This is a genomic window from Cellulomonas rhizosphaerae (genome assembly GCF_003470205.1).
In the GTDB taxonomy this organism is placed as follows: domain Bacteria; phylum Actinomycetota; class Actinomycetes; order Actinomycetales; family Cellulomonadaceae; genus Cellulomonas; species Cellulomonas rhizosphaerae.
Genome location: NZ_QWKP01000209.1, coordinates 1 through 51,179 on the forward strand (window position 1 = coordinate 1; position 51,179 = coordinate 51,179).

A 51,179-nucleotide genomic window follows, 5' to 3' on the forward strand; every position below is an offset into this window, starting at 1 on the left:
CCCCGTGCCGCCCTTGACGACGACGCGGTACTTGGCGCCGTCGAGCTTGGTCGACGCGACGACCTTGTACGTCGCCTTCGTCGCGCCGCTGATCTTCGCGAAGGAGCTCTTGCCCGGCTTGCGGACGTACCACCGGTAGCTGAGCTTCGAGCCCTTGGCCTTGACCGTGAACGTGGCCTTCTTGCCGGCGACGGCCGCGGCGGAGCGCGGCTGCGTCGCGATCTTCGTCGAGCTCACCTTGACGGTCTTGACCGTCGACACGCTCGTGGCCACGGGTGCGGCGGTGGCGGGAGCCACGAGCCCCAGAGCGAGTGCGCCACCCAGGGTGGCGGCGAGACCGGCACGAAGCACGGCGGGTCGGGCAGACATCGGTGAGTTCCCCTTGCGTCAGGATCTGCGGAGGCGGGGTCCGTTCGGCCCGCTCGGCGCGCACCCACGAACCTGCTCACGAAGAGCGCAGAGGTGCGGCAGTCGATGCTCTCGCGCCCGGACGCAGCCGCTCTGGTCCCCAAGTCCTAGGTCGTCGACCGCGTCGACTGCTACGGGAGTGCCCTCACCCGGCCAGCGGACATGACGCTCGTCACTCACGGCGGCCCGCGCTCTCGGGCCTGACGAACGACGACGGCGCGCGCGGTCGCCTGCTGGAGACCGAGCGCGCCGTCGAGGCGTGAGGCGTCAGTTGACGGCCAGGTACTCCGAGAAGTTGTTGCTCGTGTCGGTGACCTTCCAGACGGCACCCTTGAGCGCGCTCGTCGGGACAAGGGCGACCGAGCCGAGCTCCTTGGACTCGCCCGACTCGATGAGGACCGGGTCGGAGTCGACGAGTGCGGGGTCGCCCTCGGCGTAGGTCTTGCCGTCGCCACCCACGAGGACGACCTTGAGGCCAGTCTGAGCGTTGCCCGTGCCCTCGCCGACGTAGTAGACGCGCGTGCTCAGCGCGTAGTAGCCCCATCCCGCGGGCGGGGTGTGCGCACCAGCGCTCACGGCGCCGGCCGTGACCTCGTCGGTGCCGAACGATGCGAGGGCCCACTCGGTCAGCTCCGCGTACTGCCCGATCCCGAACGGGTCGGCGACCGAGGAGCGGACCCACAGCGTCGCCGCCTTGCTCGCGACCTTGCCGGCCTTGTTGCTCACGACGACCCGGTAGTCGGTCCCGTCGAGGGCGGTCCTCGTGCTCACGGCGATGCTCGTGCTCGTCTTGCCCGAGACGTTCGTCCAGGCGCCACCCTCGACCGACTTCTGCCACTGGTAGTGCAGAGCGTGGCCCGCAGCCTTCACGGTGAACGTGGCCTTGGAGCCCGTCTTCACGAGGACCGTGTGCGGCTGCGTCGTCACCTTGGGCTTCGAGACGACGACGAGCTTCGCGGTCTTCGACGTGACCTTGCCCTTCGCCCCCTTGACCACCACGCGGAAGCGCGCGCCGTCGAGCTTGGACGAGGTCTTCACGGAGTACGAGGACTTCTTCGCGCCCGAGATCTTGGCGAACGACGTCTTGCCGGGCTTGCTCACGTACCACTGGTAGGTGAGCTTGGTGCCCTTGGCGCCGACCTTGAAGGTCGCCTTCTTGCCGGCGACGACGGTGAGCGACTTCGGCGCGGTGGTGACCTTCGTCGCGACCGCCTTGGCGGCGGCGTGGTGGGTGACGACCGCGGAGGTCACGGGGGCCGCGTTCGCGGGGGCGACGAGGCCGAGAGCAAGGGCTCCACCGAGCACGGCGGCGATGCCGGCTCGCAGGGCCAGGGGACGAGCAGACATGTGCTTCCTCTTTCCGGGTGTGCTGGCGCGATCGGCGCCGTCGGAGAATCGGTTGCTGCGGGCGCCGACTTGAGCCGGACGGCGCACCGTCCTGTGCGCCGTCCGTCACAGGTCAGGCGACCGTGGCCGCCCAGTACGACGTGGAGGCGGGGGCGTACCGCGTGGCCGGGCCGCTCGCCGCCCAGACGGCGCCGGCGATCACCGAGTCGGGTGCGAGCGCGCCCACCGTGGAGAGCGAGCAGCCGAACTCGGCGGCGTCGCTGTACTTCTTCGTCATCGCCGCGGGGACCGCCGGCAGCGCCACTCCGGTGGTCGTGTAGAGCGCACCGTCCTTGCCTCGCAGGCGGACGGTGGCGGGGGCGGGCGTCCCCTCGTCCGAGAAGTTGCACGCGAGGACCGTCGTCGTGACGTACGTCGAGCCGGCCGGCGCCGCGGGGTTCGCCGGCGACGCCGCGGCGACCTCGGCGTCGGCGTCGAGGTCCGAGTGCTCGACGACCAGCGCCCACTCCCCCGCGACACCCATCGACCCGGGGGTGTACGGGTCGGACGCCGTCGAGGTCACGTCGAGGAACGCCGGCAGGCTCTCGGTCCTGCCGGCCTTGTTCCTCACGACGACCTCGACGAGGCTGCCGTTGAGCGCCGATCGCGCCGTGAGCGTGACGGACCGGCCCGTGCCAGGAAGGGTCTGCCAGTCCAGGCTCTCCATGCTGGCGATCCGCCAGGTGTACGTCAGGCCGTGCCCGGCAGCCTTGACCGAGAACGTGACCTTGTCCCCGCTCCTCGCCTGGCGGTCGGCCGGGTCGGTGATGATCTTCGGCTTCGAGACCACGACCAGGGCGGCCGACTTCGACGTCACCGTGCCCTTGGCCCCCGTGACGACCACGCGGTAGCGCGCGCCGTCGATCCTGCTCATCGCCGTCACGCCGTAGGTCCGCGTCTTGGCGCCGGCGACCTTCGCGTACGAGGACTTGCCGGGCTTGCGGACGTACCACTGGTAGCTGAGCTTGGTGCCCTTCGCGCTGACGGAGAACTTCGCCCGCTTCCCGGCGACCACGCTGAGCGACTTCGGGGAGGCGGTGACCTTGGTCCTGACCACCTTCGCGGCCGCCTCGTGCGAGACGACGGTCGACGTCTGCGGGGCCGCGTTCGCGGGGGCGACGAAGCCGAGGGCAAGGACTCCACCGAGGACGGCGGCGATGCCGGCTCGCAGGGCCGTCGGACGCACAGGCATGGGTTCCTCTTCCTGACAGACTCGCGCGCCGGTCGGCACAGCCGGGAATCGGTTGCCGGAAGGACCGACTTGAGCGGCGATGAGCCGACAGTGGCTCACATCGGCAAGGATGGGCCCATGCGAGGCATCATCCTGGCCGGTGGATCCGGCACCCGACTGCACCCCATCACCCTCGGAGTGAGCAAGCAGCTCGTCCCGGTCTACGACAAGCCGATGATCTACTACCCGCTGTCCACACTGATCCTCGCGGGCATCCGCGATGTGCTGATCATCACGACGCCGCACGACGCCGAGCAGTTCCGCCGCCTGCTGGGTGACGGCTCGCAGTTCGGGATCTCCATCCAGTACACCGTGCAGGCGGAGCCGAACGGCCTCGCGCAGGCATTCGTGCTGGGCGAGAGCTTCCTCGGCTCGGAGCCCGCTGCGCTGGTTCTCGGCGACAACATCTTCTACGGCCCGGGCCTGGGATCCCAGCTGCAGCGCTTCGCAGCTGTGGACGGCGGTGCGGTGTTCGCGTACCGGGTGGCCGACCCGACGGCGTACGGCGTCGTCGAGTTCGACGAGCAAGGCCGCGCGCTCTCGATCGAGGAGAAGCCTACGGCCCCCAAGAGCAACTACGCCGTGCCGGGTCTGTACTTCTACGACAACGACGTGGTCGCCATCGCGCGGGACCTGCGGCCCTCGCCGCGCGGCGAGTACGAGATCACGGACGTCAACCGCACCTACCTCGAGCAGGGGCGCCTGCAGGTCGGTGTCCTGCCCCGCGGCACCGCGTGGCTCGACACCGGTACGTTCGACTCACTCATCGAGGCATCCGACTACGTCCGCACGGTCGAGCACCGGCAGGGGACGAAGATCGGCTCGCCGGAGGAGGTGGCCTGGCGCCGCGGGTTCCTCACGGACGACGAGTTGCGGGTGCGCGCCGAGGCGCTCGTGAAGTCCGGCTACGGGACCTACCTGCTGGGGCTGATCGCCGAGGGGCGCTGACCGAGCACCGCGTCCGCCGCGAGCGCCCAACGCTCGTCCCATGGACCGATCGGCTGGACTCCTGCGGCGACGAGAGCATCGTGGCCCAGAACCGAGTAGGCCGGGCGCGGCGCCGGGCGGACGAAGGCGTCGCTTGTCGTCGGGACGACGATCGCGGGGTCGAGGCCGGCCGCGATCACGACGGCTCGGGCGAACCCGTGCCAGGACACCTCGCCTGAGGAAGTCCCGTGGTAGGTCCCGGCCGGGGCGTTGGCGACGACAAGTCGCACGATGAGCTCCGCAAGGTCACTCGTCCACGTCGGTTGCCCCACTTGATCGTCCACCACGTCCAGGCCACCGCGCTCACGAGCGACGCGCGCGATCGTCTTGGGGAAGCACGGACCACCCGCACCGTAGAGCCACGCGGTTCGCACGATGATCGCGTCAGGGCTCTCAGCGCGCACCGCCCACTCGCCGGAGGCCTTGGTCCTGCCGTAGGCAGATTTCGGCGCGAGCGCCTCGCGTTCACCGTAGGGAGACGACGCGGTCCCGTCGAAAACGTAGTCGGTGCTGACGTGGACGAGGCGTGCCCCGGCCGCGGCGGCGGCCGCGGCAACGACTGCCGCCCCAGCAGCGTTGACGGAGAAGGCTGTGGCCTCGTCTGACTCCGCGGCGTCGACCGCTGTGTACGCGGCACAGTTCACGACGACGTCGGCACCTACGAGCGCCGCGCGTACCGCGGCCGGTGCCGTGACATCGAGCTCGGCGCGTCCAAACGCATCCACCTCGTCGCTTGATCGCGCACCAAGGACCTCCAGCAGGTCGCGGGCAAGCATCCCCCTCGCCCCTGTCACCACCCAGCGCACGCGCACTCCTCGACGTTGCCGACGCGCTCCGGACGAGCGCTAGCCGATACTGTGACACGTCCCGCAGTCGATCACCGCCAGGAGAACGCCCCTTGACCCCCCTACCGTTCCGCCGCAGCGGCAGTGCGGCCGGTGGCCAGCGGCCGCGTGGGACCGCGGGCTCCCTGCAGTTCGCCGAAGCCGTGGCGGCGCTCGATGCGCCTGGAGCCGTGCTCGTCGTGTCGGACGACCTGGCGTCGGTCCGAGAGATCGCTGCACGACTTCACCGTGCGACGGTTCACGCACTTGTGGCGACGCATCCTGCCGGCGACCCCATCCCGCAGAATGTGACCCTTCACCTAGCCGCAACGCCGTCCGAGCGCGTTCGCGTCGTGGCAGAGCTACCCAGGTTCGATGCCGCCCTCGACATGCTCGTCGATCAGGCGGACAAGGTCGCCGCCCTGCGATCCCTGGCGTACTTCGTCAAGGTCGACGGCACCTACCTCGTGCGCGAGCCAGGCGAGCGGCACGCGGGCTCGAACGTCACCGCCCTGCTCGACGGCCTCACGGCGCTTGCCGCTTCGGTCGAGATGCGACGGTCGGCCCCCGTGCCGGACGCCGAGCTCGCCCAGGCTGTCGTCGTCGCGTCGTCGTCGAGCGCAGTCGCTAGCCTTACCCGCCGGCGGCACTTCTACTTCAAGCTGCGTGACGCCGAGGCCGACCGGGTACTCACCCAGCGCTACGGCGCGGAGTGGGGCGACGTGCTTCACACCGTCCTCCCGCGCGAGTTCGCCGCACAGGGATCCGTGACGGCGCACGGCACGGGGCCAGCGCTCGGGAGCAACCAGACGATTGATGTTCCAGCTCTTCACCTGCGGTCCTACCGGTGGCCACGTGCGTCTGTGCGTCAGCTGCTGACCTATGGGGGCGACTACGTGCTGCCCGACGCGTTCCGGCATCCGCTGCAGCCGACGCTGAGCCATCCTCAGCTGGCTGGCGTCAGCAGAGACTTCGGGCGGCTGCTGCGCCGTGCCCAGCCGACGTCCCGGCGGAAACTTCGCGGCGCGTACTACTACATCGACTGCACCTACCCGACACACTTCGGTCACATCACGACGGAGGTCCTCGCGCGTCTATGGGGCTGGGAGCTCGCGCGTCGCGAGCACCCCGGCATCCGGCCGCTCCTCACCGTGCGAACCGAGGGTGCCGGGATGCCGTCGTACCAGGGTCAGATCTTGGCCGCCTTGGGGATGGATCCGGCAACCGCCGAGGTCGTCGGGCCACACGAGGCCGTCGACGTCGAGACGCTCCTCAGCGTCACCCCCGCCTTCGAGAATCCGTTCTACGTCGCGCCCGAGATGGCAGAGCTCTGGACCCGGCTCAGCGCCGGTCTGCCGGACGCCGCCCCGCCGACGGACAACGAGCGCATCTTCATCTCGCGCCGGACGTCAGGCAAGCGCGACTGCATCGAGACTCCAGAGGTCGAGCGCTACTTCGCCGCAGCCGGCTTCTCCGTGATCTATCCCGAGGAGCACGGTTACGCGGAGCAGCGCGCCATGTTCAGCCGGGCGCGAATCGTCGCGGGCTTCGGCGGAAGTGGCATGTTCAACATGATGTTCGCGCCGTCAGCACGCATCATCATCATCTCGGGCGACGCCTACACTGCCGCGAACGAGTTCCTGTTCGCCGCCGCGAACGGCAATGAGCTTCACTACTTCTGGGGCACATCGACAATCCGACCTCCGAAGCCTGGCGCCTACCTCCACGAAGCCTTCCAGTCGGACTTCCACTTCGACGTTCACGCCTTCGCGCCCGAGCTCGCTCCCCTGCTGGCCTGACCGATCACTCGACCGAGGAGAGTCATGAACTACCGAGAGCTGGCCGTGCCTGGCGCATGGGAGATCACACCGCAGCAGTTCGGCGACCCACGAGGCGTCTTCCTGGAGTGGTTCAAGGACGCCCCGTTCGCCGAGCACGCTGGGCACGCTCTGAACCTCGCGCAGGCCAACCTCTCGGTCTCTGCGGCGGGCGTCGTGCGCGGAGTGCACTTCGCGGACGTCCCTCCCGGGCAGGCCAAGTACGTCACCTGCGCACGTGGAGCGGTGCTCGACGTCGTCGTCGACATCCGGGTCGGATCCCCGACCTTCGGGAAGTGGGACGCCGTGCTCCTTGACGACGTCGATCGCCGGGCCATCTACCTCGCCGAAGGACTGGGCCACGCGTTCATGTCCCTCGAGGACGACTCCACGGTGCTCTACTTGTGCTCGACGGGCTACACGCCCGGCCGCGAGCACGGGATCCACCCGCTGGACGAGACCGTAGGCATTGCGTGGCCCACGACTGCCAGGGACGGCTCGGCGATCACGCCGCAGCTGTCGCAGAAGGACGCCGATGCGCCCTCGCTCGTCGAGGCACTCGAGACCGACCTGCTGCCCACCTTTGCGCAGGTCGCTGCACTGCGGAGCTGATCTCCTCACTCCAGGGCCGCAGCAGACAGTCACTGCCGCTCGAGGTCGTGCGTCAGCCGTCCTGCTTCTTGACGAAGGCCTTGTAGGCGGCGCACACCTCGGTCGACGGTCCATCCATGACGAGCTTGCCCTGATGTATCCACAGCGTCCGCGCGCAGATGCTCTCGACCGTCGCGAGCGAGTGACTGACGAGGAAGACGGTACCCGCCTCGTCGCGAATCGCGTCGATGCGGTCCTTGCTCTTCCGCCGGAATGCGGCGTCGCCGGTGGCGAGCGCCTCGTCGATCATCAGCACGTCGGGGACAGCCGCAGCGCTGATGGCAAACCTCAGGCGCGCGCTCATCCCCGAGGAGTACGCATTCATCGGCAGGTAGATCGAGTCGCCGATCCCGGAGAACTCGACGATGTCGTCGAACTTGGCCCGCACCTCCTCGGGCGACAGCCCGAGCGCGAGGCCACCGATCATCACGTTGCGCTCACCGGTGAGTGATCCCATCAGCACCGCGTTGACCCCGAGCAACGACGGCTCCCCAGAGACGTAGACGGAACCCTCCGTGGGGGGGATGAGGCCGGCGATCGCGCGCAGCAGCGTGCTCTTGCCCGAGCCGTTGACCCCGACGATGCCGATCGACTCTCCGTGGCGGGCGATGAACGAGATGCCGCGTACAGCCTCGACCGACGTGAGGCCCCCCATGTGCACGGTGCTGCGGTTGAGCACGCGCTTGAGCACGCCCGGCCTGCCCTGACCGGCAGCCACGCGCTTGCCCCCGAAGATGCGGTACGTGACGTACAGGTCGTCGACGACGAGCGACGGCGCGCCCAGCTCCCGCCCGTTGGGCTTGAACTCGCTCAGGTCCTCGGCGTCGACCTCGAAGTCGATCTCCTCAGGGATGCTCATCTCACTCCCGTCCGTAGCGCTCTTCGCCACGCCAGAAGGCGAGGAAGCCGATGCCCAGCGCCAGGACGGCCCACACAGCGCCGGCCACCCACATCGTCCAGTCGAGCGGGATCGACGGCTCGTCGAGCACCGTCGAGCGCGTCAGGTTGAGGAACACCGCGACCGGCTGGTACGCGAGGACGTGCGAGATGACGGGGTACTTGACGATGTGCTCGATGCTGAAGAGGACACCGGAGCCGTAGAAGACGAACCGGAGGACGAACGGAATCACGTTGTTCAGGTCCGGCGTGATCGCGACCCATCGGGCCACCAAGAATGCGCAGCCCATGTTGAAGACGAACATGAGCCCGATCGCGACGGGCAGGAGCAGCAGCCGCCACGTGATCGGCACCTCCTCCATCTCGGGGAGCAACCCCGAGAGCCACGCGATGGCGCACATCACGGCGAGTGCCGGTCCGAGCGTCGTCAGTTCCGTGAGCGTCGTAGAGACCGGCAGCGAGGCCCTCGGGAAGTGGACCGATCGCACCAGGTTGAGATTCCCCTTGAGCGAGTTCGCCCCCGCCGACACCGACGACTCGAAGAACCTGTAGATGAACACCCCGACGACGATGAAGGCTATGCCGTTGTTCACACCCCGCGTGGTCGGCACGATGACGCCGAAGATGACCACGTACACGATCGAGTTCAGCAACGGGTTGAGGACCGACCACAGCTGACCCAGGTACGAGCCCTGGTTGCGCGCGTAGGCCTTCGCCGAGCCGAGAGTGCGGATGAAGGCTCGCCGGGCCCACACCGAGCGCACGTACTCGCCGACCGGAGGTCGCACGCCCATCTGGCGCAGGCCGCTCGCCACGGCGACCGCTCGCATCTGCTCGCTCTCCGCGAAGGGCCCGAGTGGCGCAGGCAGCGCCCCGTTCTCGGGTGCCGCGGCAGTCGGGCGAACAGGAATCGCGTCAGTGCTCGCGGCCGTCGTCTTGACCTGCGACGCCTGCCCCGAGGAACGCGTGGGTGCACTCACGTCGCGGGGGAACCAATCTGTCGAGGACGAGGCAACGACCGGACCTTGACGGACCGACCGACGAACCATAATAGACGCGTACCGCACAGGCCCGGTCCACGGGCCTGGATTCGCCTACCCTGGCTCGGTCGTCGCACCGAAGGAGCCTGCCATGCCATCCCGCAGCCGTCTGCACCTGAGCCGGGTCGCGAGCGTGGTTGCCGCTGCACTCGTGCTCACCGGGCTCGCCACAGCGCCGGCGAGCGGCGCCTCGAGCGCGGTGACGGCGCGCCTCACCGGGCCGGCAACCATCAACCCGCTGCAGACGACGACGCTGACCGCGACCTACACGAAGAACGGCACACCCGTCGCTCACGCGACGCTCAAGCTGCAGAAACACTCCCCGACCGGCTGGCGAACCGTCCGCACGTTTCCCGTGCGAGCCGGCTCGGGGACCTACACCCTCGCCCCGAACGGAAACACCTCGTACCGGGTGGCAAACCACGACGGGAGCGAGGTGTCGTCGATCCTGCGCGTCGCCGTCGCCTCCACCTACGTCCACGCAGCCGTCGCGGGCAAGAGCTCCGTCGCCGCCGGAGCAGCCACGACTCTGTCAGCGTGGTACGTCAAGGGCGGAGCGCCCGTGCCGACTGCCGTGCTGACGCTGCAGCGCAAGGCAGGGTCTTCCTGGGTCAGCGCCCGCACGGTCACGATTGTCCACGGCCGCGGGACGACGACTGTGACGCCGTCCGTCACGGCGAACTACCGCCTGGTCAACCACGACGGGTCCCGCATCAGCCCCACCGCGACCGTCCGGGTCGTGTCCGGTCCGTCGTCATTCAACGTCACAGGGTCCGGGTACGGTCACGGCGTGGGGATGTCGCAGTACGGCGCGTACGCGATGGCCTTGGCCGGTAGTACCGCCGCTGGCGTCCTCGAGCACTACTACACCGGTGCCGACGTCGCGACCAGGACGACGAAGAAAACCGTCGCCGTGCAGATCCTCGGACCCGAGCCCTACAGGTTCAAGGGCTATGCCGACACGGCCACGTCCGCGACGTTCACGGTGAGCGCGGGACTGTGGCGCGTGCGGACACAGGACGGCTCGGCTGCGTTCGAAGGCACGGCGTCTCAGCCGGTTGCGCTCAAGGTCGTCGGAACCCAGGTCCGGGCGACGCAGGGCAGCCGCACGCTCTCGGCGGCGCGGATCCGGCTGTTCTGGAGCGGCACGGATGCCTGGCACAGCACCGCGACGAAGGCCGTCGCGTCGATCTCCGGCGCCCAGGGCGCCTACCGCCACGGCGAGCTGACCGCCACGGTGATCGGGGGGAAGCTCAATGTCGTCAACGAGCTGCTGCTCAACACCGACTACCTCTACGGGATCGCCGAGATGCCGTCTTCCTGGGGTTCCGGGAAGGGCACGCACGCCCTCGCCGCGCAGGCCATCGCCGCGCGCAGCTACGCCCTGACCAAGACGGGCACACGCAAGGCGGGGTGCGACTGCCATCTCGTGGACGACGTGCGTGACCAGAACTTCACCGGCTGGAAGAAGGAGAGTGAGGGTTCCGGCGCGCAGTGGGGCAAGCTGTGGGTCGCCGCCGTCGATCGCACGGTCACGAGCGCCGCATCGGCGCAGGTGCTGACATACAAGGGCGCAGCGATCGCGACGCACTACTACTCGGCATCGGGTGGAGGCACCGGGAACAGCGAGGACGTGTGGTCGTCGACAATCCCGTGGGAGCGCAGCGTATCCGACCCATGGTCGCTCAGGGCACCCGGGAACCCCAACAAGGCGTGGACCGCGACACTCAGCCAGTCGTCGGCGCGACGCATCTTCGGACTGAATGACGTGTTGAGCATCAAGATCGCCCAGAAGTGGCCGGGCGGGCAACTCCGTACGCTCGTTGCCACCGCACCGGACGGCACGACCCGCATCGTGACAGGCAAGGCGGACGCCATGCGTGCCGAGCTCGGCCTCAAGGCGGCGTGGGTCACCTCGATCTCGTGAGCCGACGCTGAGGGGGCGGGCACCCTGCCGGGGTTCGTTACCCTAGGGACGCGATCACGGGGCGTGAGCGCGGTCGAGCGAGAGGAACGTCGTGCGCACCATCGGTGTCGTCCTTGCCGGAGGAGTCGGGGCCCGGCTGGGCCTGAGCATCCCCAAGCAGATGGTCAAGGTCGCCGGGCGGACGATCCTGGAGCACACGGTCGCTGCGATGAATGCGTCGCCGGACATCGACGAGCTCATCGTGATGATCACCCCCGGCTGGTCCGAGCAGACCGCCACCCTCCTCGGCAGTCGCTTCGCGAAGGTCACCCGAATCCTCGAAGGTGGATCCACGCGGAACGAGACCACGCGCAAGGTCCTCGACGCGCTGGGATCGGACGAGATCAAGGTCGTGCTGCACGACGCCGTGCGGCCCCTGCTCGACGAGCGGATCATCGCCGACTGCGTCAACGCCCTGGACGACTTCGGCGCGGTCGACGTGGTCATACCTTCCGCGGACACGATCGTCGCGGTCGGTCCCGACGAGATCATCACCTCCATCCCCGACCGCAGCGTGCTGCGCCGCGGGCAGACGCCGCAGGCCTTCCGCCTCTCGGTGCTCCGCGCCGCCTACGCCAAGGCGCTCGACGACCCATACTTCTCCGCGACCGACGACTGCGGCGTGGTGCTGAAGTACCTGCCCGAGGTGCCGATCAAGACCGTCGCGGGCGCGGAGCACAACCTCAAGGTGACCCACCCCGTCGATCTGTTCATCGCGGACAAGCTCTTCCAGCTCGCGTCGCAGACCGCCCCGCAGCACGACGCCGACCCCGTCGGCTCGCAGTCGCTCGCAGGCCGCACGGTCGTCGTGCTCGGCGGCTCGTACGGGATCGGGGCGGAGATCGCCCAGCTCGCGGAGCGCTCGGGGGCGACCGTCGTCGCGCACGGCCGGTCGACGACCGGCCTGCACGTCCAGGACCCGGAGCAGATCGTCGCAGCGCTCGCCGACACCGCGCGCGTGCACGGGCGTATCGACGCGGTCGTGCTGACCGCTGGGGTGCTGCGGGTCGGGCGTCTCGGCGACGCGACCGACGAGGAGGTCGCCGAGTCGATCGCGGTCAACTACGTCGCCCCGGTGCAGGTCGCTCGCGCCGCCTACCCGTACCTGCGCGAGTCACAGGGGCACCTGCTGTTCTTCACGTCGTCCTCCTACACGCGCGGCCGCGAGAACTACTCGTTGTACTCGTCCACGAAGGCTGCTGTCGTGAACCTCACGCAGGCCCTCTCGGAGGAGTGGGCGCCGCAGCAGATCAAGGTCAACGTGATCAACCCCGAGCGCACCGCGACGCCGATGCGCACCCAGGCGTTCGGCGATGAGGCGCCCGGTACTCTGTTGTCCGCCACCGAGGTGGCGGCGACGTCGATCGACGTCCTGACGTCCGACATCACGGGACTGGTCGTCGACGTCCGGCGAGCAGCGGCGGGCACGACCGAGGGCAGCACGGTCGCCGACGCCCTCGCCGAGTCCGAGCACGACCTCGAGGCCCCCTCGCCCGCCTGATCCAGCACCGCCCGCCCGACCACGACGGCCCGCAGGCCACACTCACGACACGGGAGTCTCATCCGCATGCCGCGCTTCCTCATCCGCGCCGGGAAGGACCCGCGCACCGCCCTGTCCCACGAGCAGTCACTGGCGACGTCGACGCTGGGCGTCTTCGGGTCCAACTCGGGCAACATGCTCTTCTACAGCGGCGTGCACCGAGTCCTGAGCGTTCCGGGGACCGAGATCGTCGCGAACTCGTACGTGCACGAGCGCCCGTCGGTGAGCAAGTCCGACGTGAACCGCGTGAACGACGAGTTCGACCGATTCATCCTGCCGATGGCCAACTCCTACCGTGACACCTTCCTGCCGCACCTGGAGCGGCTCGCGGGCGTCATCGAGAGCCTCACGGTGCCCGTCAACGTCATCGGGATCGGCGCGCAGCTGCCCTACGGCACCGCGTTCGACACCCTGCCCGACGAGTACAAGCGCGTCGTCAAGCGCTTCACCGCCGCCGTGCTCGACCGGTCCGAGTCCATCGGCGTGCGCGGGCAGTACACGGCCGAGATGCTTGAGCACCTGGGCTTCTCCTCGGACCGGATCGACGTGATCGGCTGCCCCTCGATGTTCGGCCGCGGCCAGCTCGGGCCGCTGCGTCGCAAGGTCGAGCGGCTCGAGAGCGACAGCGCGATCGCGATCAGCTACACGCCCAAGGTCGCCGGCGTGGCCGAGCTGGTCAACGCCAACGCCTCGCGCTACCGGCGGTCGGTCATCATCCCGCAGCAGCATCAGCGCCTCGCGCTCATGCTCTGGGGTGAGGACCCGGCCAAGGTCGCCGATCCCACGATGCCGATCCACACGGGCCACCGTCTCTACCGCGAGGACCGGATGCGATTCTTCGTCGACGCCTCGACGTGGGTCGACTTCATGGCCGAGCAGGACTTCGCGTTCGGTACCCGCATCCACGGCAACGTGGCCGGCGTGCTCGCCGGTACGCCGTCGGTGGTGCTCGCGCACGACTCGCGAACGGTCGAGCTGTCGCAGTACCACGGCATTCCGTACCGCCTGTACTCGGACCTGCCGGCCGACGTCGATGCGCAGCGCCTGTACGACGAGGCCGACTTCGACGCATTCGAGGGTCGCCAGCCCGAGACCTTCGCGACCTACCAGCGCTTCCTGGAGCGCAACGGACTCGAGCACATCTTCCAGGACGGAAAGGCGAACCGCGCCTACGACAAGGCCATCGACCGCGCGCCCTTCCCCGGCCCTGTGCACACGCTCATGGCCGACGGAGAGACGGGCCGCGAGCAGGTGATGGGTCGCTTGCGCTGGCTTCGCCAGGGCGCGAACGGTGACTTCGAGCGCTCCGCCTACGAGTTCGACCGGCCGTTCGTCGGCCCGCGCCAGGCAGCGACGACTGCTCAGCTCGCCAAGCAGGTGCTCGGCCTGCAGTCCGACATCGCCCGTCTCCAGCGGCAGGTACGCGCGAAGGCTCCGGCCGCCGCTCCCACGAAGCCGTCGATCGTGCGCCGCGTCCGCCGACGGCTGCGCGGTCTGCGATGACGGAGGAGACCTCCGGAACGATCAAGGGGGAGGGCGAGGCCGGCACCGACCCGGTCGTGGCCACCACCGCCTCTTCGGTCCCCTTCTGGCGCCGAGTGCTGGGAGCTGGCTTCTGGCCCGTCCTCGTCAACGCCAGCGCAGTGGCGTGTGCACTCGTCACGATCGCGGGCGGCTCGACTGGACTGGCCCTGACACTCGCGGGCTTCTCGGTGCTCGGTGTCCTCTCGCGAATCCGATGGAAAGGCGTCCTGTCCAGAACCCAGGCCTCGCCGCTGGGAGCGTGGACGACCGCGACGTCGAGCCTGCTGCTCGCGGTGGCGTCGGCCACGTCGCGTCACGATGTAGGCGACCTCGTCTGGGTGGCACTCGTCGCCGTCCTGGTCTCAGTCGTGGTCGGTCCCACCCTGCGAGCAGCAGACAACGCCGGCTTCCCGGTGGCGCTGAACCTTCCGGGCGCCGACGTGCGAGCAACCGCGGCGTTCCCGCTGGGCCTCGTCTACATCAGCGCGCTGCTCGCCCTCGGCGCGCTCGCAGCACGACTCGCCTGGCCCGGAGCGTGGAACGCCGTGTCCGTCGTTCTCGCAGGCATCACCGTCATCGCGACGTTCGCGTGCGCCGTCGACACCTTCCTCCGTGTCCGGACCCGGCGTGCTGTGGAGGTACGTCTGCCCGAGCTGCTGGCAGCCTACGACCCGGCTTTCGCCCTGCACTGGCAGGCGCCGGCCGGCACCGCCTACCAGGCCGCCATGTGGCTGCCCTATCTCGAGCGGCTCGGACCGCCGTGGTTCGTGCTCGTGCGCACCACGACCAACCTGCATGACGTGAGAGGCTTGACGTCCGCCCCGATCGTCCTGCGCAAGGCGCTCGAAGACCTGGACCCCGTGGTCGTGCCGAGCCTTCGAGCCGTGTTCTACGTCAACACGGCCGTGCGCAACAGCCACATGGTCCGCTACTCCCACCTCACGCACGTCCAGCTGAACCACGGCGACAGCGACAAGGCGCCCAGCTTCAACCCGGTGTTCCGGATGTACGACCGCGACTTCGTGGCGGGCCAGGCAGCGATCGATCGGTTCGCCGCGAACGGCGTGTACATGCCTGAGCAGCTCTTCACCATTGTCGGGCGCCCCCAGGTCGAGGACGTCGCGGTGGCGCGCGGGCCGATCGCTCAGGTCACCGGACCGACAGTGCTGTACGCACCGACGTGGTCGGGGTTCTACGCGGACTCGGACTACTCGTCTCTCCGCAACGGCGCTGCGCTCGTCGAGGCGCTCCTCGCGCACGGATGCACTGTCATCTTCCGACCGCACCCGTACTCGCGGCGCGACGCCGCCCTGGCCGCGCAGTGCGACGCGATCTACGCACTGCTCACTGCCGACACCGCACGCGCGGGCCGCGCTCACCTCCACGGCGCGCAGGCGGAGCGCACCATGTCGATCGTCGACTGCTTCAACGCGAGCGACGCGCTGGTCTCGGACGTGTCGAGCGTGGTCAACGACTACCTCTACTCCGAGAAGCCCTTCGCGATGGTCGCGGTCTCGGAGCCTGCGTCGACCTTCCGCGCCTCGTTCCCCGTAGCAGCCGCTGCCTACGTGCTCGACGGCCACGACGGTCTGACCGGCGCCGACGAGGTTCTCCAGTCGATGCTCAGCCTCGATCCGTTGCAGGCGCAGCGCAGAGCGCTCAAGACGTACTACCTGGGCGACATCCCCGCCGAGCACTACGCAGACCGATTCCTGGCCGAGGCGCGCGCCGTGCTAGGACCGGCCCCAAGTTCTCAGGAGTAGACAGAGACCGTCGCCCACACGGGGTGGTGGTCCGACGGCGCGGTGGACTCCTTGACCCGCTCCACGCCGAACCTGGACGCCACCACGGCACGAGATGTCAGGACGTGGTCGATGCGCGCGGCCGTCGTCCGGGTCGGCTGCCAGGCGTGCGTGCTGGCGTACTGCCCGCCGACGATCGACGGCGCCGTGAGATCGGCGGGGTAGTAGCCAGCGCTGAGAATGCGTGCCATCGGCGTGTCAGCCGTGACTCCGTAGTACGAGTTGAGGTCGCCGGTGACGACGACTGGCACGTCACCGAGCGTCGCGAGCCACCCGGCCAGCTGAGCACCCTGTGCAGCGCGCGTCCGGTCGTCGGCCACTGTCTTGCCGTTCGTGAGGTGCGTGCTGACGACGACCAGCTGCTGGCCGGTCGCCGAGTCCGCCAAGCGGTCCCAGGCCCAATAGCGGGACTCCCCCACCGCGTACTTTGCCGAGCCGCACGCGACAAGGTCGAACTTGGCGTCGTCGTAGAGCACGTGCACGGAGTTGGCGCTACAACGGACCTTGGTGCGCGGGTCGTAGGTGCCGAGCTTCAGCCCTGACTTCGCAGCCAGGAGCTCGACGGGGCGGTATGTCGACGAGCCTCCGTCATGCTTCGACACCGCGCCGTAGGTCACCTCCTGCACCCCGGCGACGTCCATGGACCGCATGAGTGTCACGATCGCAGGCACACGCTTGTAGAACGGCCTCTCTGCCGAGTCCTTGAGGACGTTGTAGCTACCGATGGTCGTGGAGAACATCTTCGTGCCAGCCGGGGTCGGTTCCCGTGGCGACGCCGGCACTGGCTTGGCTGGGGCGAAGGTCGCCTTGAGCCTGTCCGAGGTGACCGTGACGTACGAGACACCACGCGGCATGCCCGGGACCGTGAGCGACGTCCCGGCAACCCGCTGCGACCAGAATGCCGTCCCGCCCTTCGTCCTGCTCACGCTGACCGTGTAGCCGGTCGCCCAGTCCGCCTTCGACCACGACACCTGGACCGACGACGAGCTCGCAGGACGCACCGTGACGTTGGCGGGCGTCTTCGCCTGGTGGGCATGGGGGCGCACCGACCGGACCGTGCTCAACCTGCCCGGCGTGGACTTCGTGTTGAACGCGCGCACGGCGAAGTAGTAGCGCTGGTGCTCCTTGATCTTGGAGGAGAGGACCCACTTGTGGGTCTTGGTCGTCAGCCCTGTACGGAAGACGACGTGCTTGAGCGCCTTGTCGGTAGCGACGACGACCTGGTACGACGTCGCGTGCTTGGCGACCCTTTTCCAGGCGACCTCGAACTTGCCGACGGAGTTCGTCGCCAGGCGCACGCCCGTAGGGCCGGCCGGGCGGGTCTTCCACGTACGCACGCTCTCGACCGTCGAGCGTGCGCCCGCGTGCGAGCCGAACTTGGCCTGCACGGCGACGTAGTACCGCGTGTCCTTCTTCAGGCCGCTGACCTTGGCCGACGTGGCGGCCGTGCGCACCTTCTTGGGCGCCGAGAGGCCCGGCTTCGTCGAGACGGACACGACATACGACGAGGCCCCTGCGACGGCGCGCCATGCCACCCGCAGCGACGTCGCGCCGATGGCGGTCGCCGAGACACCGGCCACCCGCGATGGGGCCGCGGCCTGCGTCGGGGCCATGCCCCAGCCGACGAGAGCGAGCACGGCAAGCAGGGCGACGAGCGTCGCGCGGCGCGTTTGCACGCGGGGGCTGATGGACATCGACACGAGCAGGACCTCTTCCGAGCGGGAACCTCAGTGCGCGGGGCACTCGTCCACTGTACGTATCGACACCCCGGGCGAGGATCTGAGGCCCCGCGTGCGGTGCGGCTCGGCGCTGTGCCGTCTGGTTCAGACGACGCGCAGTGCGACGACCCCGTCGTCGACCACCGGGACCACTACGTCACCAGCTTGCGGCTCGATCCTCTCGAGCTCGGCTGCGACCTCGGCGGGTACGCGCAACGCCGCACTGCGCGCGAGCCCGAGGACATCGACCTGGACAGCGACGGGCCACGACGCGGCCGTGGTCGGAACTTCGCCGCCGGCGAGGCGGACGGCGACCTCGAGCGTCGGGCTCTCGTCGTCGCGGCCGCGGCGGACGCTCAGGTCACCCGGGAAGGCGGCGACATCGTCGCCCACGACCAGCCACACGTGGGCGACCGCGCGATGCCGACCCAGGTGCAGAGGCGTCAGGGACACAACCCCGCGCAGCTCCCACCCGCCGTCGGTGCGGGATGCCTTGCGCAGCCGCGCCGTGGCACGCACCTGGTAGTCCGCCATCTCGCGCAGCTCGTCCGGCACGCCCGGCGTCAGCGCAGGAGCAAGCCGCAGCGCGCCGTCCTCGAGCACCGTCGCGCCACGCACTCCGTCGCGCTCGATCTCCTCCTGCAGCCGCTGGGCGACGTCCCACTGCCCGTGCGCGGCAAGGTACATGCGTGCCCGCTGCTGGCCGCGGACGTACGGGAGGCTCTCGGGCGGGGCGAGGCGCAGGTACTCCTGCGCGGCGGCGCCGAGCTCGGCGCGGTAATGCTCGTCCGCCTCGATGGCACGGCCGACGAAGGGCGGCAGGTCGACGTCCAGGACGCGCCCGAGCCACGCCGTGCGGACCACGTCGTCGACGCCGTCCTCGTTGAGCATCGCCCACGCACGCCGCTTGACCGTGAGGCGGTCGCGCAGGTTGGAGATCTCGTGCTTCTGCTGTGCGGTCGAGGACCCGTCGTCGCGCAGCCGCCAGTGGTAGACGACGTCGCTGAGCAGGTCGATCCCCGAGGCGTGGACCAACGTGCGCAGCATCGGCTCGTGATCCTCGTAGATGATGTTCTCGGGGAACTCGCCGACCTCGACGTCCCAGAACGCGCGCCGGATCACCCTGTTGCACGCCAGGACGTCCTTGATGGCCCACGGGTACTGCGCGAGGGTCACCCCGACGCGCTGCTCGGCGTGCACCTCGCGCGACCAGGCCGGCTCCCACTCTCGCAACTGGTCGAAGCGCCGGATCGCTCCGGTGCAGACGTCCGAACCCGTCGCCTCGAGCGAGTCGACCATCAACGCGTACGCGCCCTGCGGCACGACGTCGTCGCCGTCGGCGAACGCGATGTAGTCGCCGCTCGCCTGAGCGAGGCCGTGGTTGCGGGCGGCGCCGAGGCCGGCGTGCTCCTGCGTGACGTAGACGATGTTGGCGTGACGGCGGGCCAGCTTGCGTACCAGCTCACGCGTGCCGTCGGTGGAGCCGTCGTCGACGACCACGAGGGTCAGCCGCACACCGCGCTGCGTGGCCACGCTCGTGATCGCGTCCTCGACGTACGGAGCGACGTCGAGGACTGCCATGACGACGACGAGCGTCGGACCGTCCTGCGCGCCGGGCTCGCCCGTCGCCCTCTTGGGCCAGAGCTTCGTCACCCACCGGTTGCCAGACACGGCCGCCCACTCTGCCACACCGCCCGGCACGCACCACACCCGTCGGCCGGCTGGGCGCGGGCCCGGCTCTCTGCCCTAGGGTCGTACCTCCACCACGAACGGGAGCCAGACAGATCACCATGCCGACATCCACCGTCGCCGTCTGGCGGGACATCTGGCTCCCCCGCTCCGAGACGTTCGTGCGCGACCAGCTCGGCGCGATGACGCGGTGGCGCCCGCTGCCCGTCGGGCTCGTGCGCCTGCCGGACGGACTGCCCGTGCACCCCGCTTACGCCCCGCTCCCCGCCTGGTGGCCGCCTCTGGCCGTGCGCGTGATCGGCAGCCTGGGCCACCGCCGCGCCGCAGCGCACACCATTCGCGCCGCGGGCGCGAGCCTCGTGCACGCGCACTTCGGACCGGCCGCCATCCACGCGCTCCCGGTGGCGCGCGCCGCGGGACTGCCGCTCGTGGTCACGTTCCACGGCTACGACGTCACGAGGACCCCGTGGCTGGGCGGCGGGCGCGGCGCCTACTACCGTCGCAGGCTCGCCGAGGTCTTCGCAGACGCCGACCGCCTCGTGGCGGTCTCGCAGTTCGTCGCCCGCCGGCTCGTGGCGCTGGGTGCCCCGGCGGACAAGGTCGTGGTGCGGCACATCGGCATCGACCTCCGTGGTGAGGCGGGGCCCGGGCCTGTAGGCGAGCGCGCCGGGATCGCGTTCGTCGGCCGGCTCGTCGCCAAGAAGGGGGTCGACGACCTGCTGAGGTCCTACGCGCGACTGCCTTCCGGGGTCCGCGCGACGACGCCCCTGCGCATCGCGGGCTCGGGCGCCGACGAGGGCGCACTGCGCTCGCGGGCCCGCGAGCTCGGTCTCGACGTGGAGTGGCTCGGGTTCTGCACCCCGGAGCAGGTGAGCGAGCTCCTCGCGTCGTCGGCTGTGTTCTGCGCGCCGTCGCGCGAGGCGGCGGACGGCGACAGCGAGGGCTTCGGCATGGTGTTCCTCGAGGCGGCGCTGCAGGCGACACCGGTCGTCGCCTACCGGCACGGCGGCGTGACCGAGGCGGTGGTCGACGGCACGACGGGGGTTCTGGTGCCCGAGCGTGACACGACGGCACTCACGAACGCCTTGCGCGCAATGATCGAGAACCCGGCTCGTGCCCGCCGGCTCGGAGAGGCCGGGCGGGCTCGCGTGCTCGCCGAGTTCGACATCATTGCCTGCACCGCACGGCTCGAAGAGCTCTACGACGAGGTCGCCTGCCGATCCTGAGCGTCTGCCGACGGCTCCAGGTGGACGTCCGTGCCCAGCCGCGCGAGCGCCGCGTCCCGTACGCCGTCGAGCATGCGGTCGGCACGGCCCGGACCGATGTCCATCGCGAGGGCGTGCAGCAACGCGTCACGCGCCGCTGGCGCGTATTGCGCGCCTTCAGCCACGGAGGCGAAGAACGCCTGCGCGTCACCGCCCGTGCGCAGCATGAGGCCGGCCGCCACCTGGCCGAGCGGCGGGTCGTTCAGCCCGCGGTCACGGACATAGGCGTCGAGGTCCGGGCAGTACAGCGCGATCGGGGCCCCCGTGGCGAAGAAGTCCACCCACGCCGAGGAGTAGTCGGAGAGCATCCCGTGCGCGGCCCCCATCACCTGGGTGAGTGTGACGCCGGCCGCGGCGATCGTCGCGTCGTCGAGCACCGCGAGCCCGAGCGCCTCGTACCGCGCGCTATCACTCCGGTGCGGCTTGACAACCAGCTGGACACCCGCGGCAGCCGCGAGCGAGGGCAGGTCACCCGCGAGCTCGTCGTCTGCCAGGTCCGCGCCCTCGCTCAGTCCGACCGACCCCGCACGCTCCGCACGCCTGAAGGTCGGCATCCAGAGCACCAGCGGACGGCCCGGGTCGAGTCCGAGCAGGCCGGCGACGTCCCGCGGTCCCGTACCGAGCAGGTCCTGCCGGGCGTTGCCGGGGACGAGCGTCGCGTCGCGCATCGACAGCGCGCGCGCCGTGGCCGAACCCCAGATCGGCGACGCCGTGCTGAGCACCTGGGCGCCGATCCGCTGGCTGACGTTGGCGTTGCCCGACCACTTGGGACCGGTCCCGTGCCAGAGGTTGACGTGCAGGCGCCGTCCCACCGGCCTCGGGGAGTCGAACAGTCCGTGCGTGTAGAGCACGAGTTCTGCGCGTACGAAGAGCCAGGCCGTTCGGGGCGCGCGCTTGGCGACGACCCGTACGCGCGTGGCCGCCGGCTCCGCGCCCAGTGCAGTTGCAACGCGGTCGAGCGCCGCTCGACCGCGCGCGGGGTCGCCGGCGACAAGCACGACGGAGCCGCGTGACCGCTGCGCCACGCGGACGGCCGTCACGAGGGAGTTCTCCTCGGTGTCGGGCAGCCCTGCGACGAGCGCGACAGGCGCAGTCGGCACGATGCGCATGAGCACACGCCAGGCCGCCGTCGCGACCGCACGGCGGGCGGCGAGCCAGCGCAGATGCAGCGCGCGGCGCCGCGTGCTCACGAGGCGTCGCCCGGCGCCGCGACGGCACCGTCGCGGCGGGCCACGACCTGCAGGCAGGCGTCGACGAAGCGCGCCGTGGCCGGCCCCGTGGCGGACTCGCCCAGGTAGCTCTCCGCGAGCGCGCGCCGCGCGGCGCCGGCTGGGTCGGACGCGAGCTGCTCGCGTACGACGTCGGCGGCGCGCAGCCCCTCGTCCGGCCCGAGGCGCGGCACGACGTCGAGCAGCGGGGTCGCGGCGACGTCGGCAGCGCCTCCCCCCGGCCGGGTCACGACGAGCGGACGACCCGTCGCGAGCCAGTCCAGCGCCATCGCGGAGACGTCGCAGACCAGGACGTCGGCCGCGGACATCGTGTCGAGCACGGACTCGGTCTCGTCCACCGTCTGCCCAGCTGCACGAACGAGCGCGCGCACGGCGGCGTCGGCATCCGCGAACGACGCATCGCGGGCACCCGTGCGCGGGTGCGGGCGGTAGACGACACGCAGGTCACCGTCCGCCAGGAGCGAGCGCACGATCGCCGTGCCGCGATCGGCGAGCGACGAGTAGGCCGTCGACGGCTGGGCACCCTCCCACGTCGGCGCGTACAGGACCGTCGGCACGCCGGCGCCATCCCTGGTCGCACCGTGCAACCCGTCGAGCTGCGGCCGACCGACCGGGACCATCCGCTCGTCGGCGTCGAACCAGAGCAGGCGCCCACGGGTGCGGTCGACGGCCGCACGGCCTGGCACGAAGGTGAAGTCGTAGGCCTTGAGCTGGTTCGAGATGGAGACGGCCTTGTCGCTGTCCCCGTGGGTCAGGTAGACGTGCGCGACGTCGCGCACCCGCAGCGCCTGGAAGTTACCAGGGTGGTGGCTCACGTAGAGGAACAACGCGACGTCCGCGCGCGAGAGCATGTCGTCGAGGGTCGCGGAGCGAGCCACGACGCTGACCGGGAGCGCGGTGCGAGCGCGGAGCGTGCGCGCGACGCGGCTGTCCTGCACGACGACCCGGACGGGCGTCGCACCGGCCAGGGCCTCGAGCGGTTCGAGCCACTGCGCGAGCTGGTACAGGTTGGTCGGCGGCTCGGGGAAGTACACGAGCACACGCTCGTGCCAAAGCGCACCGATGAGCGCGGCGTCCTCGCCGATGCCGTCAGGCGCTCCCGCGGGGACGGCACCCAGCCGCCGCAGCACACGGCCCCCGACCGAGCGGATCGCGCGCGAGGCGCTCGGTCTACCCACTGAACCTCCCGACGACACGGCGCGGCTGGTCCGCGCAGCCACCCAGCCTATGCGGAGCGTGGCGCGAGCCGGGCTAGGTTACCGACGTGACCGCTCCATCCGCCGCCGTGGCGGCTCCCTCCGCGCGTCCGCGCGACCCGTGGCTGGACAACGCCCGCACTGCCCTGATCGTGCTCGTCGTGCTCGGGCACGCGCTCGCCCTCGTCGACACTGCATGGGCCGTCGACGCGAAGCGATGGATCTACACGTTCCACATGCCCGCGTTCGTGCTGGTGTCCGGGTACTTCTCCCGCTCGTTCGTCGGCAGGCCGCGCCAGCTCGGCCAGCTCGTCGTCGGCGTGCTGGTCCCGTACCTCGTCTTCACGCTGATCCTCGCCGTCGAGGCAGCGGTCGTCAGCGATCACAGCGTGCGTTGGAACGTCATCACACCGCCGTTCGCCCTGTGGTACCTGCTCGCGCTCGTGCTCTGGCGCCTCGTCACACCGCTGCTCGGCGTGCTGCGCGGCAGCGTCGTCATCTGCATCGCCGTCGGGCTGCTCTCGCCCCTTGACACAGGCCTCGGCAGCGAGCTCAGCCTCGCACGCGTCCTCGGCTTCCTGCCGTACTTCGCGATTGGCCTGGCGCTCCGGCCGCAGCACCTCGCGCTGCTGCGCACCCGGATCGCACGGGCTGCCGGCGCGGTCGTGCTCGCCGCGACGTTCGCGTTCTTCCTGCTGACCTCGCCACGGCTGAAGAACGAGTGGCTCTACATGCGCAAGCCGTACGACGGGTTCACCGACCCGGGCCTCACCGCGGTGGCGACGCGCGGCGCGCTGCTCGTGCTCGCCCTGGTCATGACGGCTTCGGTCCTCGCTGTGTGTTCGTCCCGGCAGGGGCCGCTCACGGTGGTCGGGCGCAACTCGCTGGGCGTGTACGTGCTGCACGTGGCGATCCTCTTCCCGTTGTTCGCCGCGGGCTGGAGCGTGGCGGGCGAGAAGGCCGGCGGGGCCGTGGTGCTCGCGGCCGTGGCGCTGGCTCTCGTGCTGGGCAGCACGCCGGTCGAGCGTGCGACCCGCTGGCTGGTCAAGCCGCCCGTCGACCGGCTGCTGCTCAAGCCTTCGACTCGCGCGCCGGAATGACGGGTTAGGCTCTCCGGGTGGACCAGAAGCCCGGTGTGTCTCATCAGCCCTGGCGGACCTGGCCGGCCTCCGTCCTGGTCCTGGCGCTCGTGCTGGTCACGGCGCTGGCCGCGGCTACGCCTGCGAGCGCGGCGTCCGCCTCCGCATCGTTGCGTACGAGCACGGACCGGGCGCTGCGCGGCGAGCGCATCTACGTCGACGGCACCGTCGCGGTCGAGGGCGCGACCACACGGTCGGGCATCAAGGTCTCGCTGCAGCGTCGCAGTGGCAGCTCCTGGGCCACGCTCGGGACGACGTCCACGTCGGCGACCGGCCACTTCACCCTGACCGACCGTCCCCGCACCTCCGCAACGTACCGCGTCCTGACCAAGGCCAAGGGCTCCATCAGGGCGACGCACAGCGCGTCGGCGAGAGTCACGGTCACCATCGCCGGCGACCGCACGCTCGCCTCCCGGATGTCCCAGGTGGGCCGGTTCATGGGCGCTCGCGTCGGTGGCCCGGTCGCACGGCCGGGCTTCATCACGCAGAAGTACACGAGCGGAGCGCTCATCAAGGTCGCTCGCGCGGCCGGTGACCGCACCTGGGCGGTGACCGGGAAGATGTACACCAAGTGGGTTGCTCTCGGCGGCCTGACGGGCAGGCTCCGCCAGCCTGTGACGGACGTACTGTGCGGGCTGGTCGAGCTCGGCTGCGTGCAGCGGTTCGCCGGGGGCTCGCTCTACTTCAACAGCGCGCGATCGACCGTGTACGTCTTCTACGGGTCGGGCCGCTGGACCGAGGTCGCGGCCGCGGGCAAGTCACAGGTGGGCTACAAGGAACCGTCCTGGCGCACGAGCAAGTTCAACGCGTGGATCGGCGCCGACAACGCCTGGTGCGGCATCTTCCAGTCCTGGACCTTCGAGGCCTCCGGGAACAAGGGCCTGATTCCCAAGCGCACAACGTTCTCCGGCCTGTACAAGCAGGCGAAGGCCGAGATGAAGGTCGTCAAGAAGCCACGCGCGGGCGATCTCGCGTTCATGAGCTGGTCCAGCGCGACGACCCCGACGCACGTCGCATTCGTGACGGGCGTCGGCAAGAAGACGATCACGACGATCGAGGGCAACACCACGTCCGGCACGGGCAGCCTCACGCGCGGCGTGTGGCAGCGCACTCGTCCGCAGGCCCAGGTCGTCTTCTACGTGCGACCGCAGTACTGAAGGACGCTTAAGGCGCATCGAGGCAACCGTTTCGTGCCAGAGTGACCCCATGCTCGTACGACCTTGGCGCATCCTTGCTGCCCTGACCGTCGCCACGCTGGCCTTCACCGGGCTCTCGGTCGCCGCTCCGGTATCCGCGCAGGCCGCCTCCTCGACGTTCGTCCTCGCCGCGCCGTCGTCGGTGCACCTCGGTTCGTCGGCGACGTTCGGCGCCCGATGGACGACCAAGGGCAAGGCGGTGAACGGCGTCGCCAGTCTGCAGCGGCGCGTCGGCACGGCGTGGAAGAAGGTCGCGACCGTCCACGTCGTCAAGGGCCGGGCCACGGTCGCGATCAAGCCGACCGCCACGGCCACGTACCGGCTGCACGCGACCGGCCGGACGAGCGCCACGTCGAAGGTGACCGTGGTGCGGAACTGGCTCGCACTCGCGCCGGCCACGACGTCGATCAAGGCCGGTTCTGCCGTGACCCTCTCGCTGCGGGTCTACAAGGCGGCCAAGCCCGTGACCCGCACGGTGGCGCTCCAGCGCCTGTCCGGCTCGAAGTGGTCAACGATCAAGACGCTCGTCGTGAGCTCGAAGGGCACGAAGGTGGCCGTCCACCCCACCGCCACGACGTCGTACCGCCTGGCCTACATGAGCCTGCGCAGCCCCGCGCGCACCGTGTCCGTCACCCGCGACTGGTCCGCACTCTCCTTCTCGGCGACCACCCTGGCCGACTCGACGGCCACCACCACGGCCTCCGTCACCTGGTACACGGCGGGCAAGAAGGCCACGGGCTCGATCGCCCTCCAACAGCGCACAGGCACGGGCCCTTGGGTCACGACCGCGAACGTGAAGGTCGTCGGCGGAGCGGGGAAGACCACCGTCAAGCCACTCGTGACCCGCACCTACCGGCTCCTCGCCGGGAAGGTGGCGAGCCCGGCCGTGAAGGTGTCCGTGCGGAGGGTGATCCCGGCGTCGTTCACGATCCACGGCTCGGGGTACGGGCACGGCCTGGGCATGTCCCAGTACGGCGCGTACGCGATGGCCCGCGCCGGCTGGACCGACGACGAGATCGTCGAGCACTACTACAAGGGCGGCTCGATCGGATCGGCCGTGCTGCCGAAGGCCCCCCTCGCCGTTCAGGTCCTCGGTCCCGGCAACGGCCCGACGACGTCGACCACGGCCACCGTGAAGGGCGGCACGTGGCGACTGCTCAACGCGGCCGGCACCACGGCGGCAGGAACTCCAGGTACCACCGTCCCGATCACGGTCGCCGTGAGCGGGAGCAACGTCCAGGCGAGCGTGGGCGGGAAGGCGGTCGTGACGAGCAGGACCGTGCGGCTGCAGTGGGAGTCGACGGACGCCTATCTCCCGGCCAGCACGAGGACGGCCTACGCCTCGGTCGTCGGAGCGCAGGGAACCTACCGCCACGGCGTGCTGGCCTTCAGCGTCTCGGGCGGCTCCGTGAACGTCGTCAACGAGCTCCGGCTCGACGACGAGTACCTGTACGGCCTCGCCGAGATGCCGTCGGGGTGGGGCGAGACCGCGAACCGCGGGATCGAGGCGCTCAAGGCGCAGGCTGTTGCCGGGAGATCGTTCGCGCTGCTCGCGATGTCGCGCGTCCCCGCCGACCGAGCGTGCCGGTGCAACCTCGTCGACGGCGTCGCCGACCAGAACTTCACCGGGTGGAGCAAGGAGAGCGGCACCAGCAGCGCCCGGTGGCGCGCGGCCGTCGACGCGACGTCAGGCCAGGCACTCGTGGTCGGAGGCGACGTCGTGGCGGCCTACTACTTCTCGTCCTCCGGCGGCTCGACCCTCAACGGCGTCGACGTGTGGGGCACCGCCACGAGCTACCTGACCGCGACCGACGACCACTGGAGCCTCGTCGCCGGCACCGGCAACGCGCTGACGTCGTGGACGGCCTCCTTCACGCAGGCCGAGGCCGAGAAGTACTTCGGGGTCCAGGACGTCGTGTCGATCTCGGTAGCCACCTACGCGGGCGGTGGCATGAAGACGCTGACTGCGACCACCGCGTCAGGTGCGACCACGGCGAAGTCAGGGCTTGCCGACGCGATGCGCATCGGCCTCAACGCCGCCGCGACCGGCACGGTCAGGTCTCCGTGGGTCAGGTCCTTCACGCCGGTGCTCCCGGGCTAGGTCAGCGCCCCAGCGTCGCGTACTTGGCCTCGGTGGCGTCCTTGCGAGGACGCCACCACGCCTCGTTCGCGCGGTACCAATCGATCGTCGCGGCGAGGCCGTCGCGGAATGACCCGTACTGCGGGCGCCAGCCGAGCTCGTCGCGCAGGCGGGCGGCGTCGATCGCGTAGCGCATGTCGTGGCCCGGGCGGTCGCTGACCAGGTCGTACGCGTCGGGCTCAGAGCCCATGAGCTCGAGGATCGTCTCGACGACGGTCTTGTTGTCGACCTCGCCGTCAGCACCGATCAGGTACGTCTGGCCGATGGTGCCGCGCTCGATGATCGCCCACACGGCGGTGTTGTGGTCCTCGACGTGGATCCAGTCGCGAACGTTCTGACCAGTGCCGTACAACTTGGGGCGCACGCCGTCGATCACGTTGGTGACCTGGCGAGGGATGAACTTCTCGACGTGCTGGAACGGGCCGTAGTTGTTCGAGCAGTTCGAGATCGTGGCCTCGATCCCGAACGAGCGCGCCCACGCACGCACCAGGAGGTCGGACGACGCCTTGGTCGAGGAGTACGGGCTCGACGGGTTGTAGGGGGTCTCCGCGGTGAACTTCGCGGGGTCGTCGAGCTCCAGGTCGCCGTAGACCTCGTCGGTCGAGATGTGGTGGTAGCGCACCCCGTGCTTGCGCACGGCCTCGAGCAGCGTGAACGTGCCGACGACGTTGGTTCGCACGAACGGCCACGGGTCGGACAGCGAGTTGTCGTTGTGGGACTCCGCCGCGAAGTGCACGACGAGGTCGGCGTCGGCGACGAGGCCGTCGACGAGCTCCGCGTCGGCGATGTCGCCGCGGACGAACGTGATCTTGTCGGCCACCGCGGCGAGGCTCGCCTCGTCGCCCGCGTAGGTCAGCGCGTCGAGCACCGTGATGCGCACGTCCGGACGCTCACGCACGCTCTGGTGGACGAAGTTGGCGCCGATGAACCCGGCGCCGCCGGTGACCAGTACCCGCACGTTCGCTCCTGCCTGAGATCGATGGCCGCGCGGAGAGGGACACGCCACGGCCGGGAGGATCCCACTCTACCGACGCCACGTACCCTGGACGCGTCGCGCACGGGGGGCGGCACCAGGGGAGGACAGTCATGGCGGGACGATGGGTCAGCGCAGCCGTAGCCGCAGCAGTGCTCACGGCGGGTCTTGTGGCGCCACCTGCGACCGCCGGTGCGGACCCTGTGGTCCCGAAGGCTCTGGTAGTGACGGCTACGCCTGCGCCAGTCGAGCCCGAGATCACCTCCCTCGACGTCGACGGGGTCGACGCCCCTGCAGCCGCCGCCCCGGGTGCCTTCGCTCCCGCACAGGGCGAGTCGACGAGCGCGAGCGACGACGGCCTCGAGCCCGTCGACCGCGGCGACGTCGTCGCCCTCGGCGCCCGCACGCTCACCGCCCGATTCCTCGTGGCCGGTGTCACGTGGGACCCGGGCCAGATCATCGACGTCACGCAGGTGGCCGTGCGCGTGCGCGAGTCAGGCGTGTGGACGCCCTGGCAGTCACTCGAGCTCGTCGACGCGGGAGTCCCCGGTGAGCGGCCGGGTACGGAACCACTCATCAGCTCCGGTGCCGATGCCGCGCAGGTGCGCGTCGCGACCGACAACGGCGCCGTCGAGCCCGCCGGGCTCCGGCTCGACGTCGTGGAGACGCCCGACGACCCCGGCACGGCGGCCCTCACGGCCACACCGACGCCCACGGCGAGCACCCCGTTGGCCCCGCCGGCCGCCGCGGTCTCCCGCACCGGCTCCTCAGGCGACGTGATCCGACCGGCGATCGTCACCCGGGCCCAGTGGGGTGCCAACGAGAAGCGTGGCAGGGCTTGGTCGGAGGTGTCTGCGAAGCTCAGCGCGATGTACCTGCACCACACGGCCGGCACGAACTCCTACACCAAGGCCCAGTCGTCGGCGATCGTCCGTGGCATCTACGCGTTCCACACCGGCAGCCGCGGCTGGCCGGACATCGGGTACCAGTTCCTCGTCGACCGGTTCGGCACCATCTACCAGGGCCGCCGCGACGCGATCAACGACCTGCCGATCGGCGCGCAGGCGGGCGGGTACAACACCTCGACCATCGGCGTCTCGGCGATGGGCAACTTCCAGGACGCGGCTCCCCCGGCCGCCATGCTCGCCTCGATCGAGAAGGTGTTCGCATGGCAGGCATACGCGCACGGCCTCTCGGCGACGGGTCGCACGACCCTGACGACGGGTGGCAGCACGGGCAGCGGTACGCGCGGCGAGGTCGGCACCAAGATCAGCGTGCCCGTGATCCTGGGCCACCGGGACACGAACTACACCGCCTGCCCCGGCCTCCGCCTCTACCAGAAGCTCCCGGCCATCCGGACGGCGGTCAAGAGCCAGGTCGACGCCGCGCTGGCGACGTACGGCAAGCCCGTTCCCGCGCTGCCGGCCCCGAAGGTCACCGCGCCGACCAGAACGCAGGCCCCGGTGCAGTGGTCCGCCTCCTCGACCTATCGGTGGTCGGCCGTCAACGGTGCGGTCGCCTACCAGGTGCTCACGCGCTCGTCGGGGCTGACCTCCGCGATGGACGACGCGCGGACGTGGACGGTGCTGCGCACCGTGAAGGGGACGTCCGCGTCCGTGACGACCGATCCCGGCCGCACGCGCGTGATCGCCGTGCGGGCCGTCGACGCCAAGGGGCGCCGAGGCACCGTCGCCACCGTCGCGCAGATCACGCGGCTCGTCGACTGGTCGGCGATCTCGCGCTCGTCCGCCTGGAAGGCGAGCACCGCCGCCGGGTACCCCACGTACCGCGAGTCGGGCGGGGGCGCCGCCCTGACGATCAAGAGCGTCAAACAGGCGCGGGCGGTGGTGCTGGAGGTGGCGCGCGGCCCAGGGTCCGGGCGCCTCGAGGTCCGCGTGGGTGGGACACGCCTGGGCTTCATCGACACGCGAGCAGCCTCCGGCTCGACCCGGGCGGTCGCACGACTGGACCTCGGGCGGTCGGTCTCGGGGACGATCACGTTGCGCACCGTCGCCGGGACCGGTCCCGTGCGGGTCGCCGCGGTCGCGCTGCCGCGCTCGATCAGCCCGGCGCAGGCCGTCGGGGTCGGGGTGCTGCCGCCCGCGAAGCCGAACCGCGTCGCGCTCACCTCGGCACAGGCGCCGTTCCTCGAGGCGTCCAGCTCGGTCTACCGGTGGAAGCGCGTGCCCGGCGCGCTCCGGTACGAGGTCTTCGTCCGCACGGCACCCCACGGCAACGCGCTCCCCTCGGGGTGGACCAAGGTCAGGACGACGACGGGCACCTCGTACCGGCTGCCCACGGCAGCGGCCGGGCGTACGTGGGTGGTCGGCATCCGGACTGTCGGCAAGGGTGGCACCAGCGCCATCTCGGCGTACCCGGCCGCGACCCGCCCGGTCTCCGGCGCGGTGGTCAAGCGGTCGGCAGGATGGGCGACGCGTCACGCTGACGCCTGGTACCGCGACCAGGTCTGGCAGGCGACGACCCCGAAGCGCACGTTGAAGGTCACGGGCGCGAAGAGCGTCCGGTCCGTGCGCCTCATCGTCGACGCCGGCCCCGGCCGCGGCCGCGTCAAGATCGCGGTCGGCTCGAAGACCGTCGCCACGGTCTCGACCGCCGTGTCGAGCCGCTCGGTGCACCGGCACTTCGACGTCCGCCTGCCCAAGGCGATGAGCGGGACGGTCACGGTGACCACGCTGGACCGCAAGCCGGTGCGCGTCTCGGCGCTCGTGCTCGCGCGCTGAGCGGGCGCTGAAAGTCACCCGTCTGCGGGGTGTGCGGCGGCCGTGGATCGGCTGCGGAACTGGGAGACTTCCGCCATCGGCGCCGACCAGGGGGCGCCTCAGCGCTCAGGAGACGCCTGTGAAGAAGAACCTGTCCCTCGCGACGGCCCTCGCCGCCGCACTCGCGCTCGCCGCGGCCGGTGTCGGTCCGGCGGTCGCCGCAGACGGCACGACGGGGGTGTCCGGTACCGTCAAGCTCGGCTCGGCGCCGGTCGCGAACACGTACGTCGACTTCAAGGGCATCGGTGCCTCGGACGGTCAGACGGCGTACGGCCAGACCGACGCGACTGGCACGTACGCCGCCACGTACGTCACGCCCGGCACCTACGTGGCGCAGGTGTACGCGTACAACGCGAACTACCTGACGACCTACAGCGGCAACACCGTGCGCGAGCCGGACGCCAAGCCGATCACCGTGACCTCGGGCGCCACGGCCGCCGCGAACATCTCCGTCGTCGCGAGCGCTGTCGTCACCGGCAAGGTGGTCGACGCCAAGGGCCGTGCCGTCAAGGGCGTGTCCGTCGCAGGGACGAACCTGTCGCGCGCCGGCTACGCCAACGCGCAGACCGACGCCACCGGGCACTACGTGCTGCGTGGCCTGGCGACGGGCACCGTCCAGGTCACCACCTACCGGACCGCGGGCGGCGCGAACCTCACGGCCTCGGTCAAGGTCGCCGCCAAGCAGGGTTCGGTCAAGGCCGCCAAGACGCTCAAGCTGAAGGCCGCCGGCTCCGCGAAGATCACGGGGAAGATCAAGACGAGCGGCTCGGCCGTGGCGAACCAGGGCGTGTCGCTGCTCAGCTCGAAGAAGGTGACGCTGGCCAACGCGCGTCCCAGCAAGTCCGGCAAGGTCACGTTCGCCGGTCTGAAGGCGGGCACCTACACGGTCGTCGTCGACGGCACGAACATCACGAAGAAGGTCACGGTCAAGGCAGGGAAGACCAAGAGCTTCGGCACGATCGCGCGCGCCAAGCTGACGACGATCAAGGGCGTCGTGAAGTCGTCGGCCAAGAAGCCCGTGGCGGCCGCGTACGTGTACGTCGTCGACGCCTACGGCACCATCGCGGGCCAGGCACAGACGAACACCAAGGGTCGGTACGCGGTCAAGGGCCTGGTCAGCGGCAAGTACACGGTCTACGTCACCCCGACCGACGGCAGCCGTGACTACGCCGCCGCGGTGAAGATCACGGCGTCCAAGGGCAAGAACGTCGCCAGGAACATCAACCTGAGCAAGGGCTCCACGGTCTCGGGTGTCGTCAAGCACGGCGCGGCAGGCGTCGAGGGCGTCACGGTCTGGGTCGGCGCTGCGCAGGCCACCACCGACGCGCACGGGAAGTACACGATCACAGGCGTCGCCCCGGGTAAGACCGCGGTGTACGTCAGCGACCCCTACACGGGCGGCTACCGCGACGCGGTCAAGAAGATCGTCGTCAAGAAGGGCAAGGCCCTGCGGGTGGCGACGATCGCCGTCAAGTGACGCCAGCGTGAGCGAAGGGGCCCGGTCCACCTCGGACCGGGCCCCTTCATCGTCTCAGCTCTGCTGCTCGAACTCCACCAGCTGCGGTGGCAGGCCGTTCCACTCGTCGAGCACGCGGGTGTCGAAGTGGTCGTCGTCCGCGAGCCACGTGTGCCCTCGGTCGTGGCGCGTGTAGACAAACCCGGGCCCACGCGTGGCGTACACGACGCCGCCGTCCTGCAGGACCCGGAGCAGCAGGCCACGGTCGACCGAGCGGGGCACGGGGCGCCATCCCCCCACGGCCGCAAGGTCGGCGGCCGAGAGCATCATCGCCCCGCCCGCCACCTGCCGGGCGTACGTCTCGGTTCGGAACGTCCGGTGCAGCGTGACGTCCCGACGCTCCAGGTGGACGTACTCCGCCTGCTTGCCGACGATCTGGGCGCCGGACCACGTGTACGCCCGGACCAGGTCCGCCACGTGCTCCGTGCCGTACAGGTCGTCGTCGTCGACCTTCGTGATCAGCTCGCCGTCGGCCACCGCCGACGCCCGGGCGAGCACGGCGCCGAACGGCACCTCGGGGCCGGTCTCGACGACGTGCGCGATCCGGGCACGCGTGCGGTCGTCGAGGCCCGTCAGGTCAGGCGCCGGGACGCCGTGCATCGCGAGCACGATCTGGAACGGCTCGTAGCTCTGCGCACCGAGCGCTCGCAGGGTCGCCAGCGCGGCGTCGGGCCTGCGCGAGGTCAGCACCGCGGTGACCGTCGGCATCGCGCTCCCCCACCCCATCGACCGGGAGAGGCGGTCGCGGGCCGCGAGCCCGCTGTGGGCCCGCAGGGTCCGGCGGACCTGCTCGACGGACCGCAGCGTCAGCTCCAGGACGCTCGTGGGTGCGCGCGTACCCATCAGGTCTCGGAGCTCGGGGTCGAGCCCGGGCACGCCGCTCAGCCCGTGCCCGCCGTGCAGGACCGTGCCCGTGGCGGCCAGCTCGACGAGCCGAGCGGCGAACGCCGCTGTGGGTGCCTCCGGCACGCCGTCCGCCAGTGACAGTGCACCGACCGGCCGCAGCTTCCTGACGTGGGCCTCGCGCAGCGGGCGGTCCCGCGGCACGTCCACGACGAGCGCGCCGTCCGCGCGCACCACCTGCCAGCCGTCACGTGTCTCGACGAGTGCGGCAGAGCCGAGCGCGGCGAGCCCCTGGGGGTCCTGCGGGTCCGGACGACGGCGACCGAGCGGGCGGTGGACGAGGACGTCGACGACGGGCGCCGCCAGGAGCGTGGCGGGCTCGTGCACCTGGAGCACCTCAGAGGGCCGCACCTCGTCCACGAGCAGCAGGTCCGCACCCCGGAGCGCCTCGACGTCGGGCTCGGGGACGACCTGCCGGGCGGCCGGCGTGCTCAGCAGCGCGAGCGCGGAGTCTGCACCGCGGGCGTCGACCGCGATCTCGGGGGACCCGAACGCGGGCAGGGCGCGGCTGGGGACGACCAGCGGCACGATCGCGCGGGCGACCGTCGCGACGGGCGTCGGCTCGGCGAGGTCGACCGCCACCGTCAGGCGCCCCTTCTCGGACGCGGGCCAGGTCACCTTGACGCCGGTCAGACCGGGGACGGCTCCGAGCGACCCGCGCCACCCGAGCGTGGGTGCGCGCCAGGAGGCGAGAGTCACGACGACCCGCAGGTACCGCGGTCCCGGCGCGAGCGTCAGCGCGCGCAGCACCCCGACGTCCCGGATGCGCAGCCGCAGCTCGGCCCGCCCGTCGTCGGGCAGCAGGTGCAGGTCGTCTTCGGTGAGGTCGATCCAGGGCAGCGTCGCCGGTGCGCTCGGCGCGGGCGCTGCAGCTCCGCGGTGCGTCACTGCTCGGCGCAGGCGCCCCGCACGGCGTCGTGCCGCCGCGGACCACCGCGCGACGTTCGACGCGTCTCCGTCCTTCGCTCCCACATCCACTCCTCGACACCCACGTTTGCTCGGCGGCCGACGCCTTGCCCGCCCCGGCGAAGGATAGGCCACGCGCAGTCGGCGGACGGGACGCCCCGGAAGCGCGCGGACGTCGCAGGTCGCCCGGGCCCGCGCCCCGTACCCTGGCGCCGGTCATGATCACAAACGAAGGGCGGGCACCCGATGGATGTCGTCGTCACGGGCGCCGCCGGGTTCATCGGCTCGCACGTCGTCGAGGAGCTCGTCCGGCGCGGGCACACCGTGCGCGCCGTCGACTGCATGCTCGCCGACTCCTACGCGGCCGCGGCCAAGCGTGAGAGCTGGCGGGTCGTGACCGCGCTGCCAGGCGTGACCGCCCTCGAGCTGGACCTGCGCACGGCGGACCTCGAGCCCGTCGTCGCGGGCGCCGACCTGGTGGTCAACGAGGCTGGCATCGCGGGAATGGTGCGCAGCTGGGCCGAGATCGGCCTCTACATGGACCTCAACGTGACGGTCGTGGGCCGCCTCGCGGAGGCATGCCTGCGCACGGGCGTGACGCGCTTGGTGCAGGCGTCGACGTCCTCGGTCTACGGCACGCACGCGGACGGCGACGAGAGTCACCCGCTCCTGCCGGCCTCGCCCTACGGCGTCTCGAACGTCGCCGCCGAAGAGCTGCTGCGCGCGTACGAGCGCGAGCGTGGCCTCGCGGTCACGGTGCTTCGGTACTTCTCCGTGTACGGGCCCCGGCAGCGGCCGGACATGGCCTACCACCGCTTCATCGAGGCGATCCTCGACGGGCGGCCGGTCACGATGTACGGGGACGGGTCGTACTCGCGCTCCACCACGTTCGTCGCCGACGCCGCGCGCGCGACCGCGTCGGCGGCCGAGCGCGGGGAGGGTGGCGCGACCTTCAACGTCGCCGGTGGCGAGGTCGTCACCGTCGCGGAGGCCATCGACCTGATCGCGCGCACCCTCGGCATCGACGCGGACGTCGTGCACCTCGACCCGCCGTTCGGCGAGCAGGTCCGCACGTCGGGCTCGTGGCTCGCCGCGGCGCACGCGCTCGGCTACTCCCCGGCGACCGCCGTGGCCGACGGCATCGCCGAGCAGGTGCGGTGGCACCTGGAGCGCCGCGCCGGCTGACGCCGGCGGACCTCAGGCCGTGAACGCGCGCGTGCGGTCGCGGCCCAGCTCGGTCGGCCACTCGTGCAGCTCGGAGACCCGGTTGTCGAACCGGTGGACGTGCGGCACCAGGCCCGCCGCCTGCAGGGCGTACGGCAGGGAGAGCTGGTCACGCCGCGAGTAGCGCAGGACCTGCTCCCACCAGATCTCCATCGCGGCGACCACCAGCGGGTCGTGGTGCCGACGCGCGAGCATGCCGCCCCAGAGGGTCTGCGCGGAGAGCGCCGCCGGCGCGATGACACGGTAGTGGTCCTCCTGCTCGCGGATCCGCGCGGGGTCGTCGAACTTCACGGCGACGACCGCGTCCATCTCCTCCGCGACGGCGCCGCGATAGCTGTGCTCTACGAGCGCGAAGGGCGACTCGTCGTCGAGCAGCACGTCGAGCACCTCGGACGGAGGCCGCGTGAGGCCCACGGAGTTGTCGATGTAGAGCGAGACGTCGTGGTCGGGCAGCGCTCGGTGCGGCAGCAGCTTCGGCCACCGCGAGCTGCGCCCCGGGTCGGCGGGCAGGACGCGCGAGACCAGGCGGACCTCCCAGTCGTCGCTGCGGAGGTTCGGGTCGTCCGTGAACAGGATCTTGTCGATCGGGTCCCCCGCAAACGCCGGTTGGTGCGACGGGCGCTCGTAGTCGCCGAACAGCGCGCTGTACACGCACCGCCGTGGGGCTTCGCGGACCTCGACCTCGCTGCGGACCGATGCGTGCGGTGCGTGCAGCGCGACCTGCAGGCTGGGTGCGGTCGCGGCGCGGTGGCTCAGGACGGCCTCGAGGAGCTGCTCGGCCCGGTGGTCGAAGCTGTGCGCGGCCCGGACCTCGTGCGCGATCTCGACGCGACGAGCCACGTCGGGGAACGGGTCCTCGCTGATCAGGCGCGCGAGGTCGGCGGAGCCGCGGTACACCTGCACCGCGCCGCCGAACGTCTCCTCGATACCCTCGACGTGATCACTGATCACGCGTGCACCGGCGGCGACGGCGTCGAACACACGGTTCGAGATGAACCCGTCGGCGGCCATGGCGGCCCAGTGGTCGTTGAGCACGAAACCGGCATGCCGGTAGAGCGATCCGAGCTGCTCGTTCGGCATGTAGACACCCTCGTGGAACTTGGCGTCGACGTGGTGCTGCCAGCGCGGGCCCCAGATCCGCACCGGCACGCCGGCGTCGAGCGCGTCCATGACGATCTCGCGTGGCGTGTTTCGACGAGCCTGCCCGACGAAGACGACGTCGTCGCCGCGGGCGGCATCGGCGGCCAAGGGGTGGAACCGCTCGGCGTCGGTCGCCTGCAGCAAGGGCAGCACCGGGCGCCCCGAGCGCTGCGACATCTGCGCGGCCCACGGCACCGAGGCGGCGAAGACGATGTCGTACTGCAGCACCTCGTCGACCGTGACGTCATCGGGGTGACTGATCACCCAGAGCACGTTGACCTTGCCCGGGTGCGGCTGGACCCGGTCCAGGCCGCGGATCACGAGGTTGACGTCGTCGATCACGGCCTGCGGCGTGGCGTGGGCGTCGTGCCGCGAGGTGACGACCTCCTGCCCGTGCCGGCGGAGCGCAGAGCCGAGCGCGTCGATGAAGTGCGTGTCCCCCCAGACGTCGCCGCCCGGGCCAGGGATGGCGGCGTTCTTGATGTTCCAGCGGAGCGAGGGGCGGACGCGCCCCGCGACGGTGACGTTGCGTGGCCGGCGCATCACCACCGGTCGCGGCGTCGGGTAGTCCTCGCCGGCCGTGGCGATCTGGACGACCTCGAGCCCGAGTGCCGCGTAGTGCCCGAGCTCGGGGCCTGGCGTCTGACCGCGCCACCTGTCGAGGAAGATCCGGCGGTTGACGGCAATGCCTGCCGAACGTCCAGGCGACTTGCTCTCCATGTGCTCGACGACACCGGCGGGCTCCACGGCGAAATAGCCGCCGAGGTCGCGGCTCGCGCGCAGGCATAGGTCGACGTCCTCCGCGCCGTTGACGAAAACTGGGTCGAACCCGCGGAGCTCGGCGACCTCGGTCGCCCGCATGAGAAGTGCCGCGGCCGTGACGGCGCTGAACCGGAGCTCGGCGACGCCCTCGGCGTCCTCGAGCGGATGCCCCGCGATGAGGTGGATCGGCATCGCGTCGGCGACCGGGAAGACGGTCCCCGCGGCCTGGACCGTCCCGTCGGGGTAGACGAGGAGCGGCTGGACGCCGCGGACGTCGGGTTGGGCGATCCGTGCCACGAGCGGCTCGAGCCAGCCGGCGCGCACCCCGGTGTCGTTGTTGAGGAAGCACACGAGCTCGCCCGTCGAGGCCGCGAAGCCGACGTTCGACCCGATCGCGAAGTTCATGTTCCGCGGCAACCGGATCAGCACCACCTGCGGGTAGGCGAGGGCGAGGGCCGCCAGCTCGAGAGACGTGCCGGGCCGCGAGCCGTTGTCGACGACGACGATCTCGACGTCGATGCCGTCGGAGTGCTTGACGATCGCGGCCACGGCCTCGGTCGTCATCGCGTAGTCCTGGTACGCCGGCATGACGACCGACACCCGCCCCTGCACGCGGTCCGCCACCGTCGCACGTACGCCGTCCCAGTCGACGTAGGCGTTCCCGAGCACCACGAACTGCCAGTTGTCGTGCTCCGTCGTCGTGATGCGGTCGGTCGCCCCCATCGCGTCGTCGTAGTCGCACCCGATGAACGGCAGCAGCACGGGCTCGGTGAGCCGCGCGACGCGGATCGCGAAGTCGTGGTCCACCCAGCGACGCAGGCTCGTGTCGAAGCCCCCGGTGGCCCGTGCGAGCACGGCGTCAACGACCAGGACGTTGAGGTCGATGTGGTTGATCACCATGAGATGCGCGAGGCCGCCCCGGAACGCGCGGTAGATCACCTCGTCGTCCCGCACCAGCCGGGCACCCGAGTAGGCGCTGCGGAGCCCGTCGGCCTGCATGCCCGAGACCATCGTGGCGAGGAAGTGCGGACGCCAGCTGTTGTCCGAGTCGAGAAACGCCACGTAGCGACCGCGGACCGCTTCGAGACCGGTGTTGCGAGCCGCAGCCACACCGTGGTGCTCCGCTGCGACGACGACGATGCGGGGGTCGGCCGCTGAGGCGGCCCGCAGGACCGCGAGCGAGTCGTCCTCGGAGCCGTCGTCGACGACCACTAGCTCCCACTGCGTCAGTGTCTGCCCCTGGACCGACGCGATGGCGTCGAGCACCCGGTCCGCCCGGTTCCAGACCGGCATGACGACCGACACGAGCGGGCCGTCGAGGTCGGAACTGTCGACCGGCGCGAGACGGTCGATCCAGGCCTGCTCGGCCGCGTCGTCCCAGGTGGTCGTGACGCGCAGCTTGGTGAGCGCACGCTGGGCGCGGTTTCGCCGTGCCGCGGCGACGAGCGCCCGGCGAGCGTCCTCCCAGGTGATCGTCGCCCTCCCGAGCACCGGCCGAGGGGGCAGGTCGCTCTCCGGCGTCAGCGTGCGGAAGAAGTCGGCGACCTGGACGACCAGCGCTTCGAGACCAGGCAGCCCCGGCGCACGCTTGGAGCCGGGCGGCAGGCGCCGCGGGTCGAACAGCGTGCTCCACGGGCGGTCGACACCGGCCGGGGAGAAGAGGTAGGCGACGAACTCCGCGACCTGCCCCTCGCGCAGTCCGGTGCGGACGTCGACTGGCATGAAGGCGGCACTGATCAGCGGATGGAAGCGCAGTCCGCGGCGAGTCCCGACCGCCTCGTAGTGTTCGGCCGCCGCGCGCCGGGTGGCGAACTTCCGGCCGACCTGGGCGCCGTAGAACCCGGCGTCCATGATGCGCATGTCCAGGAGCGCGGCGACGCCGGCACTCGGCGGGGCGGAGGTCGCTGCCGACAGCCCGCGCGCCCGGCGGCTCACGGCACGCATCGCACGGCGCGCCGCACGGATCGGTCGTCGGAGCCCACGGCGGAGCACTCCTCGCATCGTGTTGACTCTCCCCTGCAGCGCTGCGTCCCTCCCGGGACCTGTCGAACCTCGCGCAGTCTAGTTGCCCTTGGTCCCGACCCGGAGCGTCCGCCTGTACGTCGTCGGCTGAGCGACGCGCCCGGTGCACGGCCGCGATTGGAGGAGTCGATCGCGGCCGAGGTATCCTCCATGCGCTTCTGCCTCCGACCGGAGTGCATGTGCGCGCGCCCGTGACCACGACCGCCGAGCGCCACACGACCGGGCTCAACGCGGGGAAGTTCACGAATGCCATGAGGAGCTCCTTGATGACCCCCGCCGACGCCGGTGACACCGGCCGGCCGACGGCCGACGTCGAGACGTCCCTGGCAGCGCCGGAGAGCGCCGCCACCGACGCAACGGCGCGGGCGGGCGCGGCGGTCTCTGGCGAGACGGACGATGTCGCCACCGCAGCCGACGACGAAGCACCCCGTGGACCCCGTTGGTACGCGAGCGCCTGGGTACCGCGCCTGATCGTCGCCCTGCTCGCCGCCGCCGCCGGGCTGCTGCGGATCCCCGGCGTGCGCTGGGGTCTGCCCGCGGGTCTGCACCCCGACGAGTGGGTGATCACCCGAGGCGCGATCCAGATGGCGGCAGCCAACTCGTTCGAGCCGCCGTATTTCTCGCGCCCCGACCACCTCGAGATGCAGCTGAGCACGCTGCTGTACCGCGCCTACTCGCAGCTCGCGTTCGGCGCCCCGGCCGAGCGGATGTTCGACCAGCACCCCGGCGATTTCCTGGCCATCTCGCGCTCCGTGACGGTCGCGTTTGGCGTCGCCGCGGTCGTCCTCGCCTACGCCGTCGGCCACCGCTTCGGCACGATCTCCGGCCTGGTCGCGGCGTTCCTGTTCGCCTTCTTCGGCCCGTTCATCGAGAACGGCTCGTTCGCGACGCCGGACGTGCCGCTGACGACGCTGATGCTCGCGGTCGTGCTGGCGTCGATCTGGTACATCGAGCGCCCGGGATGGCGCAACCTCGTGATCGGCTGCGCCCTGGTCGCGCTCGCCGTCACGCTCAAGTACCCGGGAGCTCTCGGGGCGATCCCGCTCGGTGTGGCGATCGTCACGGTGGCGGTGCGTACTCGCGCGTGGGGCCGTGCCGTGCTCCACGCGATCGGTGCGCCGGCGATCTTCGTCGCCTCGATCTTCGCCTTCTCCCCCGTGCTCATCACCGACTTCGCAGAGGTTCGTCGACAGCTGACCGCGCAGGACGGCGAGAACGGCCACCTCGGCGCCGACGGCCTCTCGTGGAGCGGCAACCTGGGCTACTACGTCGACGCGTTCAGCCCATGGCTCGGCTCCATCCTCCTCGTCGCGGCCGTCGTCGGCCTCATTTGGTGCGTCCGCGACCGCAAGGTGGTCGCGCTCCCCCTAGTCTTCGGCGTCGCTTACTGGTTCGCGATGAGCGCCCTCGCACTGCACTGGGCGCGGTGGGGTCTACCCATCCTGATCACTCCGCTGATCCTCGCCGCCGTCGGGTTCGGGCGGACCACTGAGTGGCTCATCGCTCGACGGCGTGCCGGGGCACGCTTCGCCATGCCGACGTTAGTCATCGGCGCCGCGGTCGCAACGTTGTCCGGCGTGACGGTCCTGATCGGGGGCATCGCCGCCGCAGCCCACTTCGCCGCGACAGACACGCGGCTGGAGGCACTGAAGACGTTCGAACGTCTCGGCATGACGGCCGAGAACACCGTGATGGACGGCTACTCACCGCTCATGCCCGGCATCCCTTCGCCGATCACCAGCTCGGTGTCGCTTGAGGACGGTCGGCTGGTCGTCCATGACCTGCCGGGTGCCCAGTACGCGGTCGTAAGCAGCGGGATGTACCCCCGGTACTTCGCCAGCACGAAGTACCAGGCCGAGCAGGACGTCTACCGGGCGCTCGCGAACTTGCCGGTCGTCGCTAAGTGGGCCCCGTCGGGAGCGGGCCTGCGCGTCGTGGCCGAGCCGACGTCGCTGCGCCGGGACCTGGACTTCATCGGCGACGTCGCGCGGGGCGGCCTCTCGGGACCGACGATCACCGTCTACCGGCTGCCCGACGCCGGTTGACCGGGCACCCTCAGCCCGCGACGCGCATCCGGCGGCCGAGCCAGGCGTAGGCGAGCCGCCGGCGGGCAGCCGCCACGACGGCCATGCCGTCACCGAGAACGACGTCTGCCTTCGACAGGACGTCAGGGTGCTCCGCACGCACGCGAGCGTGGAACTGGGCCGCCTGCCGGCTGTGCTCGTCGGTCAACCGCACGCTCCACTGCTGAGCACTGACGCGAAACCCCGCCAGGGTCTCGTCGACGCCGACGAAGCTGCCCCGCATGAGTGCGTGCGCGTAGGTGCCGAGGTCGATGTAGAAGGGCTGACGATCGTCCCACCAGCCGACGGACCGGAGGGTCTCCGTGCGCATCATCACGCACATCGGCTCGCCGAACAGGTTGCCACCCGCCCGGATCGAGGCGCGCAGGGCAGCCGAGCCGTCGACCTCGCCGACCAGGGCGCGGCCGAGGCCGCGACCACGGACGAGGACCCGGCCCTGCGCGTCGATGATGTCGCGGCGGGACGCGACGACCTGCGCGTCGGGGTGCTGCGCGAACGCCGCGACTTGCCGCTCGAGCATGGCCGGGTAGAGCACGTCGTCGCCGCACACAAGCTTGATGAGGTCGCCCGTCGCGACCTCGCTCACCGCGTCCCAGTTCCGCTTGGCCCCGCCCCCGGCGGGTGTGCGTAGCAAGGTCACGCGCGGGTCGTCGGTGAACTCCTGCAGCGCGGCCCAGGTGTCATCGCCGGACGAGTGGTCCGCGACGACGAGCTCGAAGTCCGCGAACGTCTGCTCGAGCACGGAGCGGACGGTCTGCCGGACGAACGGCTCGTTGTTGTACGCGGGGACGACGACGGAGACGGTCGGGCTCATCGGGCCTCGTCCGTCGGCTGCGCGGCGGGGACCGTCGCGGACTCCACGACCGCGCGGGGGCGGCGGAACGAGAAGTCGCGGTGGCCCAGGTAGCTGATCACCGCGGTCACGCATGTGATGACCAGCTGGGCCGCGATGGGCTTGAGCCCGACGACCTCGACCACGAAGGGCAACGCGAGCGCGTTGATGCCCAGCGCGGTGAGGTTGACGACCTCGAACCGGGCCAGGTCGACCCAGACGTGACCGCGGACCCGGAACACGAACCTGCGGTACAGCACGAAGGCCGTCAGGACGGCAGCCACGTGGGCGCAGAGCAGGCTCACGAGGTAGGTGAACGTGCCGAGGCTGTCACCGAACATCGTCTGGAAGAGGATGAACCAGGCGGTGCCCAGGAAGGTGTTGATGCCGCCGACGATCAGGAACGCGACCCTGCGGTCCCGTACGAGCCGGAACAACGGCCCGGGAGGCCCAGTCATCACCCTCGTCGCGGGACCCGCGACGTCCTCGACGGCGTCGGCCGAAGGCGCAGGATCCACGATGGGATCGGTCGCACGGGGCCGCTCTGTCGGCCTGATCTCGTGCACCTCAACGCTCCTCGTGATCCTAGGGTGGCGGGGCGTCCGGGCGCTCTCGCCCGACGACTATAGTCTCCGGGGTGACGAGCCCTCAGGGACCCCGGTCCGCGCCCCACGAGATCTCGGTCGTCATCCCGGTCTACAAGGGCGCCACGACTCTCCCCCAGGTGGTCGCGGAGCTGGCCCCTCTCCAAGCCGGTTTCGAGACCCCCGACGGCAGCCAAGCCCGCCTGTCGGAGGTCCTGCTCGTGCACGACCACGGTCCGGACGACTCGGCCGCGGTGATGCGCGCGCTGCAGGAGCGGTACCCGTGGGTGCGGACGCTCTGGCTCAGCCGGAACTACGGCCAGCACCCGGCCACCCTCGCGGGCATGGCGTCCAGCGGTGGCGACTGGGTCGTCACGATGGACGAGGACGGCCAGCACGACCCCGCGTACATCGGCGCGATGCTCGACGTCGCGCTGCGCGAGCAGTCGGCCGTGGTGTACGCGCTGCCCCTCAACGCGGCGCCGCACGGCGCGTTGCGCAACCTCGCCTCGAAGACGGCCAAGCGGATCGTCGCCGTGGGCGTCGGGCAGAAGGACGTCGGCGCCTTCCAGAGCTTCCGGCTGATCCTCGGCGAGGCCGCACGCAGCACCGCGGCGTACGCCGGCGCGGGCGTCTACCTCGACGTCGCGCTCGGCTGGGTGGCCGGCGCGCCCGCGCAGTGCGGAGTCATGTCGCGCGAGGAAGGCGGGCGCAGCTCCGGCTACAGCACGCGACGCCTGCTGTCGCACTTCTGGCGCATGGTCCTGTCCAGCGGCACCCGCGGCCTGCGGATCGTGAGCGCGCTCGGCGTGACCTTTGCCGGCGTCGGCCTCGTGTGGGCGATCGCGCTGGCGATCTCCCGCCTCGCGGGCGGTTCGCTGCCCGCAGGGTGGACGTCGATCATCGTCGTCGTGCTCGTCGGCACCGGCGCCGTGCTGTTCTCGCTCGGCGTCATCGCCGAGTACCTCGGGGTCGCGGTGAACCTCGCGCTCGGCAAGCCCCCGTACCTCCTGGTGAGCGACCCCGGCGCGGGCCCCCTCGGTCACCGTCCAGCAACGCGGTGAACGCACGCGCGATCGTCGTCGTCGGCGGCGGCGGCCTCCTGGGTAGCGCGATCCGGGCCGAGGTCGGCTCTCGTGGCGGACGCTCGGTGCACCCGTCGGTGCCCTGGGGCACACCGGGTGCCGCGACGGCGATCGTCGGCGCCGCGCGGGCGGCAGCGGCCACGTCGGCCGACGGCTGGTCGCTGAGCTGGTGCGCCGGCCTTGGCGTCGCGGGCGCCGCGGCCGAGGACCTCGACACCGAAATCGCCACCATCCGGGCCGTCGTCGACGCCGTGCTCGCCGGTGACGCACCGGTGCCCAAGGCCGTATTCTTCGCTTCGTCCGCCGGCGCGACCTATGCGGGCAGCGTCTCGCCCCCGTTCACCGAGTGGAGTCCCACGACCCCCCTCGGCGACTACGGCGCCGCGAAGCTGCGCGCGGAGACCGAGCTGGCCCGGCTCGCGGCTGTGGCGCCCGTCCTCCTCGGACGCATCGCCAACCTCTACGGCCCCGGCCAGAACCTCGCCAAGAACCAGGGGCTCGTCTCCCGCCTGTGCCTGTCGAACACTCGGCAGCAGCCGATCGGCGTCTACGTCTCGCTCGACACGCTGCGTGACTACCTCTTCGTCGACGACTGCGCGGAGCTGGTCTGCGACGCAATGCAGCGCCTCGAGGAGACGTGGGCGGGCGCCGGGGCCGCGCCGGTAGTCAAGATCTTCGCCTCCCAGCAGGCCGTCTCGATCGCGCACCTGCTCGGCGAGTGCCGCCGCGTGTTCGGACGACGCGTCCTGGTCCGGATGGCCTCGTCGTCCCTCGCCAACCAGCAGGCGCGTGACCTGCGACTGCGTTCGGTCGTCTGGCCGGAGCTCGACCGCCGCCAGCTGACCACGCTCGCGCACGGCATCCACGCGACGTCCGAGCAAGTCCGGCGGACGATCGCGGAAGGCCGCGGTGGCTGAGGCCGGCGTCTCCCAGTGCCTCGACTACGCTCACCCATCGTGACCGAGCCCGCCGCACCCGCTCCTGCCGCGCTGCGCGATGCCGCTCGGGTACCCGGGGGACACGAGCGACGCAGCGAGCCGCAGCGTACGGACATCCAGGCGCTGCGCGCGTTCGCGGTGCTCGCCGTCGTCCTCTACCACCTGTGGCCGAACCGACTGACCGGCGGCTACATCGGCGTCGACGTCTTCTTCGTCATCAGCGGCTACCTCATCGGCGCACACCTCCTCCGGGAGCTCACGAGCCGCGGCAGCATCGCACTCGGCACGTTCTGGGCGCGACGCGCGAAGCGGCTCCTTCCGGCGTCGCTGCTCGTCCTCGCGCTCTCGGCGGTCGCTGTCGTCGTCTTGGTCCCGCGCAGCCTGTGGTCGCAGTTCCTCTCGGAGGTCGGTGCCTCCGCGCTCTACGTCGAGAACTGGCTGCTCGCACACGACGCCGTCGACTACCTTGCGTCGAGCAACTCGGCGTCACCCGTCCGGCACTACTGGACGCTGTCCGTCGAGGAGCAGTTCTACGTCGGACTCCCGCTCCTGCTGCTCGCTTCGGCCTGGCTCGCGCACCGGCACCGCGCACGCCTCGTCCAGCGGGTCCGGGTCACGCTCGGCGCTGCGGTGCTCGCGTCGTTCGTGTACTCGGTCGTGCTCATGGCATCGACGCCGTCAGTGGCGTACTTCTCGACCCTGACCCGCGCGTGGGAGTTCGGGGCGGGCGCACTCCTGGCGACCTATCCCCTACGGCGGCGTCTGCCGTGGCGGCCGATCGTGCCATGGATCGGAGTCGCGCTCCTCGTCGCGACCTGCCTGGCGTTCGACGCCGAGACACCGTTCCCCGGGGCAACCGCGCTGCTCCCGGTAGCAGGCGCGGTCGTCGCCATCGCCTCGGGCGATGGCACAAGCCTCGCCCGGCTCGGCGCATGGCGCCCGGTCGCCCTTATCGGTGAGACGTCGTACGGCGCTTACCTGTGGCACTGGCCGCTCATCGTCCTCTTGCCCTTCGTGACCGGGCACCGGCTAGGAACCCTGGACAAGCTGACGCTCCTCCTGGCGACGTTCTTGCTGGCCGCACTGTCGACGTACCTCGTCGAGAACCCGGTGCGGTTCCGCCTGCTCGGCTCGGCGTGCCCCCGCGTCGTGGGCCTCTGGACGCTCGCTGGAATGGCGTTCGTCCTCGTCCTCGTGGTGGTGCCGCTGCGCTGGAACGATGCCCAGATGGCACGAGACGCCGCGGCCATCGCCGCCGCGTCCGACCCCAGCAACCCGTGCTTCGGCGCCGGGGCGCTGCTCAACGAGACGTGTGCTGACGCACCTTCCCCTGCGGTCCTCGCACCGGACCCGACGGCCCTCGATGGCGACGACAGCAACCGTGCGGAGTGCTTCACGTCGCGCGGCGACGCGACGTTCCGAGTCTGCCCGCTCGGCCCGGCGACCTACTCGAGGCACATCCTGGCGGTCGGCGACTCGCACAACAACACCCTCATCGCGGCGTACGAACGGATCGCCGAAGAGCGCGGGTGGCGCATCGACGTGGCCGGTCGCGGCGGCTGCTATTGGACCGCGGCCGAGCAGGTCGTCGACAACCCGTCGACGAGCGACGCATGCCGGTCCTGGCGGACGTCGGCCGCTGAGCACATCGCCGCGGCCACCGATCTCGACGCCATCATCGTCACGAACTCACGCATGGGCCCGCCGGTCGAGGACGTGCCCGGCAAGTCGCTCGAGCAGGCCACCGCCGACGGAATGGTCGCGGCGTGGGACGCCCGGCCGGATCCAGTCGCGACGCCGGTGATCGCGATCGGCGACAACCCCGGGGTCACGTCGACAACAATCCCGTGCGTGGAGAAGTACGGTCTCGCAGCCGCGACGCGATGCGTCATCCCGCTCGACGCCGCAACACGTGACGCCGATGCGCAAGAGCTGGCGGCGACGTCCGGCAAGAACGCACACTTCGTAGACACGACGCGCCTCTACTGCACGCCGGACGGGTGCCCCGCAGTCGTGGGCGGCGTGATCGTCTACCGCGACGTGACGAGTCACCTCACGGCGACCTACGCGAGGACCGTCGCAGACTACCTCGGCAACCAGATCGAGGCAGTGCTAACGGCAGGGTGACGCTTACCGCCCCCGCAGGAACCCGCTCCCCCATGCCATGTGCATGACTGAGAGCACCGCGGGCAGCCGCAGCACGGCCGCAGGCCGCAGGTCACGTGCAGCGCTGATCGCCGTCGCGACGACGGCGAGCAGGTAGACCGCGGGGACGACGAGCAGCAGGGCGAGTACGGGCGCACCGAGCGCGACCCCGAGGACGGCACCGACCACGCTGAGGGCGATCGCAACCACGGCGACCGGCGGTGCCAGGTACCGCGGCGAGGCGGTCTGCGGGTAGCGCCGGACGACCTCCCGCCGCCACTGCCCGGTCTTGTAGAACTGGGCGGCCAGCGCCCGGAACGAGGCGCGCGGGCGGTACTCGACCCGCATCCTGGGGGTGAACCACACCACCGCGCCGCTCGTGCGCAGGCGCAGGTTCAGCTCCCAGTCCTGTGCGCGCGACCAGTGCTCGTCGTAGCCGCCGAGGCGCTCGAAGACAGCCCGCCGGAAGGCGCCGAGGTACACCGTCTCGGCCTCCCCCTCCGTGCCGCCGGTGTGGAACCGGCCACCGCCGAGGCCCACGGGGTGCGACATCGCGTATGCGACGGCCTCCTGCATCGGCCCGTTGCCGAGCGGCACCATCATCCCTCCGACGTTGTCCGCGCCGGTCCGCTCGAGGGTGTCGACGGCAGTGCGCACGTAGTCGACAGGCAGCTCTGCGTGGCCGTCGGTGCGGATCAGGTAAGTACTCGCGGGCTGCGCCTCGATGCCGGCGCGGGTGGCGATGTTGAGCCCCTGGGGCGTCAGGCCCGTCGGGTTGACGACGACCACGACGCGAGGGTCCTGGGCGGCGAGCTCGGCCGCTATCGCCTCCGTCGCGTCGTCGGACGGACCGACGGCGAGGGCGAACACCATGGGACCGGGGTAGTCCTGCGCAAGCACTGCACCGACCGCCGCCCGCAGGTCGCGCTCCTCGTTGCGAACCGTGGCGAACACGACGACCGGAGGGCGGGTGGAGCGAGGCGCGGGCACGCGCGAAGAATAGGCCACTCCGCCGTGGCGGCTCGAATCGGTCAGACGGCGGCCCGGATCGGCTCGACGCCCGACTCGCGCTGCGACACCCAGGCCTGCCAGGCCGAGCCGACGATGTCGTCCAGCCCGTGGCGCGGCTCCCAGCCGAGCTCCGTCCGGAGGCGCTGCGCGGTCGCGACGAGGACGGCCGGGTCCCCCAGGCGCCTGGCGACGACGCGCGGCTCGATCGCGTTGCCGGTCACCGCGGCGATCGCGGCGAGCATCTCGGCGACGGACACGCCGCGCCCCGTGGCCACGTCGAAGGTGTCGTATCGACGGTCGTCGCGCTCGAGGTCGTTGAGCGCGGCAACGTGCGCGTCGGCGAGGTCGGCGACGTGGACGTAGTCCCGCACGCACGTCCCGTCCGGCGTCGGGTAGTCGTCGCCGAAGACGACGGGCGCCTCCCTGGCCTCGAGGCGGTCGAGCACCAACGTCATGAGGTTCAGGACGGCTGGGTCGCCGAGGTCGTGGTGCCCGGCGCCCGCAACGTTGAAGTACCGCAGCGAGACCTGCCGCAGGCCCCACGCACGCGCGGCGTCCCGGACCATCCACTCGCCGACGGCCTTCGTCTGGCCGTAGGGGTTGATCGGCGCCACCGGGGTGTCCTCGGTGACGACGCCGCCGACGGGCTCGCCGTACACGGCCGCCGACGATGAGAAGACGAGGCGGTCGCAGCCGACGGCCCGGGCCGCCTCGAGCACCGTCCCCAGGCCTCCGACGTTCTGCCGGAAGTACCACTCTGGTCGAGCGACCGACTCGCCGACCTGCTTCTTCGCGGCGAGGTGGATGATCCCGGTCGCCCTGTGCTGGTCGAGCACGGCGGCGAGACGGTTGGTCGCGTCCGACGCCGCGAGGTCCAGGCGATGCAGCGGATGGGCCCGGACACGACCGGCGCTCGACGTCGAGAGGTCGTCGACGACGACGACGTCCTTTCCCGCGTCGGCCAGTGCGCGCACGACATGGGCCCCGATGTACCCGGCTCCGCCGGTCACGATGATCGTCACGCCGCCACCCTAGGACCGGGTCGCGCCCAGCAGCAGCGCGCCCGGGCGCCGACCCCCGGATGTGTGCTCATCTGCACAGATCCTCCACCACGCGCCCCCGCCGAGTCCGCCGGTCGCGCAATGACGGAACCTAGGATTCACGACGTGACAGTCCGCCACGCCACGTCCGCCCGCGCCCGCACGGCGCGCCACTCGCGCGCCACGACGCACCGAACTCGCACGGCTCTGCGCGGCACCGCGATCGCGGCGACCGCGCTGCTCGCGTTCGGCGTCGGCACCGCGGCGGCGACCTACACGCGCATCAGCGGCAACGTCAACCACGCGGACATCAGCGCGCTCGTCGGGGACGAGCCTCGCCCGACGAAGTCGTCGAACCCCGAGGACCCCAACGCTGGCAAGGACGTCAACATCCTGCTGCTCGGCTCGGACCAGCGCGACGGCGAGAACGGCGAGATCGGTGGAGACGTCACCGCCGGCATGCGCTCGGACACGACGATCGTCCTGCACATCTCTGCGGACCGCTCGCGCGTGGAAGCCATCTCCATCCCCCGTGACTCGATGGTCGAGATCCCGTCGTGCAAGCTGTCGAACGGCAAGCGGACCGGCGCGACGTTCGGCATGTTCAACTCCGCGTTTGCTCTCGGCTGGGACCAGGGCGGCGACATCGCCTCGGCCGCGGGCTGCACGTGGAGGACGGTCGAGAAGAACACCGGTGTCCACATCGACCACTCCGTCGTCGTGGACTTCGCGGGATTCGAGAAGATGGTGAACTCGCTGGGCGGTGTCCCGATCTGCATCCCGAACGAGATGATCGCCAAGAAGGCGAAGCTGCACCTGCAGGCGGGCAACCAGACCCTGAACGGCAAGGAGGCGCTCGGGTTCGCCCGTGCGCGCACCGGAACCGGCGTCGGGGACGGCTCGGACACCAACCGCATCGGCCGTCAGCAGCAGCTGATCGCCGCGATGGTCAAGGCGATCCTCAGCAAGAACGTCCTGACCGATGCGGGCCAGCTGCTCAGCCTGCTGGGTTCGGCCACGAGCTCGGTGACGACCGACAGCGACTTCAGCCTGACCGACATGGCCGGGCTCGCCTACACGATGCGGGACATCCGCGGTGGCAACATCACCTTCATGACGATTCCGTGGGGTGCCTACCCGGCCGACCACAACCGCGTGCAGTGGACCGCCGAGGCCGCGACCGTGTGGGACCGGCTCGCCAAGGACAAGCCGCTGGACGGCGAGTCGAAGCCGACCCCGTCGAAGACCTCGTCCGCGACGCCCGGCGCGACGTCGCCCTCGACGCCCAAGGCGACCCCGACGCCGACCGAGTCCAAGCAGGCGGGTCGCGAGGCGTTCAACCTCGACGACAGCACCGCCTCCTGCTCCGCCTGACGGGAGACCCGTGACCCCGGACCAACCGCGCCGCACCGCGCCGCCGAGCTTCGCTCCCGGCGCGCGGGTCGACCGACCCGCCGACGAGGCCGAGCCCGTGGTCGTGGGGCAGCAGCCCGACGCGACGCGCGTCCTGCCGACGACGCCGCCGCGTACCCCGTCGAGCCGTCCCGCCGCGCCCCGCGCCACCCCGCCGCGCGGCGCGGCGAGCGTGC

The 51,179-nt window shown here is 70.9% G+C and carries 36 protein-coding genes and 1 pseudogene; 20 read left to right on the forward strand and 17 right to left on the reverse strand.

The window, feature by feature from the left end; all coding sequences use genetic code 11:
* The 3 genes from D1825_RS12730 to D1825_RS12740 form a co-directional block, all read right to left on the reverse strand.
* The coding region (locus tag D1825_RS12730; RefSeq protein ID WP_199721587.1) for a hypothetical protein at positions 1–369 on the reverse strand (369 nt) is incomplete at its 3' end.
* A 306-nt stretch (positions 370–675) separates the two neighbouring features.
* Entirely contained in the window at positions 676–1,755 is a 1,080-nt protein-coding gene (locus D1825_RS12735; RefSeq protein WP_118767787.1) for an immunoglobulin domain-containing protein, read from the reverse strand.
* A gap of 112 nt (positions 1,756–1,867) precedes the next feature.
* Positions 1,868–2,986, reverse strand: coding sequence for an immunoglobulin domain-containing family protein (locus D1825_RS12740; RefSeq protein WP_138067659.1), 1,119 nt, complete (start codon positions 2,984–2,986; stop codon positions 1,868–1,870).
* Between the two features lie 117 nt (positions 2,987–3,103).
* Here D1825_RS12740 and rfbA point away from each other — a divergent pair, with 117 nt between their 5' ends.
* Complete coding sequence (gene rfbA / locus D1825_RS12745; protein WP_118767789.1) at positions 3,104–3,973, forward strand: glucose-1-phosphate thymidylyltransferase RfbA; 870 nt, start codon at positions 3,104–3,106, stop codon at positions 3,971–3,973.
* Here the strand turns inward: rfbA and rfbD are convergent.
* Positions 3,940–4,818: a dTDP-4-dehydrorhamnose reductase gene (gene rfbD, locus D1825_RS12750; protein WP_118767790.1), complete on the reverse strand. Its 879-nt coding sequence runs from the start codon at positions 4,816–4,818 to the stop codon at positions 3,940–3,942. The two genes, rfbA and rfbD, sit on opposite strands and share 34 nt — an antisense overlap.
* Positions 4,819–5,000: 182 nt before the next feature.
* Here rfbD and D1825_RS12755 point away from each other — a divergent pair, with 182 nt between their 5' ends.
* Positions 5,001–6,635 carry a glycosyltransferase family 61 protein gene (locus tag D1825_RS12755; RefSeq protein WP_147356267.1) on the forward strand — a complete coding sequence of 545 codons (1,635 nt, stop codon included), beginning with the start codon at positions 5,001–5,003 and terminating at the stop codon, positions 6,633–6,635.
* Positions 6,636–6,659: 24 nt separating this feature from the next.
* Positions 6,660–7,265, forward strand: a complete 606-nt coding sequence (locus D1825_RS12760; protein ID WP_118767792.1) for a dTDP-4-dehydrorhamnose 3,5-epimerase family protein — start codon at positions 6,660–6,662, stop codon at positions 7,263–7,265.
* 52 nt (positions 7,266–7,317) lie between these two features.
* Here the strand turns inward: D1825_RS12760 and D1825_RS12765 are convergent, their stop codons facing one another.
* Positions 7,318–8,163: an ABC transporter ATP-binding protein gene (locus tag D1825_RS12765; protein ID WP_118767793.1), complete on the reverse strand. Its 846-nt coding sequence runs from the start codon at positions 8,161–8,163 to the stop codon at positions 7,318–7,320.
* A gap of 1 nt (position 8,164) precedes the next feature.
* Positions 8,165–9,181 (reverse strand): ABC transporter permease, encoded by a 1,017-nt coding sequence (locus D1825_RS12770; RefSeq protein ID WP_233549888.1) that lies wholly within the window; start codon positions 9,179–9,181, stop codon positions 8,165–8,167.
* A gap of 151 nt (positions 9,182–9,332) precedes the next feature.
* Here D1825_RS12770 and D1825_RS12775 point away from each other — a divergent pair, with 151 nt between their 5' ends.
* The 4 genes from D1825_RS12775 (at position 9,333) to D1825_RS12790 (ending at position 16,034) form a co-directional block, all read left to right on the forward strand.
* Complete coding sequence (locus D1825_RS12775) at positions 9,333–11,168, forward strand: SpoIID/LytB domain-containing protein (protein WP_118767795.1); 1,836 nt, start codon at positions 9,333–9,335, stop codon at positions 11,166–11,168.
* Between the two features lie 91 nt (positions 11,169–11,259).
* Positions 11,260–12,708, forward strand: a complete 1,449-nt coding sequence (locus tag D1825_RS12780) for a bifunctional cytidylyltransferase/SDR family oxidoreductase (RefSeq protein WP_118767796.1) — start codon at positions 11,260–11,262, stop codon at positions 12,706–12,708.
* Positions 12,709–12,774: 66 nt separating this feature from the next.
* Entirely contained in the window at positions 12,775–14,250 is a 1,476-nt protein-coding gene (locus D1825_RS12785) for a polysaccharide pyruvyl transferase family protein (protein ID WP_118767797.1), read from the forward strand.
* Positions 14,247–16,034 (forward strand): CDP-glycerol glycerophosphotransferase family protein, encoded by a 1,788-nt coding sequence (locus tag D1825_RS12790; protein WP_118767798.1) that lies wholly within the window; start codon positions 14,247–14,249, stop codon positions 16,032–16,034. Before D1825_RS12785 ends, D1825_RS12790 begins: the two co-directional genes overlap by 4 nt.
* On the opposite strand, the gene D1825_RS12795 is transcribed toward D1825_RS12790, so the two are convergent.
* Together D1825_RS12795 and D1825_RS12800 are read right to left on the reverse strand one after the other, a co-directional pair.
* Positions 16,025–17,767 carry a fibronectin type III domain-containing protein gene (locus D1825_RS12795; RefSeq protein ID WP_138067661.1) on the reverse strand — a complete coding sequence of 581 codons (1,743 nt, stop codon included), beginning with the start codon at positions 17,765–17,767 and terminating at the stop codon, positions 16,025–16,027. The genes D1825_RS12790 and D1825_RS12795 overlap by 10 nt on opposite strands.
* Positions 17,768–17,896: 129 nt before the next feature.
* Complete coding sequence (locus D1825_RS12800) at positions 17,897–19,444, reverse strand: glycosyltransferase family 2 protein (RefSeq protein ID WP_138067662.1); 1,548 nt, start codon at positions 19,442–19,444, stop codon at positions 17,897–17,899.
* 137 nt (positions 19,445–19,581) lie between these two features.
* On the opposite strand from D1825_RS12800, the gene D1825_RS12805 reads away from it, so the two are divergent.
* A complete protein-coding gene (locus D1825_RS12805; protein WP_118767801.1) occupies positions 19,582–20,706 on the forward strand; it encodes a glycosyltransferase in 1,125 nt (374 codons plus the stop codon).
* Here D1825_RS12805 and D1825_RS12810 read toward each other — a convergent pair.
* Positions 20,679–21,935, reverse strand: coding sequence for a CDP-glycerol glycerophosphotransferase family protein (locus D1825_RS12810; RefSeq protein ID WP_118767802.1), 1,257 nt, complete (start codon positions 21,933–21,935; stop codon positions 20,679–20,681). The genes D1825_RS12805 and D1825_RS12810 overlap by 28 nt on opposite strands.
* Positions 21,932–23,152: a CDP-glycerol glycerophosphotransferase family protein gene (locus D1825_RS12815; RefSeq protein WP_138067663.1), complete on the reverse strand. Its 1,221-nt coding sequence runs from the start codon at positions 23,150–23,152 to the stop codon at positions 21,932–21,934. The genes D1825_RS12810 and D1825_RS12815 overlap by 4 nt, the downstream gene beginning before the upstream one ends.
* 86 nt (positions 23,153–23,238) lie before the next feature.
* Between D1825_RS12815 and D1825_RS12820 the strand changes: the two genes are divergently transcribed.
* The 3 genes from D1825_RS12820 to D1825_RS12835 are packed head-to-tail and all read left to right on the forward strand — an operon-like array spanning position 23,239 to position 27,606.
* A complete protein-coding gene (locus D1825_RS12820) occupies positions 23,239–24,270 on the forward strand; it encodes an acyltransferase family protein (RefSeq protein ID WP_118767804.1) in 1,032 nt (343 codons plus the stop codon).
* Between the two features lie 17 nt (positions 24,271–24,287).
* Positions 24,288–25,466, forward strand: coding sequence for a CHAP domain-containing protein (locus D1825_RS12825; protein WP_118767805.1), 1,179 nt, complete (start codon positions 24,288–24,290; stop codon positions 25,464–25,466).
* Between the two features lie 49 nt (positions 25,467–25,515).
* Positions 25,516–27,606 carry a SpoIID/LytB domain-containing protein gene (locus D1825_RS12835; protein ID WP_158580728.1) on the forward strand — a complete coding sequence of 697 codons (2,091 nt, stop codon included), beginning with the start codon at positions 25,516–25,518 and terminating at the stop codon, positions 27,604–27,606.
* A 1-nt stretch (position 27,607) separates the two neighbouring features.
* Here D1825_RS12835 and rfbB read toward each other — a convergent pair whose 3' ends face one another.
* On the reverse strand, positions 27,608–28,603 hold the full coding sequence (gene rfbB, locus D1825_RS12840; protein ID WP_118767807.1) for a dTDP-glucose 4,6-dehydratase: 996 nt from the start codon (positions 28,601–28,603) through the stop codon (positions 27,608–27,610).
* A gap of 239 nt (positions 28,604–28,842) precedes the next feature.
* Here rfbB and D1825_RS12845 point away from each other — a divergent pair, with 239 nt between their 5' ends.
* Positions 28,843–31,359 (forward strand): N-acetylmuramoyl-L-alanine amidase, encoded by a 2,517-nt coding sequence (locus D1825_RS12845; protein WP_118767808.1) that lies wholly within the window; start codon positions 28,843–28,845, stop codon positions 31,357–31,359.
* Between the two features lie 118 nt (positions 31,360–31,477).
* Entirely contained in the window at positions 31,478–32,875 is a 1,398-nt protein-coding gene (locus D1825_RS12850) for a carboxypeptidase-like regulatory domain-containing protein (protein WP_138067664.1), read from the forward strand.
* Between the two features lie 54 nt (positions 32,876–32,929).
* On the opposite strand, the gene D1825_RS12855 is transcribed toward D1825_RS12850, so the two are convergent.
* Positions 32,930–34,789 carry a glycosyltransferase gene (locus tag D1825_RS12855; protein ID WP_138067665.1) on the reverse strand — a complete coding sequence of 620 codons (1,860 nt, stop codon included), beginning with the start codon at positions 34,787–34,789 and terminating at the stop codon, positions 32,930–32,932.
* 180 nt (positions 34,790–34,969) lie between these two features.
* Here D1825_RS12855 and D1825_RS12860 point away from each other — a divergent pair, with 180 nt between their 5' ends.
* Positions 34,970–35,908 (forward strand): NAD-dependent epimerase/dehydratase family protein, encoded by a 939-nt coding sequence (locus D1825_RS12860; protein WP_118767811.1) that lies wholly within the window; start codon positions 34,970–34,972, stop codon positions 35,906–35,908.
* Between the two features lie 12 nt (positions 35,909–35,920).
* On the opposite strand, the gene D1825_RS12865 is transcribed toward D1825_RS12860, so the two are convergent.
* Positions 35,921–39,784 carry a glycosyltransferase gene (locus D1825_RS12865; protein ID WP_158580729.1) on the reverse strand — a complete coding sequence of 1,288 codons (3,864 nt, stop codon included), beginning with the start codon at positions 39,782–39,784 and terminating at the stop codon, positions 35,921–35,923.
* A 353-nt stretch (positions 39,785–40,137) separates the two neighbouring features.
* On the opposite strand from D1825_RS12865, the gene D1825_RS12870 reads away from it, so the two are divergent.
* A complete protein-coding gene (locus D1825_RS12870) occupies positions 40,138–41,916 on the forward strand; it encodes an ArnT family glycosyltransferase (protein WP_158580730.1) in 1,779 nt (592 codons plus the stop codon).
* A gap of 10 nt (positions 41,917–41,926) precedes the next feature.
* On the opposite strand, the gene D1825_RS12875 is transcribed toward D1825_RS12870, so the two are convergent.
* A complete protein-coding gene (locus D1825_RS12875; protein ID WP_118767814.1) occupies positions 41,927–42,769 on the reverse strand; it encodes a glycosyltransferase family 2 protein in 843 nt (280 codons plus the stop codon).
* The gene (locus D1825_RS12880) at positions 42,766–43,245 is read right to left on the reverse strand and encodes a GtrA family protein (protein ID WP_118767819.1); all 480 of its coding nucleotides are present in this window, start codon (positions 43,243–43,245) and stop codon (positions 42,766–42,768) included. Before D1825_RS12880 ends, D1825_RS12875 begins: the two co-directional genes overlap by 4 nt.
* A 179-nt stretch (positions 43,246–43,424) precedes the next feature.
* Here D1825_RS12880 and D1825_RS12885 point away from each other — a divergent pair, with 179 nt between their 5' ends.
* The 3 genes from D1825_RS12885 to D1825_RS12895 are packed head-to-tail and all read left to right on the forward strand — an operon-like array spanning position 43,425 to position 47,521.
* Complete coding sequence (locus D1825_RS12885) at positions 43,425–44,435, forward strand: glycosyltransferase (protein ID WP_233549889.1); 1,011 nt, start codon at positions 43,425–43,427, stop codon at positions 44,433–44,435.
* A complete protein-coding gene (locus tag D1825_RS12890) occupies positions 44,432–45,373 on the forward strand; it encodes an NAD-dependent epimerase/dehydratase family protein (RefSeq protein WP_199721588.1) in 942 nt (313 codons plus the stop codon). The genes D1825_RS12885 and D1825_RS12890 overlap by 4 nt, the downstream gene beginning before the upstream one ends.
* 39 nt (positions 45,374–45,412) lie before the next feature.
* Positions 45,413–47,521 carry an acyltransferase family protein gene (locus D1825_RS12895; protein ID WP_158580731.1) on the forward strand — a complete coding sequence of 703 codons (2,109 nt, stop codon included), beginning with the start codon at positions 45,413–45,415 and terminating at the stop codon, positions 47,519–47,521.
* Between the two features lie 3 nt (positions 47,522–47,524).
* Here D1825_RS12895 and D1825_RS12900 read toward each other — a convergent pair whose 3' ends face one another.
* The gene (locus D1825_RS12900; RefSeq protein WP_118767816.1) at positions 47,525–48,529 is read right to left on the reverse strand and encodes a glycosyltransferase family 2 protein; all 1,005 of its coding nucleotides are present in this window, start codon (positions 48,527–48,529) and stop codon (positions 47,525–47,527) included.
* A gap of 41 nt (positions 48,530–48,570) precedes the next feature.
* Positions 48,571–49,572 carry a UDP-glucose 4-epimerase GalE gene (gene galE, locus D1825_RS12905; protein WP_118767817.1) on the reverse strand — a complete coding sequence of 334 codons (1,002 nt, stop codon included), beginning with the start codon at positions 49,570–49,572 and terminating at the stop codon, positions 48,571–48,573.
* A 144-nt stretch (positions 49,573–49,716) separates the two neighbouring features.
* On the opposite strand from galE, the gene D1825_RS12910 reads away from it, so the two are divergent.
* Together D1825_RS12910 and D1825_RS12915 are read left to right on the forward strand one after the other, a co-directional pair.
* Complete coding sequence (locus D1825_RS12910) at positions 49,717–50,964, forward strand: LCP family protein (protein ID WP_233549890.1); 1,248 nt, start codon at positions 49,717–49,719, stop codon at positions 50,962–50,964.
* A 10-nt stretch (positions 50,965–50,974) separates the two neighbouring features.
* Positions 50,975–51,179 (forward strand): annotated as a pseudogene (locus D1825_RS12915) (hypothetical protein); the annotation flags it as partial.

What these genes read in the sequence shown, in the direction of transcription:
- D1825_RS12785 (WP_118767797.1), top strand. Translation starts at nt 12,775, where the DNA reads ATGCCGCGCTTCCTCATCCGCGCCGGGAAGGACCCGCGCACCGCCCTG.
- D1825_RS12795 (WP_138067661.1), bottom strand. Translation starts at nt 17,767, where the DNA reads ATGTCCATCAGCCCCCGCGTGCAAACGCGCCGCGCGACGCTCGTCGCC.
- D1825_RS12860 (WP_118767811.1), top strand. Translation starts at nt 34,970, where the DNA reads ATGGATGTCGTCGTCACGGGCGCCGCCGGGTTCATCGGCTCGCACGTC.
- D1825_RS12870 (WP_158580730.1), top strand. Translation starts at nt 40,138, where the DNA reads ATGACCCCCGCCGACGCCGGTGACACCGGCCGGCCGACGGCCGACGTC.
- D1825_RS12790 (WP_118767798.1), top strand. Translation starts at nt 14,247, where the DNA reads ATGACGGAGGAGACCTCCGGAACGATCAAGGGGGAGGGCGAGGCCGGC.
- D1825_RS12875 (WP_118767814.1), bottom strand. Translation starts at nt 42,769, where the DNA reads ATGAGCCCGACCGTCTCCGTCGTCGTCCCCGCGTACAACAACGAGCCG.
- D1825_RS12775 (WP_118767795.1), top strand. Translation starts at nt 9,333, where the DNA reads ATGCCATCCCGCAGCCGTCTGCACCTGAGCCGGGTCGCGAGCGTGGTT.
- D1825_RS12805 (WP_118767801.1), top strand. Translation starts at nt 19,582, where the DNA reads ATGCCGACATCCACCGTCGCCGTCTGGCGGGACATCTGGCTCCCCCGC.
- D1825_RS12760 (WP_118767792.1), top strand. Translation starts at nt 6,660, where the DNA reads ATGAACTACCGAGAGCTGGCCGTGCCTGGCGCATGGGAGATCACACCG.
- rfbA (WP_118767789.1), top strand. Translation starts at nt 3,104, where the DNA reads ATGCGAGGCATCATCCTGGCCGGTGGATCCGGCACCCGACTGCACCCC.
- D1825_RS12735 (WP_118767787.1), bottom strand. Translation starts at nt 1,755, where the DNA reads ATGTCTGCTCGTCCCCTGGCCCTGCGAGCCGGCATCGCCGCCGTGCTC.
- D1825_RS12740 (WP_138067659.1), bottom strand. Translation starts at nt 2,986, where the DNA reads ATGCCTGTGCGTCCGACGGCCCTGCGAGCCGGCATCGCCGCCGTCCTC.
- D1825_RS12835 (WP_158580728.1), top strand. Translation starts at nt 25,516, where the DNA reads ATGCTCGTACGACCTTGGCGCATCCTTGCTGCCCTGACCGTCGCCACG.
- D1825_RS12765 (WP_118767793.1), bottom strand. Translation starts at nt 8,163, where the DNA reads ATGAGCATCCCTGAGGAGATCGACTTCGAGGTCGACGCCGAGGACCTG.
- D1825_RS12880 (WP_118767819.1), bottom strand. Translation starts at nt 43,245, where the DNA reads ATGACTGGGCCTCCCGGGCCGTTGTTCCGGCTCGTACGGGACCGCAGG.